Genomic DNA, 57,671 nt, shown 5'->3' with positions numbered 1-57,671 from the left:
ATCGGCCTGCAACGTGTTCAGTTCGCCCTGGATCAGATCCAGTTCGCCCAGCCCGGCCGCCTGATAGCGGTTGCGCAGCTGGCCGATGATTTGCCCGTCGATGTTCGACAACTGCTGATTGGTCTGGAACTGCCGCAGTGCTTCGCGGTAGTTGGCGTTGGCCACGTAGAGCTGGGCCAACACTGCGATGGACATCGCCTGACGACGTGCCGTGGCGACTTCTTCGCCGGCCTTGGCGACGTCGATCGCGGCGGGTGCGGAAATCACATTGAACAGGTTCCAGGTGACTTTCACCCCGTAATCCGCCCAGCTCTGTTCCACCAAAAACGAGTTGCTGTCGTAATGCCCGCCAGCGGAGAACTCCAGCCCTGGTAACAGGCGCAGCATGGCTTTGCGGGTTTCGGCGGCGCTGATGCGGGTCTGGTAATCCTGCTCGCGCAACTCTGGCCGACTGGTCAGGGCTTCCTGCTCCAGGCTGGCGAGGTCGACCTTGAGTTCCGGAATGACGTAATCGTCCTGAGTCGCCAGCGTCAGCTCGGTATTCAGTGGCAGGTTGATCAGGGTCGCCAACTCGGTTTTTGCCAGCGACAGCGCGCGGCGTTGCTCTTCCAGTTGCCGGGTGGCTTCGATCAGCGAGCGCTGATAAGCCAACGACTGGATCGGATCGCCGATACGCTGTTGGCTCATGCTCTGACTATTCTCACGGGCGGTATCGACCCGGGCCATGAGGCTGTCGATTTGCTTGAGCAAACGTTCGGCGGCCACGGCTCGCCAATAGGCCGAGCGCACGTCCTGGACGATGGTGTTGATCACCTTGCGCCGACGTTCCTGCACGATCAGCCGCTGATCGCCCTGCTGTTTGGCGCTGATGTAGCTGACACCGAAGTCGAGCACGTTCCAGACCATGGTCAGGTCCGCCACGTCACGGTCGCGGTCCTGGGAGGTCGATGGTTCCAGAGACTGGGTGCCGGTGCGCACGCTCTGGCTGCTGGAGGCGTTGACGTTGTTGCGCCCCACGTAACCGGCATCCAGCGCCATGCGCGGCAGCATGTCGAAACTGGCGAGGTCGAGTTGGCGCTTGGCCAGGGCTTCTTCCATGATCTTGAGCCGGCCTTCGAGGTTGTATTTCACCGCGCGGGCCATGGCCTGGTGCAGGGTCAGCGGGCCGCTGAGGGGCTCCTGACCCTTGTACATGTTTTGCAGATCGCTTTTGGCGCGCTGTTGGCTGACGCTGCGTTCGATCGGTTGACTGGTGACTGCACATCCGCTGATCGCCAGCGCCAGCAGGCTGGCGCCGAACAACTTATGACTTCTTTTCATCCTTGTATTGCCCCCGGTGCCGCACTGCTTTAATGATTTTTTCAGGCCTGCATTTCACTGATACCGACCTGTTGCAAAGCCGCGGCCAAGCTGTCGACCTGCCGTTGCTCGGTGTCTTTGAGCTGTTGTAATTGCTGGCCAAGACTCGGTGCGCCAAACACGCCGCGCAGCCCTTGGGAAGCATCCCCCGCTTTGATTGACTGATTACCAAAGGTGTTCAGCGAATCCCCCTCGCTACTGGTGGCCTGATTGAACAGGCTCGACAGCGTGCTGCTGCCGAAGACCCCGCCATCGCCCCCGCCAAAGCCGAGGAAGCCGTGGCCTGAGCCATCGCCACCGTTGTCGCTGCTGGTGAATACCTGGGCAATAAAACTCGGCGTCAGCGCCCCGTGGTTTATGAAAATGTCACCCAGAGGCCGAATGCCATTGCCCATCACCCGTTGTTCAAACAACGGGGCAAAGGTCAGTGGCGAGCCGAGATCGCCAGTGGGTGGGGTGAAGATGATCGGTTGCAATGGCACGTTCGGTGGATCGGCCACGACCACCGGTGTCAACACCAAGGGCGGCGGCGTCGGTACGGTGTCGATCGTGTAGTTGTTGGACACCGCGACGCTGGCGCCCAGGTTGCCCGCCAGGTCCGTCACATTGCTGGTGTCCAGCGCAATGAAGTTACTCGGGTCGGTAATGTTCGCGGTGGGCGTGAAAGTGCCGGTCCAGGTCTTGCCGCCGTCGCTGCTGGCCAGATTGGTCAGTTCACCGTTGGTCACGCTCAGGTCCGACAAGTCGAAGTTGCTGACCGCTTCGCTGAACGTGAAGGTCACCAGTGTCGTCTGGCCAATTCCCAACACCGGATTGGCAACCACGATGCTGACGGTCGGGCGGGTCGCATCGAGCGCATAGTTGTTGGAGATAGCGATGCTGGCGCCGGCATTGCCCGCGGCGTCGAGCACATTGCCGGTGTCGAGCAGGATCAGGTTGGTCGTGTCGTTGATACTCGCGGTCGGCGTGAATGTCGCGGTCCAGGTCACACCACCGTCGCTGCTGGCCAGGTTGGACAACACGCCGTTGGCCACGCTGAGGTCGGACAGGTCGAAACCGGATACCGCTTCACTGAAGGTAACGGTCACCGTGGTCGTCTCGCCGATACCCAGTTTATTGTCCGCGACCACAATGGTCGCGGTCGGGCGCACGGTGTCGATGGCGTAGTTGTTGGAGTCGGTCACGCCGACGCCGCTGTTGCCCGACACGTTGGTCACACCGCTGTTGTCCAGGCGGATCAGGTTAGTGGTGTCCGTGACGCTGGCGGCAGGCGTGAAAGTCGCCGTCCAGGTCACGCCGCCATCGCTGGAAGAAACGCTGCTGAGGGTGCCGTTGGCAATCGTCAGGTCAGCATTGGTGAAACCGCTCACCGCTTCGCTGAAGGTAATGGTCACCAGCGATGTTTCACCGGCCTTGAGGGCACTGTCGGCAACTACGATGGTGGCGGTCGGCACCTGGGTTTCCACCACATAGTTGGCCGAGTTGGTGGTGCCCGCTCCGGTGTTGCCGGCCACGTCCGACACGCCGCTGTTGTTCAGGGTAATGAGGTTGCTGGCGTCGGTAACCCCGGCAGTCGGGGTGAAGGTCGCGGTCCAGGTGATGCCGCCGTCGCTGCTGCTGACCGCGCTCAAGGTACCGTTGGCGACGCTCAAGTCACTGTTGTCGAAACCCGTCACCGCTTCGCTGAAGGTGATGGTCACCAGGGCGGTTTCACCCGGTTTCAGGGTCGAATCGCTCAACACGATGGTCGCCGTCGGACGCTGGCTGTCGATGGCGTAATTGTTGGAATCAGTGGTGCCGCTGCCGGCGTTACCCGCCAGGTCGCTGACTCCGGTGTTGTCCAGGGTGATCAGGTTGGTGGTGTCGTTGATGCCCGCCGAAGGCGTGAAGGTCGCCGTCCAGGTGATGCCGCCATCGCTGCTGCTCACCGCGCTCAGCGTACCGTTGGCGATGGTCAGGTCGGCGTTGGTGAACCCGCTCACCGCTTCGCTGAAGGTGATGGTCACCAGCGAGGTTTCGCCGATTTGCAGCGCTGTGTCCGCAACCACGATGGTGGCCGTCGGGCGCACGGTGTCGATGGCATAGTTGTTGGAATCGGTGGTGCCGCTGCCCACGTTACCGGAGGCGGCCGCCTGCACGCCGGTGTTGTCCAGGGTGATCAGGTTAGTCGCGTCGGTGATGCTGGTGGTCGGGGTGAACGTTGCCGTCCAGGTGATGCCGCCATCGCTGCTGCTCACCGCCGTGAGCGTACCGTTGGCGATGGTCAGGTCGGCATTGCTGAAACCACTCACCGCTTCGCTGAAGGTAATGGTCACCAGCGACGTTTCACCGATTTTCAGCGCGTTGTCGGCGACCACGATGGTGGCCGTCGGCAGCACCGTATCGATGGTGTAGTTGCCTGAGTTGGTGGTGCCGCTGCCGGTGTTGCCGGCCACATCGGTCACACCGGTATTGTTCAGGGTGATGACGTTGCTCGTGTCATTCACGCCGGCGGTTGGGGTGAAGGTCGCGGTCCAGGTGATGCCGCCATCGCTGCTGCTCACCGCCGTGAGCGTACCGTTGGCGATGCTCAAGTCACTGTTGTCGAAACCCGTCACCGCCTCGGAGAAGGTGATCGTCACCAACGACGTTTCTCCGGCACTCAGGGTGGCGTCCGCCAGGACGATGGTGGCCGTCGGGCGTTGGCTGTCGACAGCGTAGTTGTTGGAGTCGGTGGTGCCGCTGCCGGTGTTGCCGGCCCCATCGGTCACCCCGGTGTTGTCCAGGGTAATCAGATTGGTCGCATCGGTGATGCTCGCCGCCGGTGTCAGGGTGGCGGTGTAGGTGATGTTATCGCTGGTGCTCAGACTGCTCAGGGTACCGTTGCTCACCGTCAGGTCGGCCGTGGTAAAGCCGGTCACTGCCTCGGAGAACGTGATGGTCACCACCGATGTCTGGCCCACCGCCAGTGCCGAGTCCGCAACCACGATGGTGGCCGTCGGGCGCACGGTATCGATGGCGTAGTTGTTGGAGTCGGTGGTGCCGCTACCGGCGTTGCCCGAGGCGTTGGTCACACCGCTGTTATCCAGGGTGATGACGTTGCTGGTGTCGGTGATGGCGCTGGTCGGGGTGAACGTGGCCGTCCAGGTGATGCCGCCGTCGCTGCTGCTCACCGCCGTGAGCGTACCGTTGGCGATGGTCAGGTCGGCATTGCTGAAACCGCTCACCGCTTCGCTGAAGGTGATCGTCACCAGTGAGGTTTCACCGATTTTCAGCGCATTGTCGGCCACCACGATGGTCGCCGTCGGCAGCACCGTATCGATGGTGTAGTTGCCGGAGTTGGTGGTGCCGCTGCCGGTGTTGCCCGCCAGATCGCTGACCCCGGTATTGTTCAGGGTGATGACGTTGCTCGAATCATTCACGCCGACGGTCGGGGTGAAGGTCGCGGTCCAGGTGATACCGCCGTCGCTGCTGCTCACCGCCGTGAGCGTACCGTTGGCGATGCTCAAGTCCGCATTGGTGAAGCCGCTGACCGCTTCGCTGAAGGTAATGGTCACCAGCGAGGTTTCACCGGCACTCAGGGTAGTGTCGGCCAGCACAATCGTGGCGGTCGGGCGCACCGTGTCGATGGCGTAGTTATTGGAATCGGTGGTGCCACTGCCGGCGTTGCCCGCCAAATCGCTGATCCCGGTGTTGTCCAGGGTGATCAGGTTGGTGGTGTCGTTGATGCTGGCGCTCGGGGTGAAGGTCGCCGTCCAGGTGATGCCGCCGTCGCTGCTGCTCACCGCCGTGAGCGTACCGTTGGCGATGGTCAGGTCGGCGTTGGTGAAACCGCTCACCGCCTCGGAGAAGGTGATGGTCACCAGCGAGGTTTCGCCGATTTTCAACGCCGTGTCCGCGACCACGATCGTGGCCGTCGGGCGCACGGTGTCGATGGCATAGTTGTTGGAGTCGGTCGTGCCAATGCCCACGTTACCGCTGGCGGCCGCCTGCACGCCAGAGTTGTCCAGGGTGATCAGGTTGGTCGCGTCGGTGATGCTGGCGGTCGGGGTGAAGGTCGCCGTCCAGGTAATGCCGCCGTCGCTGCTGCTCACCGCCGTGAGTGTACCGTTGGCGATGGTCAGGTCCGCGTTGGTGAAACCGCTCACCGCCTGATCGAAGGTGATGGTCACCAGTGAGGTTTCGCCGATTTTCAGTGCGTTGTCGGCGACCACGATGGTCGCGGTCGGCGGGACGGTGTCGATCACGTAGTTGTTCGAGTTGGTGGTGCCGCTGCCGGTGTTGCCCGCCAGATCACTGACCCCGGTATTGTTCAGGGTGATCAGGTTGGTGGTGTCGTTGATGCCCGCCGAAGGCGTGAAGGTCGCGGTCCAGGTGATGCCGCCGTCGCTGCTGCTCACCGCGCTCAGCGTGCCGTTGGCGATGGTCAGGTCGGCGTTGGTGAAACCGCTGACTGCTTCGCTGAACGTAATGGTCACCAGCGAGGTTTCACCCGCGGTCAGCGTTGTATCGGCCACCACAATCGTGGCGGTCGGGCGCACCGTATCGACGGCGTAGTTGTTGGAGTCGGTGGTGCCGCTGCCGGCGTTGCCCGCCAGGTCGCTGATCCCGGTGTTGTCCAGGGTGATCAGGTTGGTGGTGTCGTTGATGCTCGCCGAAGGTGTGAAGGTCGCGGTCCAGGTGATGCCGCCGTCGCTGCTGCTCACCGAGGTCAACGTGCCGTTGGCGATCGTCAGGTCCGCGTTGGTGAAACCGCTCACCGCCTCGGAGAAGGTGATGGTCACCAGCGAGGTTTCGCCGATTTTCAACGCCGTGTCCGCGACCACGATCGTGGCCGTCGGGCGCACGGTGTCGATGGCATAGTTGTTGGAGTCGGTCGTGCCAATGCCCACGTTACCGCTGGCGGCCGCCTGCACACCAGAGTTGTCCAGGGTGATCAGGTTGGTCGCGTCGGTGATGCTGGCGGTCGGGGTGAAGGTCGCCGTCCAGGTAATGCCGCCGTCGCTGCTGCTCACCGCCGTGAGTGTACCGTTGGCGATGCTCAGGTCCGCGTTGGTGAAACCGCTCACCGCCTGATCGAAGGTGATGGTCACCAGTGAGGTTTCGCCGATTTTCAGTGCGTTGTCGGCGACCACGATGGTCGCGGTCGGCGGGACGGTGTCGATCACGTAGTTGTTCGAGTTGGTGGTGCCGCTGCCGGTGTTGCCCGCCAGATCACTGACCCCGGTATTGTTCAGGGTGATCAGGTTGGTGGTGTCATTGACGCTGGCCGACGGCGTGAAGGTCGCGGTCCAGGTGATGCCGCCATCGCTGCTGCTCACCGCGCTCAGCGTGCCGTTGGCGATGGTCAGGTCGGCGTTGGTGAAACCACTCACCGCTTCGCTGAACGTAATGGTCACCAGCGAGGTTTCACTCGCGGTCAGCGTTGTATCGGCCACCACAATCGTGGCGGTCGGGCGCACCGTATCGACGGCATAGTTGTTGGAGTCGGTGGTGCCGCTGCCGGCGTTGCCCGCCAGGTCGCTGACTCCGGTGTTGTCCAGGGTGATCAGGTTGGTCGTATCGGTGATGCTGGCGGTTGGGGTGAAGGTTCCCGTCCAGGTGATGCCGCCGTCGCTGCTGCTCACCGAGGTCAACGTACCGTTGGCAATCGTCAGGTCCGCGTTGGTGAAACCACTCACCGCTTCGTTGAAGGTGATGGTCACCAGCGAGGTTTCGCCGATTTTCAGCGCATTGTCCGCCACCACGATGGTCGCGGTCGGGCGTACGGTGTCGACCGTGTAGTTATTGGAGTTGGTGGTGCCGACGCCAGCGGTGCCCAGGCCGTTTATCACGCCGGTGTTGTCCAGGGTGATGACGTTGGTCGTATCGGAAATACTGGCGGACGGGGTGAACGTTGCCGTCCAGGTGATGCCGCCATCGCTGCTGCTGACGGAGCTCAGGGTGCCGTTGGGGATAGTCAGGTCCGCGTTGGTGAAACCGGTCACGGCCTCGGAAAAGGTGATCGTCACCAAGGACGTTTCGCCGATGCTCAGTGTGGTGTCGGCGACCACAATGGTCGCGGTCGGCGGTGGCGAATACGCGGTATTGAGTACGCCACCGTCGTTGTAGATAGTCGAGAAAGAGGTCGGCGAGGTGCCGGTTGAACCTCCGCCCTGCGCGGTACCGCCTGCGCCACTGGCTGCGGCATTGCCGGCCAGGGCCGCGAAGTTGGCGGCCGTCATCAGCAGCGTGCCCTTGTTCCAGATCGCACCGACGCCCCTGCCGCCAATGCCGCCATTACTGGCATTGCTGCCTTGGCCACCACCACCGCCACCGCCGCCACCGGCACCGATGTTGTTGCTGATGGTCGACGTGCCGATGACGGTGATGGTGCCGCTGCTGGCGTTGTAGATCCCGCCCACCGCGTTGCCGCCAGCGCCACCTACCTTGTCCCAACCGGACCCGCCGCCGCCACCGCCAATGGAAATCGTGCCATTGGTGGCCGTCGCACCGTTACCGCCATTGCTGTAATAGGAAACGCCCACCCCGCCAGCACCGCCAGTGGTGGAACCACCGCGACCGCCCATGTGGGTGGCGTCATAACCGCCGCCATAACCACCGACACCGGCGCTGCCCGCCTGGCCGCCCAATGTGCCGGTGCCCGGCCCTGCCGAACCGCCGTGCCCGCCGACCTGGCCGCCTAAACCGCCACCGCCACCGCCGCCACCGCCGTAAAAAGCGCCCGTGACACCGCCGCCGCCACCGCCACCGGAAGCGGCGTTGGAGGTCACGGTAACGTTTTTCAGGGTCAGAATCCCTGCGTTGAAAATCCCCCCCGCCATCGCGCCCGTGGCACCGTAGCCACCGTTGCCACCGTTGCCCGCCACCAAGCCACGGGTGATCACCAAGCCATCAAGCGTCACGGCGCTGCCAGACGACACTTCAATTACTCGGGTCTTGTACTGACCATCGAGAGTCACATCTGCCACACCGTCGTTGTTCAAGTCGCCATCAACGTAGACGCTCTTGTTGATCAGCAACTCGGAGGTCAACTGCACCGTCATGCCGGTGCTGAATGTGACGATATCGCCGTTCTGCGCCGAGGCGAGGGCGGCACGCAACGAGCCGACACCCGTGTCGGCGTTGTTGGTGGCGGTCCAGGTGGCCAGGCCCCAGTGATAGTCGTTCATGGCCGTGGTCGAGAGCACGTTGGCGCTTTCGATGTTGCCGGTGGCAATTTCCAGATTCCAGTCGCCACCGACCCCGGTGCGGTTGCTGGAAGCGGCGATATCACGACCGGTCAGTTGCGCCAGCGAGTCGACGAAACTCAAGCCGCGCTCACCTTCGGCGGTGTAGCAGCCGTAGATCATGATGTCGCCGCCGACGTTCATGTCCTTGCCGATTTCCGCCAGCACGGCGCTGCGGGCCGCGACGTTATCGGCCGACAGATAACTGTTACCCAGCCACAGATCGCCTGCGTTGCCGTGGGCGATGATCTGCACCGAACTGATGCCTTGATGGGTATCGAGGTAGTCGGCAATCTGCTGCAAGCCGTCCTTGCTCGCGTCCAGCTGAACCACCTGAGTGCCAGGTGCGACGCCTTTAAGCAGGCTGTCGGCGTCCTTGACCCGCGAATCGACGAACACCACGCTTTGTCCCGGTACTGCGACAGGCGTCGGGGTTGGCGTGGCATCGGCCTGGCCGTGGGTATCCTTGCTGGCGACCGGCTGATCGGCGGTCGGTGCCTTGACCGCGTCGGCCGTGGCATGGGTGTCAGCCTGGGCAGTATCGGCCACCGTGGCGGCTACCGCGCCGTCGAACAGCATGCGGGGCTCCAATGACATGATCATTGGCGAGGCCAGCGCTCGTGCGCCTTCGGTAACCCGCGACTTGCCTTTGCTCCACCACATGCTGCTCACCCGGACTCGAACTTTTGACAGATCAATGAAAACGCCGCGATCAACTGATCGCGGCGTCGGCTTTCATACGAATGACATTGGCGGCGCTGGCTGAACCATCGAGCCAAAAGGACAACTCGGCGTATTGCTTGAACAAATCCGGCGGCAGGATCGTGCGCCTGGACTGCAATTGAACCTTGGCCTTCACCTTGTGCAGCCCCGAGAGGCCAAGGGCCTGGTCGAATTCCGGCGCGTCGTAGGCCAAATGATCGAAATCATGTTCGAACCAGGGTTCGCCGATGAAGTCGTAGACCAGCCGCATCACCCGCTCCGGCGCCTGGCTCAGCAGGTCGTAATCGATGATCAGCAGTGAGTCGGCGTGTTCGCCGTAATAGGCTTCCTTGAGGGCGGCCCAGGAAAACCCCACCAACCGATTGCGTTGGGCCAGGGTTTCGCAGCGGCTGTAGACCGTATTGCGCTCGACCGCGTCGCCGAACAGCTTGGTGTTTTCGAAGGGATTGGCGCGGTACAGGCGCTCGATGCTGTCCATGACCCAGGCGACATTGCGCACGCAGGCAATGATCTTGGCTTGAGGGAACAGATCGCTGATCGCCGGCAGGCGCGAACTCCACAAGCGGTTGGTGTCGAACACCACCGGTTTGTCGGCCTTGTCGGCGTAGAAAGAGTCGAACAGGCCACGCAACAGGCGGCGACGCAGGTCGGTGTCGATCACCGCGCCGAATTCGCTGCCGGCGCTGCATTGCTCCAGAACACCGGAAAAGAGTGCGCCCACGGGGCTGGTCATGCCGGCATGAAAACGCGGATTCTGCAAAAGAATTGCAGAAAGCAGGGTCGAGCCCGAGCGCGGCAAGCCGGAGATAAAGTGGAATTGCTGCAATCCATTCACCCGTCATACAGTCCTTTGTACGACGGAGCGTAGACCATGAATGGCCTTACAGCTAGTGGTGTTTTGATATCAAATCGGAGCTAAATCGACTGGAAAACGCAATCTATATAACTGTTTAAAAGTTGAATCGTTTAAGCCCTGAATCCACGAATTACTTCAGCACATACAAGCGTGCCACGGCGCCTCCCCCCCGGGCTTCGTCAACGCGTTGCCAGCCCGCGGGCAATGGAGCGAACTCGTCCGCCCCCTCGAGGGTACCGACCAGCCATACCCGACCAGTGCCTTTGGGCAAGGCATCGAGGCTATCCAGGTAGATGTCATTGGTCACCAGCGTACCGAAACCGTAGGCGTTCGGCCGGCTCGACCGGCCATCGGCCAATGGTGGCGTGTACAGCATCGGTTTGGCGTTGGTCTGGTTGTAATAGACGTAACTCAGGTACCAGAGCATGTCGCTGGTGACGATTCGGTCGCCGGGTATGAAGTGCTGGTTCACGTGTTTGGCCATGACGCTGATCTGATCCTCAGTATCCACCGTGGCATTGTTCTTTACCCCCACCAGCTCGACACCGGCAAACAGCAGCAGCACGGCCAGCGCCAAGACCTTGAGGTCTGCGTACAAGCGATCGACGGCCAGCGCGACAACCATCGGCAGACCCAAGGCGTAAGCGGTCAGGTAACGCTCGATGAACACCGGCGAGATGAACGACACCGCAAACACCAGCAATAACGGGACCGCGGTGTAGATCACCGCCAGCGCACTGCCACGGAACACACTGCGGTCGCGGGCCAGCGCCACGCCCGCCAGGGCCACCAATGCCAGTGGCAGCGCAATAAAAATCAGCGTGGGCAGGTTCTCGCCATCGTCCTGGATCAGGAGCGACCAGATCATCGACGGCAATGAGTCGAGCATGACGGGGGGCTCCCATCCCACATCACCATTGGCCTTGAGCAGATCCAAGTGCTGGATCAGATCGATCAGGCTGGGCACCCACGGCAGGTACAACAGCACAATCGCCACATTGGCCAGCCACCAGCCCGAGCGCTGAATGTGCCGCAGTCGATACCCTGGCTGCACACGGATCAGGCCCAGATACAACCAGTGACACAGCACGCACAGCGCGGTGAAGTAATGGGTGTAGAACGCAACTGTCATCAGCAGGGTGTAGATCACCAGATAGCGCGTGCGTTGTGGCCGTTTTATCCAGTACACCAGGGCGATCGTGGCGCCGATCAGCCACATCCCCAACAGCGAGTACATCCGCACTTCCTGGCTATACCGCACCGCCGTGGGCAACAGCGCCAGCAGAACCCCGGCCAGCAACGCGGCGCGGCGGGTCGCGAGCAGGTCCACCAGCCAGACACCGAGCCCGACCGTGGCAATCCCCGGCAGCGCGCTCAGGCAACGAATCGAAAAAATGCCGTCGCCGAACAGCTCGATCCAGCCGTGCAGCAGCATGAAATACAACGGCGGATGCACGTCATGGGCCGCATGCTCCCAGATCCCGGCCAGGGAATACTGGCTCAGCAGCAAGCTGGACCCTTCGTCGCCCCAGATCGCCGCCGCCGTCAGGTCGTAAAAACGCACCAGCGCGGCCAATGCCAGGATCGGCAGCAGCCAATGCTCCCGCGCCCACCGCAGCAAGCGGCGGGCAGCCGCCCATGAGCCCGGTGTCGCGTGCGGATCCTGGGTGTCACCCAGCGGTGTTTCTCTGCGCGCCTCCATTGCCTCCCCTTGCTACCACCCAATGAATTGCGAAGTTTCTCAAGCACTGTAGGACAGGCTCAGGCCCGTCGTCGATGCTGGCTTTACGACGGACGACGTCCGGCAATCATTCCGATCAGCGTCTACGCTTTGGCGTGGCGTGACCCAGCCACGGAGATGAACGGAGTCGGCTGATCACTGCGATCCGCCCGGATAACCGGGCCTGCGATGTGACATATCAGACACTAACCTGAGGGATGAGGAACTATGGAAGTATTCATGGGCACTATCCAACCTTTCGCCTTTAACTTCGCCCCCAACGGCTGGGCCCTGTGCTACGGCCAGACGCTGGCGATCTCGCAATACCAGGCGCTGTTCTCACTGCTGGGCACCTACTATGGAGGTAATGGCACCACCAATTTCATGCTGCCCAACCTGCAGGGCCGCATGCCGATTGCCCAAGGCAACGGCCTGGGCCTGACCCCGCGTGTCATCGGCGAGGTCTCCGGGACCGAAAACGTCACCGCGACCATCAATAACCTGCCCAACCACACCCACGCCCTGTCCGGGCTCACGGCCACCACCACCCTGCAACTGGCCAGCCCGGCGAGCAACCCGGTCACCAACCCGACCGCGACCAACTCGTACATCGGCGCCTCGGGCGGCGGGCCCGGCTCGGCGAGTATCTATTCCGATCAGCAAGGCGCTGCAGCGGTACCGCTCAAGGGCGTCACCAGCACGGTGACGGGGGAAATCTCTTCCGCTGGCAATGGTTTGCCCATGACGGTGATGAACCCGTTCCTGGTGCTCAACTTCAGCATCGCCCTGAACGGATTGTTCCCTTCGCGTAACTGAGGGTCTGGCCGGGGGATGCACATCCCCCGGCCACTTTTGCTTGATGGAGGGATGCCATGCTGCAACAGGTTCAAAGCCAACACTTTCAGGCACTGCTGGGCAAGACCGGGACGCTGCGGCTGCCCGATGGCAGTGAATTGCCGATCCATATCGACACCCTTAAAGAAACGCCCCATTCACAGATGCCCAAAAGCGAGCGCATGCCGTTCAGCGTCGAGCTCAACAGCCTGCAACCCACTGACTTTGTCGATGGCTTGTGTGCGCTGGAGTTGCCGGAACTGGGCCAGGTGGAAAATATTTTCGTCTCGCGAGTACCGACCATGGGGCGGGATCCCGACGTGGGTTATTTCTACATCGCCTTCAACTGAGACTTTGTGGGAGCGGGCTTATGTGGTGAGCCCCTCACCACAGTTTTTTGTATTGCTCTTAACCCTGCGGGTACCACACCAACCGCTCCGCCGCCGGGTTGCGCTCTTCAACCTGAAACCCCAGCGCCAGGTAATGCTGGCGCGCATGGGGATTGTTGGCCCAGACCACCGTCGCCACCGGGCAACGGATTTGTTGCGCGGCTTTTTGCACGCCTTGCAGCACCGTCCGCCCGTAACCCCGGCCTCGGGCCTGGGGGATAAACGCCAGGTACAGCACGCGAATTTCATTGGGACCGAAGTCGGTGGTCAGCGCGCCGATGGCTGTGTCGAGTTTCTCGATCACGTAATGCATGGCATTGGGAAAGTTTTCCCCCAGTCCTTGCTCCTGCACGGTGAATTGCTGGGCAATCACCTGCTCGACCACTTCCTGCTCGCCGTCGATCCATTGCAGATCCGGCCGCGCCGCCTGGTAAAGGCTGTGCAGGAAAGGTCCATCGCTGGTCCGCGAAGGTCTGACCACCAGGCCGTCCGCCGCCACTGAATTGCTGTTCGCCATCGCTGCTCTCCCTAGAAACCGCTTTCCCTGACCCCCAAGGCCGCCATGCGCCGCCAGGCAACGCCCAGCAACGATTCGCCACTGCCCTGCAACACCACGATGCCGCGCAAAGGTTGCACCGGCGTCGGCGTCTCTTCGAGGATGCTCAACCGCGCGCCATACTGCGCCTGCACCGGCTCGGCGCGCTGAAGCTGATCCCGGCGCACGGCAATCGGCCCATGATGATCGGAAGTCAGCGCCTCTTGATCGACATAAGCCGCGCCGTTGGTATCGATTTCGCTTAATTGCACGGCGATCGCCGGGTGCATCGGGTCATCGGCAATGAACCGCCCGCGAGCACCCGGAGCAACACGCCACAGCTCGGCTTCGGCCAGATAACCGCGCAACCGCGCGCCGTCTTCGACCACCCGAACCAAAGGCTCTTTAGTCGAAAGCCAGCGCCCGACCGTTAACTGCGGCAGCAGATCGCGTACCTTGCCGGCGTGGGGTGCGCGTAACAGCAGTCGCTCACGCTGGGCGACCAGCCCTCGGTATTCAGCCACCGCTTCCGCCAGGCGCTGCTCGACGATTCCGGCGTCGGCTGCAGTTTCGCTGCGGCTGGCCTGACGACGCATCTGCAATTGCTGGATCTGGATCTCGCGACGAACGATCGCCTGGCGTGAGTCCAGGTCCGGTGTCTCCAGCTCGATCAGCACTTCACCCTGAGCGACAACCTGGCCGTCGTGCACATTCACCGTTTTTACCCGCGCCGCCACCGGCGCGTGCAGGGCGCTGGTGCGTCCCGCCTCCAGCATCGTCGGCAGCTCCACCGCGCTGCGCCACGGCAGCGCCAGCAGCAACAACAGCCCAAGTAATGTCAGGCTACTGATCAGTACCCGAGGCGTATGCGCCTGTTCGCGACGACTCCACCATTGCCGCCACTCGTTCAGGATCGGCAGGAAGATGAACCACACCAGCTCCACCAGCATCAGGAAGATCCCCAATACCTTGAAGAACAGGTGATAAACCGCCAGCGCAATCCCGAAAAACAACGCCGCGCGCCACAGCCACGAGCCGTATCCCCAGATCAACAAACGCCGCTGCATCTTCGGCGACCACGGCTCCGGCGCCGGGGCAGCGTAGCCGAACAGGAACTCGCGCAATCGCCAGCGACACAAGGCAAAGGCGCGCCCCTGAAGGTTGTCCACCTCCCAGAAGTCGCTGAGCAAGAAGTAGCCGTCGAAACGCATGAACGGGTTGAGGTTGATCACCAGCGTAGTAATCCAAGTCGCACTGGCGAGCATGAACGCCGCCGTGCGCCCGGGGCCATCGGGCAGCAGTGACCAGGCGAGCAGCGCGATACAGGCCAACACCAGTTCCGCCAGCACCCCACCGGCGCCGATCAGCAATCGCGCACGTCTATCGTTGACCCGCCAGGCGTCGCTGACATCGGTGTAGAACATCGGCAGCAGCACCATGAACGCCACGCCCATGCTCTGCACCCGACAGCCGGCGCGCTTGGCCATGAAGGCGTGGCCGAACTCGTGGCACAGCTTGGCGAAAAACAGCGCCACCGCGAACGCCAATGCGCCGCCGAGGCTGAACAGGTGCGGAAAAGTGGCGATGAATCGCTGCCAGTCCCGCGATACCAGAAACACCCCGAGCCCCAGCGTCGCGGGCAATCCGTAGCGCAATGCGCGCGGGCCGAAATGCTCCAGCCACGGCCAGACGCGATTGAGAAAGGCGTCCGGGCGCCATAGCGGAATCCGGAAAAACAGGTATTGATGCAGCAGGATTTTCCACAGGCTCTGGCGCTGAGCCGCGGCCTTCAGGCTGTAACTGGCACGCTGCGATGGGTCGAGGGCGCTGATCAGGTCGTGGCCGCGCAAAAACTCCAGCAATTGCTCAAGCGCCGCGCCGTCCAGCGGCAGCCCTGGCTCGCGGTTGGCGGCACGCAGCACCTGCTCGGGATCACCCAGGGACCAATGACGCAGCAAGCGCATCGCCGCCGCGCCGAGTTTGAAATAACGTCCACGCACCGGATCGGCCAGGGTCCAGCACGGCGACCCGTCGAGGGCCGGGGCTGCCGCCGACAATTGCAAGTCTGCCCGCAGGCTCGGCAAGCTCATCTAAAGGCCCACGCTCTGACGCAACCCGGCCAGCGGTCGACGCAACAGGTACAGCGCCAGCGGCGCACGGTCACCGAAGACTTTCGCCGTGCCACGCAGGCCAATGCGCGGCGGTGCGCCGTCGAATGTCGCATCCAGTCGATAAGCCAGTTGCCCGCCAGCTGTTGGCTGCGCTTCATAGGCCGAACGTTCGAGCCTGGCCTGGTACCGCTGCAGTGGATCACTGTCGAGAAACAGTGCGACCTGCGCCCCCGGTTCCAGGGCAATCGCATCGCCCACGGCCAATTCGATGCGCAACTCGGCCTGATTCGGGTCGGCGAGTTCCATCAAGCGCTCGCCGGTCTGCACCGGTTTGCCGGTCCAGCGTTCAGCGTCGGCGAACACCGCGATGCCGTCTCGCTCGGCACGCACTTCGCTGCGTTTGAGCAGTTCACGGGCGTAATCCCGTTCGGCGCGTTTCTGCTCGACACGTGCGGCCAGCAGATCGATTTTCGAACTGGATTCGGCATCGGCGAAGGAGCGTTGGGAATTGGCCTTGAGTTCTGCTTCGGCAACGCCCAGGGCGCGCTCGGCCACATCGGCCTGCGCCTTGAGCGTAGTGCTTTCGAAGCGCAGCAGCAGATCACCGGTTTTCACCGTCTGGTTGGGTTTGACCAGGAACTCGGCGATCACCCCGTCCAGTGGCGCGGCGACCACCCGGCCGCCCAACGGGACGACTTCGGCCGGTGCCAACACCGATTGGCGCACCGGAATCAGCAACCCGAGCAACAACACGGCAACCAGCGCCACCTGACGCTTACGCGTCCAACGCAGTCGCCAGGGCTTGCGCGGTTGCAGCGCCAGCCAGGCGTGACTATAGGTGTCGCCCAGTTGCGACAACAACACCTGCTCGGCAGGGTTCCATGGCACATCCCGCGCCAGCCACAGCCCGCCGAAGATCTCGCCCTGATGATCAATCAGCGGCAGCCAGAACACTTGAGCGGCCGACAGACTTTGCCAATCGGCCTGAATCGATTCGCTGAGCAGATCGGGCGCGATCACCCGTGCCTGTTTCAGCACTTCGAGCTTGAACAACTGCGTGACCGCTTGCTCGACAAACGCCACGAACGGCGCATTCGGCTCCACCGCACTGACACCAGTCACCGCCTGCACCTTGCCGGCGATCAACAACGCGGCATGGCGGAAACTGAACAGCGCCTGACCGTCATTGACCAGGCTGTAGGCCAATTGAGCAGGATTGCGCGCGGCGCGGGTCTGGCGTTCGAGATCGAGAAACCTGGCAAATACCTGCTCGGCGCCACCCGTCACCGGCGCGTTCATTTCAGCTCCGCGAAACGCGCCGTCCCGCTCATGCCGGCCAACAGGCCGCTGGCGTTGGGCAGTGTCGCCACCAGCAGCAAGGTCTGGCTGCCTTCGTCGATCCGCGCGCCGAGGCGCTTGACCGTGGCATCCAGCGGCTGACCGGTTTCATCGGGAACAAAGCTGAACGTCTGGCCGGGCTTGAGCTTGCCCATCCAGCGTGACGGCACCAACAGGTGAATTTCCAGAGTGCGGTTATCGACAACGTCCAGCAAAGGCGCGCCAGCAGCAACGCTTTCGTAGCGCTTGACCTTGCGTTCGACGACCTGGCCATCGAACGGCGCAACCACGCTGCAGCGTTTGACCTGAACCTGATAAACCTGAGATTGCGCCTGGGTTTCGCTGACCTTGGCCTCGGCTCGCGCCACTTCAAAGCGCCCCACCGAATTCAACGCCGCCAGTTGCCGGTTATGGGCCAGTTCCTCACCGGCGCCACGATTGGCGGCCTGTGCCGCGTTGAGCTGAGCCTGATAAGCCGAACAGTCAAACCGCGCCAGGGTGTCGCCCTTTTTGAACGACTCGCCCTCACTGAACGGCAACTCGACAATCCGCCCGGACAACTCACTGGCGAGCACAGCCTGATCCCGGGCTCGCAACACACCACGGGCCTCACTGCTGGCTGACGCGTTACCGCCGACCGCGTTGCTTTCCAGCAACGGATCGTCTGGCGCAGGCGTTTGCGCCTGTACTACGCACGTTACAAAGGTTAATCCCGCAACCCAAATACGAAAACGCCGCATAACCGTAACTCCCTGACGGATGAGCGGAGTCTACGACAGCGGGGGGGCGCGTCAAGCAGATAGCCATCATTGGTTGGAAATGTAATGTTTCAAAAAGGACAAAATTTTCAGAGCGGTCGTTGATTTCCGAGCTCGATGAGTATCGGTAATAAATCCCACAAGAAATCAGGAACGACCATTCGATCAAAAACGAAATCGGCAATAGACACTTCATCCCCTACAAACGCAACGGCACATCTACCCTTTCCGCCGTAACAATCATTAATAGATGGGTCCAGGAATGGCTTGACCATCAACCAGACAAATGCACAAAACTGGCTTGCCGGCGCTGGGGATGTCCCTCCGAGTGATGCCTTGGTCAGTCAACGGTTGACGTCATCGCTAACTCGACTTAGGATCGTCTTACTGAACCCCGTACGCAGAGATTAAGTTCACTGGCAGTTGGTGGTGAAGAAACCGGCCTAGGCCGGTTTTTTCGTTTCTGAGGATTGAGTTTGTGCGTACCGCTTTCTTTGTTGATGGCTACAACGTGTTCTATGGATTGCTCGCGGGTACCCCATACAAATGGCTCAATCTGAAAGGCTTGCTGGGCCATGTCGCCCACATCGAGAACCCACAAAATTCACTCATCTCGGTTGATTACTTCACCTCATCTGTCAAACCAGAACTTGCCACTCGCGGCAGAGTGTCCAAAGAAGCTCAAGACACCTATGTGCGTGCTTTAAAAGCGACTAATGTTGCCGTTCACTATGGTCGCCATAAACTTGAGCCAGCTAAAGCACCTCGCTTCATTGACAGAAAGACCGCCGCCTCTCGCCAAGACAAGATCGACATCTGGAAGCTTGAAGAAAAAGAAACGGATGTCCACATCGCAATCAGCATGTATCGCACTGCGGCAAGGCAGGCCAAGCTCCATTTCCATGAGCAAATCGAACAGCTAGTCCTGGTATCCAGCGACACCGATATGACTCCAGCCCTGAGAGCAATTCGAGAAGATTTCCCAGACATAAGAGTTGGAGTCATTCTTCCTCATCGAGCCGAGTTAAACCGTCCATCACCAGGCTCTTTAAAGGAGCACTCACACTGGATGCGACGTGTCGTAACCTCAGAAGAGCTGCAGTCGCACCAGTTTCCAGTTCGTGTGGCTACTCATAAGGCACCCGCGATCAAGCCGGATTATTGGTAACGGCCCCTGCCACCGGATACACCGACTCCCATCCCCCACCCAACGCCTTGTACAACCCGACCATCGCCAACGACACCCCGGTCGAGCTCTCGACCCATTGCTGCTGGGTCGCCAGCAATTCGCCTTGCACGGTGAGGACGTTGACGAAATCCACCACCCCTTCGACGTATTGCTGTTGTGCGGTGCGCAGAGCGATCTGGTTTTGGCGTACGGCTTCGGCGAGGCTGTCGCGGCGCAATTGGCTGGCGTTGTAGGCGGTGAGTTGATTGTCGATTTCATGCCAGGCCCGCAGCACGGTTTGCTGGTAAGCCAGGGCCGCTTCCTGTTGTTGGGCTTCGCGCAGGTGCAACACGCCCCGCAGCCGACCGCCGTCGAACAGCGGCAGGCTCAATTGCGGACCGATGCCGAACGAGCGCGAGCCCCAGGAGCCGAAATCGCTCAGTTGCAGGGCCTGCGAACCGATGTTGCCCGACAGGGTGATGCGCGGATAGAAGTCGCCTTTGGCCACGCCGATATTGGCAGTAGCCGCATGCAGACGGGCTTCAGCCTCACGGATGTCGGGGCGGCGCTCGGCCAATTGCGAGGGCAAGCCGATGGCGACCTGGCGCGGGGTTTGCGGCATGGGAGCGTCTGTGGATAACTCGGCGGACAACGCTTGCGGCGGTTCGCCCATCAACAGGCTCAGCGCGTTGATCAGTTGCGACTGACGCTGCTCCAGCGCCGGTAAACGCGATTCGATGGCCGCGACTTGCGCGGCGGCTTCGGCGACGTCCAGATCCGTCGCCACACCGTCAGCCAGGCGCAGTTGCGAGAGTTTCAAACTATGCCGGGCGACGTCGAGGTTCTGCTCGGTGACAGCCCGGGTGCTTTGCACACCGCGCAGTTGAATGTAGTCCTGAGCCGTTTCGGCGAGCACCGACAACAGCACGCCGCGACGATCGTTTTCCGCCACCTCCAGGGTGGCATCGGCAGCTTCGGTTTCGCGGCGTACACGACCCCAGAAATCCAGTTCCCAGGAAGCGGAAAAGCCTGCATCCCACAGGTTGTACGCCGAGTCGCCGTTATTGCCCGACGGATCGTTCAGGCCTTCACCGCTGTTGCGTTTGCGCCCGTAGCTGCCGGTGGCGGCGGTGTTGGGATAGCGCTCGGCGGTGATTACCTGGCGCGCGGCGCGGCTTTGTTGCAAGCGGCTGCTGGCGAGTTTCAAATCGAGGTTGTCGGTCAGGGCGCGCTGGGTCAGAGCCGAGAGTTTCGGATCGTGGAACACTTCCCACCAGCGTTCGTCCATCTCGTTGGGAACGACCTGACTGGCGGCGGCTTTGGCCGGTTTCGACCATTGGGCGACTTGCTGTGCCTGAGGGCGCTGGAAGTCCGGTCCGACGGTGCAGGCACTCAACGAAAGCAGGTTCAACACAATAGCGACAGAACGAATGCTAGCTCTGTGGCGAGGGGGCTTGCCCCCGTTGGGCCGCGCAGCGGACCCGAAATTTGCGAGCGCTGCGCACTCGAACGGGGGCAAGCCCCCTCGCCACAGGGATGTGCGATTAGCGAAGTTCATCGTTGTGCGACCTCATGCTCATCGGCCGTAGCGCTGGCAGTATCAATACTCGCCTCCACCGACATCCCCACCCGCAACCGCTCAGCCAATGGCTGGCCTGGATCGAGGATGATTTTCACCGGAATCCGTTGCACAACCTTGGTGAAATTGCCGGTGGCGTTGTCCGGTTTGACTGACGCGAAGGTCACGCCGGTGGCCGGTGCGATGCTCTCGACGCGTCCCTGCAGGGCTTCGCCACCAAGGCTGTCAACATGCACCTGCACGTTCTGCCCCGGCTGTACGTCGGTCAGTTGGGTTTCCTGAAAATTGGCAACCACATACGCCCGCTCCAACGGCACCACGGCCAGAATCTTGCTGCCCGGTGTGACATAGGCGCCGACCCGCACCGCGCGCTCGCCGACCATGCCGTCCTGGGGGGCAACGATGCGCGTATAGGACAGTTCATAGCTGGCCATTTCCAGCGCCGCTTGCGCTCGTTTCAGCCCACCTTCGGCGGCATCGCGCCGGGCGGTCAGGATCTCCACTTGTTTGCGTTCCGCCGCCAGCACCGCTGTGGCATTGGCCAACCGAGCGGTGGCCTGATCGATGCGCGTGCGCGCCTGCTGGGCATTCTGCACGGTGCCGGCGCCCACCCCGGCGAGGTGGTTGTAGCGGTTCAGTTCATGCTTGGCGAAAGCCATCTCCGCCTTCGCCGAAACCACCGTAGCCTGGGCCTGAGCGATCACCGACGTCTGGCGTTCCAGGGTCGCCCGGGCGTTTTGCAGCTGCGCCTTGGCCACCAGGGTTTGCGCGTCGGCGGCCTCAGCGGCAGCGCGCAGGTCGCGGTCGTCGATCAACGCCAGCAGTTGCCCGGCCTTGACCTGTTGGTTGTCCTCCACCAGCACTTCCTTGATGAATCCCGCCACACGCGGCGCCACCAGGGTGAAGTCCGCCGAGACGAAGGCATCATTAGTGCTTTGCTGTGTACGCTTGCCGAACAAACCCGGCGCCACCAGGTAAATCAACACGCCGACCACCATCGCTGCGGCAACGCCGACAGCGACTTTTTGCTTTGATTGAGTCGTCATAAAAACCTTCTGTTCCAGTGAAGCGTTCAAGTTGGCGCGCGCGGTGGATAAATCCGCGTCGGCAGCCAGAAAATCAGCAGGATCAGCGCCACTGCGACGCCGGCCATGCACTGATAAAGATCGGAAGAAGTCAGCACCACAGCCTGCTGATGCAGACGGTGAGCGAGGTTCGCGCTGGCGCTATCAACCAGAGGCGAGTTACCAAGGTTGTCCACCAGCATGCTCGAGTGGAAATGCAGCCTTGCGGTGGTCAGCGCGTCGATGACCCCGGTGGCGATCACCGCCGCCAGGCCTTTGACCGTGTTGAACCAGGCCGAAGCGAACGGTCCTTCCATCGGAGTAATGCTGCCGGTGGAGAGCATCAATAGCGGCAGCACGGCCATGGGTTGACCGAAAATCTGCAGCCATTGCAGGACATAGAAATCGTCACGAATCCACGCCGACGTCAGCTGCGAGCCGCCGAGGCAAGACAGCGCCAGCATGCTCAGGCCTATCCCCAGCACCCAGCGGCAATCGACCCAACGCAGGTTGCACAGCGCCGCCACCAACGGCAGCGCGATCAACTGTGGCAACGCCGCCAACAGCATGATTGGCGCCGTCTGCAGCGGGCGATAACCCTGGACCTGAGCCAGGTAACTGGAGGGAATGATGACCACCGCGAGCAACACCACCAGCACGCCGGCCAGGGTCATCAACGCGAACGACAGGTTGCGGATGCCGAGCATCTGCAATTTGAAGAACGGAATCGGTTGCGACCACTCGTTGATCAGGAACAGCACCAGCAGTAGCAGCCCGCCGCCGAGCAGTGCGCAGATCAGACTCGACTCGAACCAGTCCAGCCGATTGCCTTGCAGGATGCCGATCACCAACATGCAGATCGCCGCAAACCCCAGTAGCAAGCCACGCCAGTTGAATGACTTGAAGCGTTCCAGACGCAGCGGATCCTGAGGTAGACCGTAAGCCACCGCCGCCATGGCAATCAGACACGGCACGACGATTTGCCAGAAGGTCCATTGCCAGCCGACGTACTCGGTCCACAACCCGGCCAGCGGCGTACCGAGACCAGGGCCGAAGGTTGCCGTCAGGGCATAACCGGCCAGACCATAGAGCTTCACGTTGGCCGGCAGGAACCGCAGCGCAACGGTCATCAGCATCGGCGGCAACGCACCACCGGCCAGGCCCTGCAGGGTGCGCATGACCAGCAGGCTTTCATAATTCGGGGCAAACGGGCACAGCACGCCCAACAGAGTGAAGACACTGATGGCGCACAAGGTGAAGCGCCGCAACGAGAACGTCACCGAACACCAAGGAGCAAACGCCATGGCGGCCACCGAGGTCGCGGTGTAGCTGGCGACCAGCCAGGTGCCTTCGTCGTAGCCGATGGCCAACGCACCGCGAATGTCGGCCAGGGCGACCTTGGTCACCATCTCGTTCAGGCCTGACACCAACACCACCAGTAACACGCCCACCAGGCCGATGATGATTCGCGGGCCGAAGACCGGTGGTGCGACGGCGGTCGCTGGAGTAGTCGCAGCGAGAGGCGCCGTGACCGTGAGGGAAGTCATGTACTGCACGCTCCGGAAGGGGGATACCGAAGCATTTTAGGAAGCGCGGGGGCTTACGAAAATTGACTTATTGGCAGCTTATAAGTGCACTACACGCAATGGTTAAAGGCTGCGATCCCTTGATCTTCAAACCGGCTGTGCCGCCAGCCAGGTCTCGTCGCAACAAGCCTTGAGCGTTTCGCGCATCCAGCGGTGCGCCGGGTCTTTGTCGAAGCGCGGGTGCCAGGCCTGGGTCAGCATGAGGGTAGGTAGCGGAATCGGCAGGGTGAACGAGCGCAGCTTCAAGCCCAGGCGCCGCACACTCAGCAATGCTTCTTTGGGCACCGGCAGGATCAGGTCGGAATCCGGCAAGGCGAACATCGCCGCATGGAAACTCGGCGCAATCACCGCCACCCGCCGCTCCAGCCCCAAGGCGTTGAGCGCCGTGTCGATCGGCCCACGGGCGATCCCGCGACGGGACATGCTGATATGGGAAAAGCCGGCGTAACGCTCGGCGGTGATCTCGTCGTCGAACAGCGGATGGTCTTCGCGCACCAACCCGACAAAGTGGGTGGAGAACAGGTTTTGCACCTTCACTTCCGGCATCAGCGGTCGATTGTTGCTGACGCTCAGATCGATGCGCCCTTCGCGCAAGGCTTCATCATCCCCATCGCCCTCGGGAACAAAGCGCAGTTCGCAATGCGGGGCCTGGCGTTCCATCGTGTCGAACAGCTTGCCACCGTAGACACCCACAAAAAAATCATTCGCGCGAATACTGAACCGCCGGCGCAAACTGCCCAGGTCCACGTCATCGGCGGATCGGAACAGTAAAGCAGCCTGCTCCACCAGGTCCCGCACTTGCTCGCGCAACTCCAGCGCCTTGGGTGTCGGCACCAGGCCACGGCCGGCGCGTACCAGAATCGGATCGCCGATGGCCTCGCGAATCCGCGTCAGCGTCCGGCTCATCGCCGCCGGGCTGAGGTTCATCCGTCGCGCAGCGCCCACCACACTGCCCTCGTCGAGCAAGGCGTCGAGGGCGACCAACAGGTTCATGTCCGGGAGTTGCATGCTGAGCACTCATGGTTGGTCTGGATTAATTCAGACGCAATGCTAGCAGATCAAAAGATCACCGCTGCATCCCCCAACGCTTCACCGTCACCCGCTCCAACGTATCAAACACCAGATTCTCCACCAGCAACCCAATCAGAATCACCACCGCCAACCCGGCAAACACCTTGTCGGTGTACAGCTCATTACGGTTCTGGAAGATGTACCACCCCAACCCACCCTTGCCGCTGGTGGCGCCAAATACCAGTTCAGCGGCGATCAGCGTGCGCCAGGCGAACGCCCAGCCGATTTTCAAACCGGCGAGGATCGACGGCAACGCGGCCGGGATCAGGATGAACAACACGAAACGCATGCCCTTGAGGCCGTAATTGCGCCCCGCCATGCGCAGGGTTTCCGAAACGCCAAGGAACCCGGCATAGGTGTTCAAGGCCAACGCCCAGAGCACCGAATGCACCAGTACAAAAATCAGACTGTTCTGCCCCAGCCCGAACCACAGCAGCGCCAGCGGCAACAGCGCAATCGCCGGCAACGGGTTGAACATCGAGGTCAGCGTGCTCAGCAGATCGCGACCCAATTGCGTCGACACTGCCAGCGTGGTCAGGGCAAACGCCAGCACAATCCCGATCAGGTAGCCCTTCAACAACACCACCAGCGAAATCCACACCTTGCCCAACAACTCACCGCTGAGCAGGCCGTCGTACAGCGCGCTGGCGGTTTGCAGAAAACCTGGCAGCAGCAGGTCGTTATTCTGGTAACGGGCAACGGCTTCCCAGAGCAGCGCGAGCACAATCAGGATCAGGCTTTTACGCAACCAGCCCTGTTGCCAGAGACGCTGACCGAGGGGTAACTCACGCTCCAGCGGGACGCTCGTCAGCGGCTGCAAAACGGTTTCGTACTCTTTACGCGCGGATGATAACGGGCTCATCGGGCACTCCTTTCAATGGCTCAATAAGCGATGCGAATATCGGCGAAATCCAGCGCGCGCTCGGTTTCCGGTGACTGGCCTTCATCGAACAACAGCCGATGAATCCGCCGCGCCGATTCCTGGAACGCCACACCGCCGAGGCTGTGCAAATCGTATTGATGGCTGTGGACTTCGGCTCGTACCCGCCCCGGATGAGGCGACAGCAGCAGAATCCGGTTGCCCACCACCAACGCCTCTTCGATGGAGTGAGTGACGAACAGCAGCGTGAAACGCACCTCTTCCCAGAGCAGCAGCAACTCTTCCTGCATCTTGCGCCGGGTCAGCGCATCGAGGGCGGCGAAGGGTTCATCCATCAACAGGATTTTTGGTTGCATCGCCAACGCCCGGGCAATCGCCACCCGAGCTTTCATGCCGCCAGACAGGGTATGCGGATAGGCATCGGCAAACGCCGCCAGACCGACCTTGTCCAGATAGTGCAGCGCCCGCTCTTCAGCCTCTTTACGCTTGAGGGTTTTGGAAGCGAGCAGCGGAAACATCACGTTCTGTTTGACGGTTTTCCACGGCGGCAGCTGATCGAACTCCTGGAACACCACGATCCGGTCCGGCCCCGGCGCATCGACCCGCTGGCCTTGCAGGCGAATCTCGCCCTCACAGGGCGGGATGAACCCGGCGACCGCCTTGAGCAACGTCGATTTGCCGCAGCCGGACGGACCGAGCAACACAAAGCGGTCCGCCGGATCGATCTCGAAACTGACCTGATGGGTCGCTCGAACCACACGCGCAGGCGTGCGGTATTCCAGGCTGACCTGGTCGACCGACAGCAGCGCTTGCGCGGCCACGATCGGATTGCTGGCCGTGTGGCCTTGCAAGGGGGCGTTCATGTCGATCAGCTCCCTTGCAGCGGCTTGGCATCCTGGAAGAAGTAATCCTTCCACGAATCCGGTTTGTTTTTGATCGCGCCGACGCGGTAGAGGAACTCGGCCAGTGGGTAAGTGTTTTTCGGCGTGACGGTAAATTCGAACTGCGGGTTGTCGATGATTTTCAGCAACGCCGCGCGATCGATTTTTGCCTTGGTGACGCGGATGTAAGTGTCGGCCGCCGCACCTTTATCGTTCTGCGCAAACTCGGCCGCTTCAGTCAGCGCCGCGATGAAGGCTTTATAGGTTTTCGGGTTTTCGTTGCGGAACTTCTCGGTGGCGAACAACACGGTCGGCGAGTTCGGGCCGAGCAGGTCATAGGTGTTCAGCACCACGTGCACGCTGGGGTTTTCCAGCGCCTGATCCTGGAAGGGCGGGTTGGAGAAGTGCCCGGTCAACTCGGTGCCGCCAGCGATCAGTGCCGCAGTGGCATCCGGGTGCGGAACGGCGATGGTGTACTTGTCGAGGCGATTGAACTCTTTGTCGCCCCATTGCTTGGCCGCTGCGTATTGCAGGAAGCGCGACTGCACCGACACCCCGACCGCCGGCACCGCAATGCGGTCCTTTTCGGTGAAGTCAGCGATGGTTTTGACCTTTGGATTATTACTCACCAGGTAGTAAGGAAAGTTGCCCAGGGAAGCCACGGCCTTGACGTTCTGTTTGCCGTGAGTGCGGTCCCAGATGGTCAGCAGCGGCCCGACGCCGGCACCGGCAATGTCGATGGAGCCGGAGAGCAACGCATCGTTGACCGCCGAGCCGCCGGAGAGCTGGGTCCAGTCGACCTTGATGTCGATGCCTTCCTGCTTGCCGTATTTCTCGATCAGGTTCTGATCGCGCACCACGTTGAGCAGCAGATAAACGATGCCGAATTGTTCGGCGATACGAATTTCACCCTCGGCGTGGGCCACGGTCGGCGCCACCAGGCTGCCGGCGAGCAGGCTGAAACCCAGGCCGATAGCGGCGGCCAACGGTGCAAATGGAAGACGTTTGGACATGAGGGTTCTCCGAAATCAGAAAGGCGCGTCGCCCTGGATGGTGGTGCGATACAACTTGCGGCGCAGATGGCTGGGGCATCCGGCGGCGAGGTGAATCAGCGAGCGGTTGTCCCAGAACACCAGGTCGTGGGCCTGCCATTGATGGCGGTAAATGTTTTGCGGCAACACGCTGTGGGCGTAGAGCTCGTCGAGCAATTGTTTGCTCTCGTCTTCCGGCAAACCGACGATGCGGGTGGTGAAGCCCTCGCTGACGAACAACGCCTTGCGACCGTTTTCCGGGTGGGTGCGGACGATCGGATGAACAACTTCAGCGACCTGAGCCAGTTGCTCCGGCGTCAGGGTCGGACGCCAGTTGCCCTCGAATTTGCTCTCGCTGTAGCGCGCCGTGTAGGAATGCGCGGCCGAACGACCTTCGACGGCTTTACGCAGCGCCTCGGGCAGGCTGTCCCAGGCTTTGTGCATGTCGGCGAACAGCGTGTCGCCGCCTTCGGAGGGCAGCTCCTGGGCATGCAGCATCGAGCCCAGGCTCGGCAGTTCTTTATAAGAGAGATCGGAGTGCCAGAACTTGCCGGCATCACCGAGGCCGATGGATTGGCCGTTTTCGATGATGTTGGAAACGATGAGGATTTCCGGATGCCCGGCCAGCAGGAATTGCTTGAGCACGTGGATCTGCAACACGCCGAAACGGCGGCTGAAGGCGATCTGCTGTTCGGGGGTTATGCGCTGGTCGCGGAACACCACCACATGATGATCCAGGTGCGCACGGTGGATTCGGGAGAAGTCCTGGTCATTGATTGGGCGGGACAAATCCAGGCCGATGATTTCGGCACCGACGGCACCGCTGAACGGGCGGATTTCGAAGGCTTGCGACGCGAGGGTAGCGGCGCTTGTTGGCTCAGGCTTTGGGGAAAAAGAGACAGCTGGCATAAAAATCACTCCCACGCACGGCGCGCTCAAGGGCGCGCGTCGATCAGAAACTCACGGAGGTCCCGTGTTGGTTCGTGTCGTGCGGCGCGCCGATTGGTCGGCAGGTACGCAGGGAAGTGACTTTATAGGTATAAGAATTTAAATTTAAATACCGTTAGCGAATAACGATATGGCTTTTGAAGTGTGGTGTCTTTGAGGACGCTTTCGCGGGCAAGCCTCGCTCCTACAGAAGCCCCGCGTCCTGTAGGAGCGAGGTTTGCCCGCGAAGAGGCCATCAGCCTCACCCGAAAACTACCGCTCGTGCAACGCCTCGGCGCGAGCCCGGATAATCGGCTTGAGCAAATAACTGAGTATGGTCTTCTTGCCGGTAATGATATCCACCGACGCCACCATCCCAGGAATGATCAGCAACGGCTTCTCATCCGTCCCGAGGTGGCTGCGCTCGGTGCGCAGTTTGATGATGTAGTACGTGGTCTTCTTGTCTTCGTCGGTGATGGTGTCGGCACCGATCTGCTCCAGCTTGGCTTTCAGCCCGCCATAAATGGTGTAGTCGTAAGCCGTGAACTTCACCGTAGCCTCTTGCCCCGGATGCAGGAAGGCGATGTCTTGCGGGCGAATCTTGGCTTCCACCAGCAAGGTATCGTCCAGCGGCACGATTTCCACCAGGTCGCTGCCCGGCTGAATCACACCACCGATGGTGTTCACCAGCAACTTGTTGACGATGCCCCGTACCGGCGATGTCACCAGCGTTCGGCTGACCCGGTCTTCCAGCGCTTTGCCGGTCGCCTGGGCCTTGTTCAGGTCGGTGCGTGCTTCGTTGAGTTGAGTCAGGGCTTCGCTGCGGAATTTACCGCGAGTCTCATCGATCTTGCGCTGCACTTCCTTGATCGCCGATTCGGCGCGAGGGATCGCCAGGGTGGTGGCGTCCAGTTGGCCGCGGGTTTCGACCTCGGCACGCTTGAGTCGCAAAACCTCAACCGGGGACACCGCGCCCTGAGCCACCAACGGCTCGGACATGGCGATTTCCTGACGCTGCAAGGACAGGCCGCTGCGGTATTGGGCCTGTTTGGAGGTGAACTCACGCAGCTCCTGCTGCTTCTGGATCAACTGTTCCTGCAAGCCACCGATCTCATCGTGCAATTGCTGACGACGACTGATGTACAACGACTGTTCGCTGGCGGCCTGGCCGGGTACGGCTTTGAGCACATCGGCGGGAAAATTCAACGGACGGTCATCGACCTCGGCGCTCAAGCGCTCCACACGCAACAGCATCGACAGCCGATCGGCCTCGGTTTCGCCAACATTGGAGGCGAACCGCGTGTCGTCCAGACGTATCAGCGGCGCACCAGCCTCGACGATTTGCCCTTCCTTGACGAACAGTTCGGAAACGATGCCGCCCTCAAGGTTCTGGATTTTCTGGATCTTCGACGACGGAATCGCCTTGCCGTCGCCCTTGGTGACTTCATCGATCACCGCAAAATTGGCCCACAGCATCAGGAACACGAAGAAGCCGATGATCGCCCAGATCGTCAACCGCACCACGCGCGGGGCGTCCTCGATCAGCGCTTTGTTGACCTCGGGAAGGGGTTGGCCTTGCAGCGACGCGGAGCCTTTGAAGTAGCGGCGGATGGATTCTTTGACCCCGGACTTAAGCAACACTGATCTGCCCCTTTTTCAACGCTTCCATCACGGCGGCTTTCGGACCATCGGCGAGAATCTGCCCGCGGTCGATCACCAGCAGGCGATCCACCAGCGACAACAGCGAAGCCCGGTGCGTCACCAGCACCACGGTCTTGTTTTCCACCACGGCAGCGAGGCGTTGTTTCAGGCGCTCTTCGCCAGTGTTGTCCATGGCGCTGGTGGGTTCGTCCAGCAACAGGATCGGCGGGTTGAGCAGCAACGCTCGGGCCAGGGCGACATTCTGGCGCTGACCGCCGGACAGGTTCTGCCCACGCTCACCTACTTGCAGTTCATAACCTTGCGGGTGCAGGCGGGCGAACTCATGGACGCCGGCCAGCTCCGCGGCTTGCAGCACCAATTCGTCTTCGACATAGCGCGCGCCCGACACCAGGTTGTCGCGCAACGTACCGGCGAGCAATTGGATGTCCTGGGGCACGTAGCCAATGTTGTGGCGCAGTTCGCTGACGTCGATCTGGCGGATATCCACACCATCCACCAGCAACGCGCCGTCGTCCGGCTGATAGAGGCCCACCAGCAGTTTGGCCAGGGAGCTTTTGCCCGAGCCGCTGCGACCGATGATGCCGATCTTCTCGCCTGGCTTGATGATCAGGTTGATGCCCTTCAGCGCGGGGTTCTGTTGATTCGGATAGGTGAAGGTCAGCTGACGGCATTCAATGGCGCCTTGCAGGACCTTGCGGCTCAGCGGGCGCTCGTCGAAATTGCGCTCCTGGGGCAACTCCATCATCTGATCGACCGAGGTCATGGTCACGCGGGCTTGCTGGTAGCGGGTCAGCAGACCGGACAGCGAGGCCAGCGGGCTGAGGGCGCGACCGCTGAGCATGTAACAGGCGATCAAACCGCCCATGCTCAGGTTGCCGGCAATGATCTGGTACACGCCGAAGACGATCATGATCACCCCGGCCAATTGCTGAATCAGCAAGGTGATGTTCATCGCCAGACCGGACAGCATTTTCACCCGCAGCTCAAGGCGGCTGAGGGTGCCGATAGTCTGTTCCCACTGATATTGGCGTTCGCTTTCAGCGTTGTTGACCTTGACCGCATCAAGACCGGCAAGGGTTTCGATCAGGCTCGACTGGCGCTCGGCGCCCAGGGCCATGGTTCGCTCCATGGTCGCCACCAGCGGCTTCTGCAAGGCATAACCGATCAGCAGCGCAATCGGGAACGCCAGCACCGGAATCCACACCAGATGCCCGCCGAGGATCGCGATGACCAGGAAGATCAACAGCGTAAATGGCAGGTCGATCAGGCTGGTGAGGGTCAGCGACGCGAGGAAGTCGCGCAGGCTCTGAAATTCATGGATGTTCTGGGCGAAGCTGCCGACCCGCGCCGGGCGGTACTTCATGGCCATGCCGACGATGCGCTCAAACAGCGTCGCTGAAATGATCAGGTCGGTTTTCTTGCCGGCCAGGTCCAGGCACAGACTGCGCAGGCTCTTGAGAATCAGGTCGAACACATAAGCGCCGGTGATGCCGATGGCCAGCACCCAAAGGGTCGATTCGGCCTGGTTCGGCACCACGCGGTCATAGACATTCATCACGAACAGCGGCGCGGCCATGGCGATGATATTGATCAGCAGACTGGCAGCGATGGCGTCGACGTACAGCCAGCGCGAACGCTTGAGGGTGTCGCGAAACCACGAACGCGCGCGGGGGATCAGCGTGCCGTGATTGACGTCGAATTTGTGCTGGGGTTGGGCGAAGAACACTTTGCCGATGTAGTCGTCGGCGAGCAGTTCACGACTGACGCAGACTTCGCCACCATCGCTTTCACTGAGCAGCAAGCGGGCCTGGTCTTCACCGTGCCAGCCGAGCAGCACCGCACTGCGTCCGTCCTTGAGCAGCAACAGCGCCGGCATGGCGATTGCCGGAATCTGCTCCAGTTTGCGTTGCAGCACCCGCCCTTGCAGCCCGGCGCGAGCGGCTGCACGAGGCAGCAGTTCGACGCTCAGGCGCTGTTTGGGCAACGGCAGGCCGGTGGTCAGCATCGCCGCGCTGGCCGGCTTCTGGTGCAAAGTGCAGAGGGCTAGCAGGCCGTCCAGTAACGGATCGTCATGCAGCGCGCGTGGATCATGAATGAGTTGAACTCGACTGACTTCTGATTCCACGCTCGACACTCTTGGCTAGCTAACAGTTGAAATGGGGCAGGACTCAATTCATCCCAGGCAGCTGGACCTTGGGCTTCACGTCATTCTGCACAACGGATGCCAACGGTGCGACCACGCCCTGACTTTTGAGCAATTCGCCCATGGTCGCCTTGATTCGGTACTGAGTAAATAACTGAATGTTTTTGATCTCGACCAGCCGACGGGAAGCGGTGAACAGCTCGTTTTCACTGTCGAGCAAGTCAAGCAGCGTCCGTTCGCCGAGGCTGAATTGCTTCTGATACGCGCCGCGCACGCTGGCGCTGCGATCGACATATTGCTGGGCGATCGGCACCTGGGCGTTGGCGTTGTTCAAGGCATTCCAGGCCAGGCCCAGTTCTTCATTCAACACACGCAGGGCGTTGTTGCGGATATCCAGCGCCTGGTTCGACAGGTAGGACTTGGATTCCAGATCGGCCTTGTTGCTGCCACCGGCGAACAAATTGAAGCGCATGCGCAGCATGGCCTGCCATTCGTTGTTGTGACCGTTCTGACCATCGAGGTCGTTGTCGGCGGTGCGACCCAGCTCGGCATCGAAGCGCGGGTAGAAGCTCGACTTGGCGGCTTCGTACTGTTTCTCGGCAGCAGCGATATCCGATTCGGCGGAACGCAGGATCGGGCTGTTTTCCAGCATCTGCGCCCGGGCTTCATTCAGGTTGGCCGGCAACAGCGCCATAAAATCGGCAGGCCGCTCCAGTTGATCGGGCATTTGGCCGACGGCACTGAGGAAGTTGGTCTGGGCGTCTGCCAGGTTGGTCTGCTCGGTGATCAGGTTGTTGCGGGCCTGGGCCATACGCGCTTCGGCCTGATCGAGGTCGGCGCCGCTGCCCACGCCGCGCTGGGTACGCAATTTGATCTGGTCAAAAATCCGTTCGTGGTTTTTCAGGTTGTCTTCGGCCAGGCGCACGAACTCGCGGCGGGTCAGCACATCGAGATAAACCTGAGCCACGGTCAACGCGGTGCGTTCCGAGGTGCCCATCAAGGAATAAGCACGGGAATTAACGGTGGCTTGTTGACGCCCCACTTCGCTGGACGTCGCAAAACCGTCAAAAACCATCTGCGACAGACGTAAACTTGACTCGCTACGGTTCAGCGTTTCCCAGTGGTTGCTGCCGCCAGCGGCACGGGTGGTGACGCTGTCGGTGCCTTCGCGACCATAACCGCCCAGCAGATCGACCCGTGGCAGGTATCCACCTTTTGCAGCCTTTAATTGATAATCCGCGGCCAGCCGACTATTGACCCCTGCCTGGATTTCCGGATGGACATCCAGTGCCTGTTGCATGGCCTGCGGAAGGGTTTGCGCCTGAACAACGCTGGCGGCAAAGGCGAAGGGTAGAACCTTGAACAGGTGCAAACGCATAGTTGGAATTTCCCGGGACTTCTTGTCTTGAATCACTGCAGAACATGGCGCTGCATCGCATGGTGGCAACCGGAATGACCGTATGTCGGAAAGTTCAAAATCGGAACTGGATCACACGCTGTAGGACAGGTCGCCGCATAAATATCAATGTGACATTACTTGGACGATTGTTTAGGATGGCTCCCATAAGGTCAATAGTTTGGCATAAAGTTAATTTCGAAAAAATATAGCCAAATTATTGACGATTCGCGCGTCAAAGTTATGCATCGAATTTTGTAAGAACGTCCAGCCCCGATCGGCGAACACGCCCGAGCGGTTCATGGAAGTCAACTGAACGTGACACCCGGAGAGTCTTCAATGAGCAGTGTTGTTGCCATCGTCAAAAGCATTGTTGGTCAGGTTTTCGCGGTGTCCCCAGAGGGCATCCGCCGCGTACTCGTTGAAGGCGACCGGTTGTTTGTGGGCGACCAGGTGGACACCGGTGCCGCCGGCGCCATTACCCTTGAACTGGCTGACGGCCGGACCCTGGACCTGGGCCGCGACACTCAGTGGAGTGGCAGCAATCCGGACTCCAGCACCGACCTTGCGCAAGCCACCGCACAAGCGGCGCCATCGGTTGACGAACTGCAGCAAGCCATCGCTGCCGGAGCCGACCCGACCACCGCGCTTGAAGCCACTGCTGCCGGCCCGACCGCCGCGAGCGCGGGCGGCGCTGCCGGTGGCGGCCACAGCTTCGTGGCTCTGGAGGCAACCGCTGCCCGGGTCGATCCGACCATTGGCTTCCCGACCGCAGGCCTCGCCACTGCGGCTTCGGCAACACAAAACACCACCGGTGGTCAGACGGCCGATACCAGCACCAACGCCCTGCGCGAATCAACGCTGAGCCTGAGTGCCACGCCGACCATCACAGAGGCCGGTGGCGTGCTGGTTTACACCGCGACCCTGACTCAGGCACCGCTGACCGACCTGACCATCACCCTGTCCAATGGCGCGGTGATCGTGATCACAGCCGGCCAGACCACCGGTACCGTCAACGTTCCGCTGGCGCCGAACGACACTGTTTATAACGATCCGACCCAGATCGACGTGACCGTCACTGGTACCACGGGCGGCAGCGGTATCGTGGTCACCCCGCCGACCACTCCGGCCGTGACCCAGGTCACCGACACCATCGACACCACCACTGTCACGCTGACAGCGGGCCCAAGCGTCACCGAAGGTGGCCAGATCACCTACACCGCCACCCTGACCAATCCGGCGCAGACGCCGGTTACCGTGACCCTGTCCAACGGTTCAACCATTACCATCGCCGCTGGAAACACCACCGGCAGCGTGGACGTGCCGACGCCGGCCAATGACGTCTACAACAACGGCAGCACCGTCAGCACCACCATCACCGGCGCTACCGGCGGCAACTTCGAGAACCTGGTGCCGAACCCGACACCTGCCGTCACCACCATTACCGATTCCGTCGACACCACCACCGTCACCCTGACGGCTGGCTCGACTGTCACCGAAGGCGGTCAGATCACCTACACCGCGACCCTGACCAATCCGGCGCAGACGCCGGTTACCGTGACCCTGTCCAACGGTTCGACCATCACCATCGCTGCTGGCGACACCTCCGGCAGTGTCAACGTTCCGACACCGGCCAACGACGTCTACAACAACGGCAGTACCGTCAGCACCACCATCACCGGCACTACCGGCGGCAACTTCGAAAACCTGGTGCCGAACCCGACCCCGGCCGTCACCACCATTACCGATTCCGTCGACAATACCGGCCTGACCCTGACCGCCACCGGCAGCGTTACTGAAGGTGGCCAGATCACCTACACCGCCACATTGACCAACCCGGCGCAGACGCCGGTCACCGTCACCCTGTCCAACGGTTCGACCATCACCATCGAAGCCGGAAAAACCACCGGTTCCGTGAATGTCGAAACCCCGGCCAATGACGTTTACAACAACGGCAGCACCGTCAGCACCACGATCACCGGTGCGACCGGCGGCAACTTCGAAAACCTCGTACCGAGCACCACGCCGGCCGTCACCACCATCACCGACTCGATCGACAACACCGGCCTGAGCCTCAGCGCCACCGGCACCGTCACTGAAGGCGGCCAGATCACCTACACCGCCACATTGACCAACCCGGCCGGCACGCCGATGACCGTGACCTTGAGCAATGGCTCGGTCATTACCATCGAAGCGGGCAAGACCACCGGCAGCGTGACGGTCGACACCCCGGCCAATGACGTCTACAACAACGGCAGCACCGTCAGTACCACCATCACCGGCGCTACCGGCGGCAACTTCGAAAACCTGGTGCCGAACCCGACCCCGGCCGTTACCACCATTACCGATTCCGTCGACAATACCGGCCTGACCCTGACCGCCACCGGCAGCGTTACTGAAGGTGGCCAGATCACCTACACCGCCACTTTGACCAACCCGGCGCAGACGCCGGTCACCGTCACCCTGTCCAACGGTTCGACCATCACCATCGAAGCCGGAAAAACCACCGGTTCCGTGAATGTCGAAACCCCGGCCAATGACGTCTACAACAACGGCAGTACCGTCAGCACCACCATCACCGGCGCTACCGGCGGCAACTTCGAGAACCTCGTACCGAGCACCACGCCGGCCGTCACCACCATTACCGACTCGATCGACAACACCGGCCTGAGCCTCAGCGCCACCGGCACCGTCACTGAAGGCGGCCAGATCACCTACACCGCCACATTGACCAACCCGGCCGGCACGCCGATGACCGTGACCTTGAGCAATGGCTCGGTCATTACCATCGAAGCGGGCAAGACCACCGGCAGCGTGACGGTCGACACCCCGGCCAATGACGTCTACAACAACGGCAGCACCGTCAGTACCACCATCACCGGCGCTACCGGCGGCAACTTCGAAAACCTGGTGCCGAACCCGACCCCGGCCGTTACCACCATTACCGACTCGATCGACAACACCGGTCTGAGCCTCAGCGCCACCGGCACCGTCACTGAAGGCGGCCAGATCACCTACACCGCCACCCTGACCAACCCGGCCGGCACGCCAATGACCGTGACCTTGAGCAATGGCTCGGTCATTACCATCGAAGCGGGCAAGACCACCGGCAGCGTGACGGTCGAAACCCCGGTCAATGACGTCTACAACAACGGCAGCACTGTCAGCACCACCATCACCGGCACCACCGGCGGCAATTTCGAGCAACTGACCCCGAGCACCGAGCCAGCGCTCACCACCATCACCGACTCGAAAGACGACACCGGCCTGAGCCTGTCGGCGTCCGCCGAAGTGGCCGAAGGTGGTCAGATTCTGTACACCGCGACCCTGACCAATCCGGCTGGCACGCCGGTCACCGTGACCTTGAGCAACGGTGCCGTGATCACCATCGCCGCTGGCGCGACCACCGGCAGCGTGAGCGTCACCGCCCCTGCCGATGACGTTTATAAAGATGCCGGCCAGGTCGAAGTGACGATCAAGGATGCGGCGGGTGGCAATTTCGAGAATCTGGTGACTGACTCGACGGCCGCTGTCACCAGCGTGACCGATACCATTGATACCAGCACTGTATCGCTGACTGCTACCGCGGGTGTTGTTGAGGGTGGGACCGTGGTCTACACGGCTTCCGTAACCGCTCCGGTGACTGGTTCACCAGTGGTCGTCACCCTGTCCAACGGCCAGACCATCACCATTCCAGTCGGTTCGAGCAGCGGTTCTGTCAACTTTGTTGCACCCAACGATGCGTTGGCGGGCGGCAACTCCCTGAGCGTGAAGATCGACGACGCCAAAGGCGGCAATTACGAGAAACTGGAAGTCGACGGCAAGTCGGCGGACACCTCGGTGACCGACACACCGGACACCACGACCCTCAGCCTGTCGGCAACCGACTCGGTGGCTGAAGGCGGTTCCATCGTTTACACCGCGACCCTGACCAATGCCGCTGGCACACCCGTGACCGTGACCCTGAGCAACGGCGCCGTCATCACCATCGACGCCGGTAAAACCACCGGTTCCGTCACCGTCCCGGCTCCATCCGATGACGTTTACAAAGATGCGGGTACGGTCCAGGCCACCATCTCCACCGCCACCGGTGGCAATTTCGAAAACCTGGCCACCAGCCCAGCGGCAGCGGTCACCACCGTCACCGATACCATCGACACCAGCACCGTTTCGCTGACTGCGACCGCGAACGTGGCCGAGGGCGGGACCGTGGTGTACACCGCGTCCGTCACTGCTCCGGTGACTGGTTCGCCAGTGGTCGTCACCCTGTCCAACGGCCAGACCATCACCATTCCAGTCGGTTCGAGCAGCGGTTCTGTCAACTTTGTTGCACCCAACGATGCGTTGGCGGGCGGCAACTCCCTGAGCGTGAAGATCGACGACGCCAAAGGCGGCAATTACGAGAAACTGGAAGTCGACGGCAAGTCGGCGGACACCTCGGTGACCGACACACCGGACACCACGACCCTCAGCCTGTCGGCAACCGACTCGGTGGCTGAAGGCGGTTCCATCGTTTACACCGCGACCCTGACCAATGCCGCTGGCACACCCGTGACCGTGACCCTGAGCAACGGCGCCGTGATCACCATCGACGCCGGTAAAACCACCGGCACCGTCACCGTCCCGGCTCCATCCGATGACGTTTACAAAGACGCGGGCACGGTCCAGGCCACCATCTCCACCGCCACCGGTGGCAATTTCGAGAATCTGGTGCCGAGCACTGCCCCGGCGGTCACCACCGTTACTGACACGATCGACACCAGCACCGTTTCGCTGACTGCGACCGCAAACGTGGCCGAGGGCGGGACCGTGGTGTACACCGCGTCCGTGTCGGCGCCGGTCACCGGTTCGCCAGTGGTTGTGACCCTGTCGAATGGCCAGACCATCACCATTCCAGTCGGCGCCAGCAGCGCCAGCGTCAACTTCACCGCACCGAACGATGCCTTGGCTGGCGGCGGCTCTTTGAGCGTGAAAATCGACGATGCCAAGGGTGGTAACTACGAGAAACTGGAAGTCGACGGCAAGTCGGCGGACACCTCGGTGACCGACACACCGGACACCACTACCCTCAGCCTGAGCGCAACCGACTCGGTGGCTGAAGGTGGTTCCATTGTTTATACCGCCACCTTGAGCAATGCCGCCGGCACGCCAGTGACCGTGACGCTGAGCAACGGCGCCGTGATCACCATCGACGCCGGTAAAACCACCGGCACCGTCACCGTCCCGGCTCCATCCGATGACGTTTACAAAGACGCGGGCACGGTCCAGGCCACCATCTCCACCGCCACCGGTGGCAATTTCGAGAATCTGGTGCCGAGCACTGCCCCGGCGGTCACCACCGTTACCGACACGATCGACACCAGCACCGTTTCGCTGACTGCAACCGCGAACGTCGCCGAAGGCGGCACCGTGGTGTACACCGCTTCCGTGTCGGCGCCGGTCACCGGCTCGCCAGTGGTTGTGACCCTGTCGAATGGCCAGACCATCACCATTCCAGTCGGCGCCAGCAGCGCCAGCGTCAACTTCACCGCACCGAACGATGCCTTGGCTGGCGGCGGCTCTTTGAGCGTCAAGATCGACGACGCCAAGGGCGGCAACTACGAGAAGCTGGAAGTCGACGGCAAGTCGGCGGACACCTCGGTGACCGACACACCGGACACCACCACCCTCAGCCTGAGCGCGACCGACTCGGTGGCTGAAGGCGGTTCCATCGTCTATACCGCCACCCTGACCAATGCCGCCGGCACGCCAGTGACCGTCACGCTGAGCAACGGCGCGGTGATCACCATCGATGCCGGCAAAACCAGCGGCACCGTCACCGTTCCGGCTCCATCCGATGACGTCTACAAAGACGCCGGCACAGTCCAGGCGACCATCTCCACCGCCACCGGTGGCAATTTCGAGAATCTGGTGCCGAGCACTGCCCCGGCAGTGACCACCGTCACCGATACCATCGACACCAGCACCGTTTCGCTGAGTGCGACCGCGAACGTCGCCGAAGGCGGAACCGTCACTTACACCGCAACCGTCGGTGCGCCAGTGACGGGTAGCCCGGTCACCGTGTCCCTGGCCAACGGCCAGACGATCACCATCGATGTCGGCAAAACCACCGGTACCGTGACCACCGCCGCGCCGAACGACGCATTGACCGGCCATGCTCCGCTGACCAACTCGATCACCAACGTCAGCGGCGGCAACTACGAGAACCTGGTGGCGGACAAAACGCCGGTCAGCACCACCGTGACCGACACCGTCGACACCACGACCCTCAGCCTGAGCGCAACTGACTCGGTGGCTGAAGGCGGTTCCATCGTTTACACCGCGACCCTGACCAACGCCGCCGGCACGCCAGTGACCGTCACGCTGAGCAACGGTGCCGTGATCACCATCGACGCCGGCAAAACCACCGGCACCGTCACCGTCCCGGCTCCATCCGATGACGTTTACAAAGACGCGGGCACGGTCCAGGCCACCATCTCCACCGCCACCGGTGGCAATTTCGAAAACCTGGTGCCGAGCACTGCCCCGGCAGTCACCACCGTTACCGACACGATCGACACCAGTACCGTTTCGCTGGCTGCGACCGCGAACGTCGCCGAAGGCGGAACCGTCACTTACACCGCGACCGTCGGTGCGCCAGTGACTGGCAGCCCGGTCACCGTGTCCCTGGCCAACGGCCAGACGATCACCATCGACGTCGGCAAAACCACCGGTACCGTGACCACCGCTGCGCCGAACGACGCGTTGACCGGCCACGCTCCGCTGACCAACTCGATCACCAACGTCAGCGGCGGCAATTACGAAAACCTGGTGCCGGACAAAACGCCGGTCAGCACCACCGTGACCGACACCGTCGACACCACCAACCTCAGCCTGAGCGCATCCAACTCGGTAGCCGAAGGTGGTTCCATCGTTTACACCGCGACCCTGACCAACGCCGCCGGCACGCCAGTGACCGTCACGCTGAGCAACGGTGCCGTGATCACCATCGACGCCGGCAAAACCACCGGCACCGTCACCGTCCCGGCTCCATCCGATGACGTTTACAAAGACGCCGGCACGGTCCAGGCCACCATCTCCACCGCCACCGGTGGCAATTTCGAAAACCTGGTGCCGAGCACTGCCCCGGCGGTCACCACCGTTACCGACACGATCGACACCACGACCGTGACCCTGAATGCCACCGCTTCGGCAGCCGAAGGCGGAACCGTCACTTACACCGCGACCGTCGGTGCACCAGTGACGGGTAGCCCGGTCACCGTGTCCCTGGCCAACGGCCAGACGATCACCATCGACGTCGGCAAAACCACCGGTACCGTGACCACCGCCGCGCCGAACGACGCGTTGACCGGCCACGCTCCGCTGACCAACTCGATCACCAACGTCAGCGGCGGCAATTACGAAAACCTGGTGCCGGACAAAACGCCGGTCAGCACCACCGTGACCGACACCGTCGACACCACCAACCTCAGCCTGAGCGCATCCAACTCGGTAGCCGAAGGTGGTTCCATCGTTTACACCGCGACCCTGACCAACGCCGCCGGCACACCCGTGACCGTGACCCTGAGCAACGGTGCCGTCATCACCATCGATGCCGGTAAAACCACCGGCACCGTCAATGTCCCGGCTCCATCCGATGACGTTTACAAAGATGCGGGCACGGTCCAGGCCACCATCTCCACCGCCACCGGTGGCAGTTTCGAGAACCTGGTGCCTAGCACTGCCCCGGCGGTCACCACCGTCACCGATACCATCGACAAAACCGAAGTCAGCATCAGCGGCAGCACCTCGGTGACCGAAGGCCAGACCGCCAGTTACACCGTCAGCCTGACCCACCCGGCGCAGACCGAAGTGACCCTGAAAATCGTCTACAGCGGTACCGCCGCCGACGGTTCGGACTTCACCGGCGTGTACACCGTGAAGATCCCGGCCGGCGCCAGCAGCGCGAGTTTCAACGTCGCGACGCTGGACGACAAGCTCACCGAGGGTACCGAGAACTTCGTGGTCAAGATCGACTCGGCCACCGGCGGCAACTTCGAAAACCTCGCGGTCAGCAGCACCAACGGCAGCGTCAGCACCTCGATCATCGACAACGATGCCGCGCCGGTTCTCGACCTGGACGCCAACAACTCCAGCGGCGCCACCGGGGCCAACTACAACGTGACCTTCACCGAAGGCACCACCGGCCAGGGCGTCTCGATTGGTGACACCGACCTGAGCATCACCGACCCGGACAGCACGATGCTGACCGGCGCCACCATCGTGCTGACCAACCGTCAGCCGGGCGATGCGCTGAACCTCGGCAACAGTGTCAATGGCATCAGCATCAACGCCAACAGCCAGGACGGTACGGTCACCCTGACCCTGTCGGGCAACGCGACGCTGGCCGACTACATGCAGCAGATCAAAAACATCAGCTTCACCAACAACAGTGAGGATCCGAGCACCGTGCCGCGGATCATCACCGTGACGGTGACCGATGGCAGCAATTACTCCAACACCGCGACCACCACCGTCAACGTGGTGGCCGTGAACGACGCGCCAACTGCCGCGCCGGTTAACGTCACCGGTACCGAAGACACCCCGCTGATCCTCGGCTGGTCGACCTTTGGCGTCAGTGATGTCGACAGCCCGGCCGCCAACCTGGGGGTGAAAATCACTCAGCTGCCGGGCGAAGGCAAATTGCAGTACCTGGACGGTGCGACCTGGAAAGACGTAACGACCAACCAGACCATCAGCAAGGCCGACATCGACGCCGGCAAGTTGCGCTTCACGCCGGATGCCAACGAATCGGGCGTTGACGGCTACGGTGGCAGCGGCGTGGGCAATAACCAGACGGACTACGCGCAGATCAAGTTCCAGCCAACCGATGGTCAACTGCTGGGCAACACCGGTACGGTGAAAATCGACATCACACCGGTTGCCGACGCGCCATCCCTGAGCGTCGCGGACAACAGCGTCAAGTCCACCGGCCTGATCAAGGAAGTCTGGACCGGCCTGTCGGGCCTGGGCACCGATGGTAGTGGCGCGCCGTCCGGCACGCTGAAATCGGTCATCGACGCCGCAGGCACCCCGAACTCCACCGGCACCGTGACCAACGTGCAGTCCGACGGCGGTGTCACTGCCGGCACGGCCTCGAAAACCTCCGGCCTGATTTACCTCGAAGCCGGCAAGACATACACCTTCAGCGGCACCGGCGATGACAGCCTGTTGGTGACCATCGGTGGCAAGAACGTGGCCGCGACGACTTGGGGTGCAGGCGGCAAGCTGAACGGTTCGTTCACCCCGACCACCAGCGGTTACTACACCCTGGACATCTACCACCATAACCAGAGTGGCCCCGGCAGCTATGACGTCAACCTGTCGGTCAACGGCGGTACAGCGATCGACCTGAGCAGCGCCGGCGTACCGCTGTATACCGGCGTGGCGGATCTGGCCGCCTCTGGCGTGACGGTTTCCGACCTTCACGGCACCAATGGCGAAGGCTACTACGACGGTTACAAACTCAACGAAGGCGCCGAAGGCAGCAGCGTTCACCTATCCGCGATCAAGACCGCGCTGACCGACACCGACGGCTCTGAAAGCCTGAGCGTGAAGATCAGCGGCCTGCCAACGGGCTCGGTGCTCAGCGATGGCGCGGGCCACACCTTCACCACCACCAACGGCGAAGCCAACGTTACCGGCTGGAACCTCGGCAGCCTGACCGTCACCCCGCCGCCGTACTACAACGGCCAGTTCACCCTGACCGTGACCTCGACATCCACCGAAGCACTCGGCGGATCGGCACTGAGCACCGCGCAGATTCCGGTCACGGTATACCCAGCGGTCTACAACGCCGTGACCGCCACGGCGGCCGACGACACGATCACCGGCACTGACGGCAACGACATCATGGTCGCCGACATCGGCGGACTGACCGTGGTGCCGGGCACCAATTACAACATCGCGTTCATGGTCGACAGCTCGGGCAGCATGAGCAGCACGTCGATCAACGCCGCCAAGGATTCGTTGACGGCGGTGTTCAACACCCTCAAGCAAAGCCTGGGCGGCAACTCCGGTACCGTGAATATTTTCCTGGCGGACTTCGATAACCAGGTCAACAAATCGGTGTCGGTGAACCTGAACGACCCGAACGCGCTGACCTTGCTCAAATCCGTTCTGGATTCGATGTCGTCCGGCGGCGGCACCAACTACGAGGACGTGTTCAAAACCACGGCCAACTGGTTCCAGAGTGCCGACGCGCTTGCCAACACCGGCGCGAAGAACCTCACGTACTTCATCACCGACGGCAAGCCGACCTACTACCAGAGCGGCGAGCAAACCAACCCGACCTTGTACGGCAACGTGAAGCTCGACGACGTCATCACCACCACCAACTACAAGTTGGGCCAGACCTATTCCAACTACTTGGACAGTACTCACTACCTGACAATCGACAGCGCCGGCAACGTCACGCTGCAGACGCTGAAAAACTCTGGCCGCTGGAGCAGTTCCGAACTGGGCACCCTGCATGCCGAGGGTAACGGCACCTACGAGCTGTCCTATCGCGACGGCAACGGCAGCAGCACCGATTCCACTACCATCGACAATTCAAGCAGCAGCTTCACGTTGCTGAGCAACGTGTCGACGGTGGAGGCCATCGGCCTGAACAAGGACGTCACCCTCACCGACCTCAAGCCGTACGACTCGGATCAAACGCCACAAACCAACATCGACCCCAAGGACCTGGCCAACTCGATCATCGGCCATACCGAAGCGACGATGCCGGGTGCCGACACGGTCAGCGGCGGTGACGGCAACGACCTCCTGTTCGGCGATCTGGTGAGCTTCAATGGCATTGCCGGCGAGGGTTATCAGGCGATGCAGGCGTTCGTCGCCCAGCAAACCGGCGTCGACGTCAGCAAAGTCACCACCAGCAACGTGCACCAGTACATCACCGAGCACTACACCGCGTTCGACGTGTCTGGCGCCCACGATGGTAACGACACGCTGCTGGGTGGCGCGGGCAACGACATTCTCTTCGGCCAGGGCGGCAACGACCTCCTCGACGGCGGCAAGGGCAATGACATCCTGCTCGGCGGCACCGGCAATGACTCGCTGATCGGCGGTCAAGGCAACGACATCCTGATTGGCGGCTCGGGTGCCGACACCTTCATCTGGAAGGCTGGCGACACCGGCAGCGACGTGATCAAGGACTTCAAGGCCAGCGAAGGCGACCGCATCGACCTGCGTGATTTGTTGCAGGGTGAAAGCGGCAGCACCATCGACCACTTCCTGAAGATCACCACCGTGGACGGCGTGTCGTCCCTGCAAGTCAGCTCCGCCGGTAAGTTCAACGGCGCCGACGCGGCAGCGGCCACCCCGGATGTGACGATCAAACTGGAAGGTAACAATTGGTCCAGCGCCAGCATCAACTCGCTGATTGCCGGCAGTGACCCGACCATCAAGATCGATCACAACAACAGCTGATACGCAGGCTGACGGCCGCCCAAACCGGGCGGCCGTCACGTTTGTGCCCACCTCACGGGTGACGATTTCGTCGTCGCACCGCATACTCGCCTGCGTTGGCCTATGCTGCTGACAGCACGACGCTGGTCCATTTCCGAGGGATGCTTAATGTTTTACGTGCAACGCGATGCGCAAGGTCAGTTAGTGCGCGTGGAAGCCACGGCCTACGCCGAGGCCACGGAAACGCTGCCGGCCGACCACCATGAAATCCAGGCCTGGTATGCCCACGAAGTGGTGGAGACCAGCCTCAAGCAGCTCAAGCAGAGCGACCTGGAGATGATTCGGGTACTCGACGACTTGATTCAGGTGCTGACCCAGAAAGGCGTGATCCGCGTCACCGACCTGCCGCCGGCTGCGCAAGCCAAGCTCATGGACCGGACCCAGGCACGTGAGGCGTTGGGCGGGTTGAGCCAGTTGATCGATGATGATGAGACGGGGTTGATTTAACCCCTGACGCCGATCATTCCCACGCTCTGCGTGGGAATGATGAGCGGGCTACTGCCAAGGCTTCGGCTCACCCAACAGCTGCCCCTGAACCCCATACAACCCCATCTCGCGAATCACCGACAACTCCCCTTCGGTCTCGACCCGCTCGGCAATCAACGGCAAATCGATGCTGTGCGCCGCTCGCTGAATCGCCTCGATGAACAGGCGCTTGTCGCTCTCCTGATCAATCGCGCGGATGTAACTGCCGTCGATCTTCAGATACGCCAGCCCCAGCCGCGCCAGGTTGCCGATCATGCTGAAGCGCCCACCAAAACGCTGCAGACTAAGGGAGAACCCAAGCTCGCGCAGACGCCGCGTCAGCTGTTCCAATACCGCCTGCTCGGGCAGTTGCTCTTCGCCGATTTCCAGGGTCAGTCGTTCGCCAAGATTCGAATGCTGACGCAGGATATCGAACACTGCGTTCAGCGCCTGCGGGTCCGCCAGTGTCGCCGAAGACAGGTTCAGCGCCAGCGACTCCTCATGGTCGACCATCTGCTCGAGCACCAGTTCCAGCATCAGACGGTCCAGCCGCGCGGTCCAGCCGAAACGCTCAAGCCATGGCAAGAAACGCCCGGCGGGAATGGTCTGGTCCTGCTCGTCGAGCAGGCGCGACAGCACTTTGTAATGCAGTACCAATTGCGTGTCGTGGCTGGCCACCACCGGCTGGAAATACAGCTCGAAACGCTGCTGGTCCAACGCCTGATCCAGCAGGGTGTGCCAGGCATGGTGATCGTCGCCAACCCGCGCCGGCGCACCCTGATCGAGGCATGCCCAGCTCGGTTCGCCCTGGCTTTCCGCCTGGGCCAGTGCCTGATCCGCCAACCCGATCACCGCTTGCGGCGAGTCGCCATGGGCAAACGGCGCCAACCCGATCGAAGCCACCGAAGCCACGTCCGTGGCGCCCGTCGCATGCAGGCTCCCCAAGGCACTTTCGAGGTTACTCGCCAGTTGCAGCGCTTCTTCACGCACCAGCCCCGGCGCCAACACGGCGAATTCCCCACCACGAATCCGCGTCACGAGGTTCTGGGTTTCCGGGTACTTGGCGCATTCTCGGGACAACTGCTCGCCGACCGCTTTCAACAATTCATCGGTACGCTGACCGCCCAGCCGCTGGTTCAACCCGGCCAGATCCTTAACCCGCAACAGCAGCAAATAACCGGAGCTGGCCTGCTCCGAATTGTTCACTCGCGTGTTCAGTTGCATTTCGAAATAGCGCCGGTTGGCCAAGCCGGTCAGGTTGTCCTGATAGGACTCGGCGCGCAGCTTTTCACTGCGTTCGGCCTGCTCCTGGAACAGCGCCTTGAGCTTCTCGACCATCTGGTTCATGGCCTGCACCACCCGGCGCAGTTCCGGGGTGCGCGGCAGTTCTGGCAGGCTTAAGAATTCCCGGCGAGCAATGGCATGGGATTGCTTGACCATGTAGTCCAGCGGCTTCAGTTGCCGACGCAGCAACAACGCGCCCAGCACCGCACTCACCGCGCCACAGAGCAGCAACCAGCCGAGGCTGCCCAACGCGCTCTGCCACAGCTTGGCCAACGCGAACATCGGATGGCTGACCACCTCGACCCGCGCGGCCTGCTCCCAGCCACGGCTGACAATCGCATCGCCACCGGCCGGCTCCAGGCCGATCAGTTTGACGAACCAGTCGGGCACGTTGGTGACCGCCGGGATGCCGCTGCGCTCGACAATCGTCTTGTCGTTGGCCAGATCGACCACGCGGATGCTCGCGTAGTAACCGCTGTCGAAGATCGAGCTGACCAGCAACTCGACCATTGCCGGGTCGTCGATGTTCGGCGTCAGGGACAGCGCCAATGCCGTCGCGGCGTCCTGGGCGTGAGAACGCAACTGATTGACGTACTGGGTGCGCGAGCTTTCCAGACTGACCATGAAGCTGCCGGTGAAGGCGACCACCAGGAACAGACAGATAGCGATCAACAGCTGTTTGAACAAAGACATCTGAGCGCGTGCTCCTAGTTAATCGTCTCGACCGGGAAACCTTCGGCCTGCATTTTCTTCAACACGTCCTGCCAGCGAGACAGGCGTTTGGTGTCTCCGACCTTCTTGTTGCCCTTGGCACCCGGCAGCCACAACCCTTCGGCATTGAAAGAGTAGACCGGCAGCAAATCGGTTCGCTGGTTGGCGGGCTTGATCGCATCGATCAGGCTGTCGAGCACCAAAGGCATGGCCTCGGGGCTCGCGTAGTAGGTCAGCACCATGTGCGCGCGGTTCAGTCGCAAAGCCTTGACGTAGGTAATGCGCAGTTTGTCACTGGAGACACCAAGATGACGCAGGCTGAAATATTTGGCGATAGCGTAGTCTTCGCAATCGCCGGCGCCCTTCCACAAGGCTTCGATCGGTGTTTCCCAATAATCGACCTCGTGCCACAGGTCGATGTCTTCTTCGTAGCGCATCTGCTTGTTGAAGAACCGGTTGACCACGTTGAGCTGCTCCAGCTCGCCGACCTGTTTTTGCGTAGCCAGCAACTGCTGCCAGGCATCGATGCGCTGCCGCCCTTCACCCAAAGGTCCGTACAATGCCTGCGCGCGACGGCTGATCAGCGAGAAATCCCAGTCGGCATGCAGCCCGCCCAGCATGACGCCGGCCAGCAGCAGTGCGCAGCCTAGCCAGCGCAAAGTCCGAGGGATCGCGAAACGTACCGCCAATGCGAGGCATCCAGGTCAGGCAGATGGAAAATCTGCTTGATGGTGAAGGTTAGTCTGCTAAAAGACAATGGCACGGTGAGATCACTGCCAACACGCTAAACTTGAATGGCAGGAGCAATAAAGGGATCGCAGGAGCTGCCGAAGGCTGCGATCTTTTTGATTTTCCGATTGTTTGACAACCCGTCAGGCAGTCACTAGTGTCCATTTGGATCCAAATATTTCAGCCAATCAGGGTGCGTTTGTCGTGACACAGAAGCCCAACCCTCTCAGCAGCATCAAGGTCAATGGGCCGATTCCCGCTCATTTGGCACGCTCAGTGATCGAAGAAACCCTGCGCGCAGCCATTCTCGACGGTCGCATTCCCTGCGGCACAGCCCTGCGTCAGCAAGACCTCGCCGACCTGTTTGGCGTTAGCCGCATGCCGGTGCGCGAAGCCTTGCGCCAGCTTGAGGCGCAAGCGCTACTCAACGTGATCGCCCATAAGGGCGCTGTGGTCGCACCGTTGGTACAGGGCGATGCAACAGAGACCTATGAGTTGCGGATCCTGCTGGAGTCCGAAGCCTTGCGTCGGTCGATCCCCCTGCTTGAAGACGCCGATTTCAAACAGGCTGCACGCTACATCGACGAGTTGGAAACGGAACACGACTACACCGAGATCGGCCGGCTCAATCGCCTGTTCCACATGGCGCTTTACCACAAAGCCCCCAACCAGCGGCTGCTGAAACTGGTCGAAGACGGGTTGAACGAAGAGGAACGCTTCCTGCGCTTCAACCTGGAAGCCATGGGCCTTGGCAAACTGTCCCAGGAAGATCACCGAGCGTTGTTGCGGGCCGCCGAGGACCGGGATGTCGAACACTCGGTGATGTTGCTCGAAAACCACCTCAACCGGGGTGTCGAAGTCATCACGCACTACCTCGCGAGCCCTGAGGCGCAGCGCAGGAAAACCTCGAAGTAATCCGTGGCGACAGCTCCGAGCGAGTCATTGAACGGCTCGCCTCGATTTCTGGCTGATCCGCACCTGGACTGCTCAACGAACAAACCTGCTTACAAATCCCCCTTTCGCCCACACCGCGCCGGTGTGCAGCGACTTCATGCCAACTCCCAAAGCCCTGTCACCCCCGAGCCCGATAATTGCACCGATCAGATCATGCAGGGGTGATAGCGAGCGCCGTGAATTACGCTCACTCTTGAGCTGCCAACGAATAATGACGGGCGACGCACCGCACCCCGGAGCAGTCACCCGCACCACAAGAACCAACGGAAGGAGTCTTGTCACGGGAAAGGAAGAACCGGCGTCGCTCCCAGCCAACTTCCACCCCCTCAGATCACATCAATGACCCAAGTAGAAAGTTGCTTCGAGTGAGGCATTCACTCTTTATTTGAATTTTGGCTTATATACGCCGAAAGGAGCAACTACGCCAAAATAAAACTTTATACAAAAGTCTTATTGGAACTTGTCGCGCCTGAGAAAATTGAACTTTCAATTAATTAAAAAAACACTTGCCCGACACTTTATTCATGCATTAGTTTTTCTCCGCCGCCCATAAACACCGGGCCAAGCACTACTCAGCGATTGCATAACCCTAAAAAGCATCAATTCAATTGAGGCACCCGCTCGCCAATAGAAAACTTCAAGCAACCGTTACTTATTGATCAACACCCCCTCAACGGTATTCCAGATTACTTATAGGCTCGCTCATGAAACCGACTAAAGATCGTCTTAATCAGAAGAAAGCAGAACTTAGTGCGCACCCGATCTTTTCTGAAATACATTCGTTATCGGTGCTTCAACACTTCATGGAAACCCATGTGTTTGCAGTGTGGGATTTCATGTCGCTGACCAAACGCCTGCAACAGGAACTGACCTGCGTTCAGCTGCCCTGGCTGCCGCCACGAGATCCGCAGGCCGCGCGTCTGATCAATGAGATCGTGCTCGGTGAAGAGTCCGATGATCGTCCCGCCCAAGGTCACTACAGCCATTTCGAGTTGTACCTCGATGCGATGCGCGAAGTCGGTGCAAGCACAGTCGCCGTCGAACGCTTCGTGGCGTTGCAAAAAGAAGGCGTGAGCTACGACGTGGCCTTGCAAAGCGTGGACGTCGACCCGGCGGCCGCACAGTTCGTACGCCACACCTTGCACACCGCGTTGCATGCGCCGGGACACAGTGTGGCGGCGGCGTTTCTGCACGGCCGCGAGAGTGTCATCCCGCAGATGTTCCAGCGGATTCTCGACGACTGGGGCATTGGCATCGAACAGGCGCCGACCTTCCGTTACTACCTGGAACGGCACATCGAAGTCGACTCCGAAGACCACGGCCCAGCGGCGGAAAAACTCCTCGCACGCTTGGTCAATGGCGATCCGCAGCGCGAAGAAGACGTATACGCCAGCGCCATCGCCGCCGTGGAAAGTCGCATCGCGCTGTGGGACGGCTTGCGCCTGAGCATGAGCGAACCGGTTGCCGAGGTGAACGCATGAACGCCGCCGACTATCAATCCTTCGCCGACGCCTGGGAAAGCCGCGCAACCATTCGCACCCGCCCCCGGCGTGTGCTGGAGAACGACGACAAGCTGATCTATCCACTGAGCCGCCAGCCGCTGGTGCTGAGCGAAACCTTCCTGCGCGAATGCCCGGAACAACGGGACTTCGCCCTGGTACAGACGCTCTACAAGTTCATCAATGACGTGGTGATTTTCGAAACCGAGATCGTCGACAAGACCGCCCGCAGCATCGCCAAAAACCGCTTCAGCGTGGCGTTCCCGTTCGCCTGTCGCTACGACGCCATGACCGTGGTGGTGGACGAGGATTACCACGCCCTGGTGGCCATGGACTTCATGCAGCAGACCGTCGCCATGACCGGCATCACCCCCATCGAACTGCCGGATGAAATAGAACTAAGCCGTGCCATCCCGGCGGCCGTGGCCCTCGCACCGGAACACCTGCGCAGCGCCGTGGAGCTGATCTGTGTGGCCATCGCCGAGAACACCGTGACCGGCGATGTAGCGGCGTTCGCCAAGGACGACACAGTCAAGCAATCGATCAAAGGCCTGATGGCCGACCACTTGCTGGACGAGGGCCGTCACTCCGGGTTCTGGTCGCGGCTGGTGCGCATCTACTGGCACACCGCAAGCGAAGACGATCGCCAGTGCATCGCACAAATCCTGCCGGTGTTCATCGGCCATTACCTGACCAACGACATCCAGAAGTCCTTCGACTTCCGCCTGATCGACGCCTTGCAGATCAGCGACGTGGTGCGTCAGGCCCTCAAGAGCGAAGTGTCGGGGCTGGCCTTCCCGATCAATCGCCATCACCCGCTGGTCGCCAACATCGTGCGGTTTTTCCGCAGCAGTTCGCTGCTCGATTCACCGTGCGTGCAAAGCGCCCTGAGCGACTACCTGGTTTAACGAGGAGAACATCATGAGACGTCTCGATATTTTGCTCATCGGGCAAAGCCAGGCCCTGACCGAACTGGCGCTGGAGCTCGAACAACACGGTCATTCACTGGCGCGACTTGCGAATGTGGAAGAATCGCCGCCGGGCCTATTTGATTTGCTGATCGATGATGCGAGCCTGCCATTTCGGGACTTCGGCAATGCGCCGCACCTGATGCTGCAAGTGGGTGTCGGGTTGCCGGGAGCTAGCGGGCTGCCACCGCTGGACCTGCTGTGCACGTACAACTCGACGCCGTTGAGTCGCGTGCCGGTCGCCGAAGAGTTGTCCGGCAACGGCCAGGCATTGCGCCTGCGAGCGGTGGCCGATCTGGTCGATCATGTGGCGCTGCTGGTCAGCCGCTTCTCCCGGGATGCCGACTATTTCCTGCAGGCCAAGCCGACGATTTCCGCGCACTTCGAGCAGGTGGAAAACCTGCAGTTTTTAGAGCACCTGGCCTTCGTCCACCGCCTCAACAACACGGCAGAACCACGATTGCTGCAACTTGGGCAGATCCCGATGATCGAGCGGCTCGAACAGCGCTTCATTCAGTCTGCCGAGCGTGTGGCGCTGAGCATCGCCGGCACGTCGCTGAGCTATCGAGAACTGCACGCCCACAGCCGCGCCATCCAACAGCGATTGCAACCGTTGCTCGATCAGCATCAAGGGCCTCTGGTGGTCGGAGTCTGCCTGCCAAAATGCAGTGCGTTGTATGCAGGGATTCTGGCGATCCTCGGCAGCGGCGCGGTGTACCTGCCGCTGGAGCCCAGCCACCCGCTGCAACGTCAGCAGTACATTCTGGAAAACGCTGGGGCGGTGTTGTTGCTGCATGACGGAGAGCATCCACTCAGCGAGACGATGCCGGGGCTGGACATCAGCCGTATCGACAGCGGCGATGTGAACCTCGATCAACCCTTGATGCGCCAACGCCCCGATCTCGACGCGCCATGCATGGCGCTCTACACCTCGGGCACCACAGGTCACCCCAAAGGCGTGCTGCTCAGCCAGGCCAACCTCGCGCACTTCACCGCATGGTACGCCGACTACGTGCAGCTGACCGAACAGAGCCGGGCGTTGCAGTTTTCATCGTTGAGTTTCGACTCGTCACTGATCGATATCTTCCCGACCCTGCTGCAGGGCGCAGAGCTGATCGTGCCCAACGAGGACCAACGTCGTGACCCGCTGCAACTGGTCGAGCTGATCCGCCACCAACAACTCAGCCATGCCTTTTTGCCGCCAGCCTTGCTGAGCATCCTGCCGCTGGATCAGTTGCAGGTCCTCGATCATGTGATGACCGGCGGCGATGTCTGCGAACCCTACGTAGTCCAGCAACTGACCCGCCAAGGCAATCTCTACAACCTCTATGGCCCGACCGAAGCCACGGTGCTGATCACCGCGCGGCAACTGCGTACCGGCGACAGCAACCGGACCCTCGGTGCACCGATTGCCAACAGTCAGGTGCTGATCCTTGATGAGGATTTGCAACCGGTGACCGAGCAAACCGTCGGTGAGTTGTACATCGTCGGCCCAGGGGTGTGCCTGGGTTACCTGAACAATCCGCAGCAGACTGCCGAACGCTATCTGAACCTGCACCTGCCGAACGGCCAGAGCCTGCGCGCCTACCGCTCCGGCGACATGGCCAAATGGACCGCCGACGGTATCGAGCTGTGCGGACGGCGAGACAATCAGGTGAAGATTCGCGGCTTTCGGGTCGAGCCGGAAGAGATCGAACGCTGCCTGCGCGACAGCCAGCTATACCGTCAGGTGGCGGTGGTCATCGATTGTCATCGACGGATTCTGGCCTTTCTCGCGCAACCCCAGGAAGCGCAACCCGGTGCCGCTCGCGAAGCCTTGAAAGCCCATGCCATGCAATTTTTGCCGGACTACATGCAGCCGATCGCCTGGACCGAACTGGCAAGCATGCCGTTCGCCAGCAACGGCAAGGTCGACCGCAAAGCACTGCTGGAATTGCCCGTCAACGTGACCGAAAACAGCCCACGGTGTTTGCCCGCCAGCGCCGATGAAGCGCTGTTGTTGGAAATCTGGGCTGAGCTGCTGGAGCTGCCCGCCAGCGACATTTCCACCGACGAAAGCTTCTTCAACCTCGGTGGGCACTCGATCCTGCTGTCGCGCATGCTCCTGCGTTTGCGTGAGGAGTTCGGCCGCAGTATCTCGATTAACCGCTTCATCGAACTACCGACGATTGCGAAGCTGGCGACGTTGGTGCGCGGCTCCGGGACCGAGGAAGTGTTGAGTGAAAAAGCCCTGGCCGATGCCTTCCGTGAACTGGACATCGAGCCGCTGCCGATCAGCCGAATGGGCGATGTGCACAAGGTGATCGTCACCGGCGCCAACAGCTTTGTCGGTGTGCATATCGTCGAAGCGCTGCTGGCCTGGGGCGCCAGCGAAGTGGCGTGCCTGGTGCGCGATGGCGGTGGGCAATCGGCGGCGCAACGCTTTGCGGATGCGTTGCGGGAAAACCGCCTGGAGCATCTGGACCTGAGCCGGGTGCAGGTTTACGCGGCAGACATCACTCGCCCGCAACTGGGGCTCAGCGAAGCGGTTTACGAACGGCTGGATCGAGAGTTCGGCGCACTGGTGCACAACGCCGCCAACGTCAATCACGTCCTCGATTACGAGTCGTTGGCGCGGGATAACGTCGAACCGATTTTCGAGTGTCTGCGCCTGTGTGAAGGACGCAGCAAGAAGATCTTCAACTTCGTCTCGACGCTCTCGGCGTCCAGCACGATTTCCGACGATGGCCGGGTCCTGGAGTTGCCCGCCGCGCAGACACCGCCGATCTACATCAAGAACGGCTACAACCTGTCCAAATGGGTCGGCGAGCGGATCCTCGAAAGGGCGCGGGAACGTGGGGTTCGGGTCAATCTTTATCGCCCCGGCAATATCAGCTTCAACAGCCTCACCGGCGTCTGCCAGCCCCACAAGAATCGCCTGATGCTGATGCTCAAGGGCTCGATCCAGCTCGGTCAGGTACCGGAGTTCGCACTGAATTTCGACCTGATGCCGGTGGATTTTCTCGCCCGTTTCATCGCCTTCCATGCCAGCCGTTACCAGGCCGAAAAAGCGGTGTTCAACCTGCACAACCCCGAACCCCTGAGCTGGGACACCTACGTGGCTTCCTTTCGCGAAGCCGGTCGGGAGTTCTCGATGGTCAGCGTCGCCGACTGGCAGCAGCAATTGGGCCGGGTCGACAGTGATAACGCGCTGTTTGGCGTGCTGGGTTTCTACCTCAACGGCTTCGAGGAAGACATCGGCGACATCTCGATGATCGGCCACGATAACGCCCAGGCCGGTGTACGGCAGATGGGCGCGCACTACCCGGAAAAATCCCCGGCGCTGCTGCGACGCGGCTGCGACTACCTCAAAGAAATCAACTTCATCTGATTCACCCCAACCCCGCACGGAGCAAAAACCATGAATACTCTGCAACCCGATACCCTGATCAAAAACCCTCAAGGCTGCCACGTTGTGTCTTCGGTGGAAGTACCGGCCGACGCGGCGCAAGTCTGGGCAGTGGTCGGCAACTTTGCCGGCTTCGACAAATTCATTCCGGCGCTGTCGCACATCGAGATGACCGGCGATGGCGTGTCGTCACTGCGCAAGAAATTCTTCAAAGACGGCAACCTGGTGGTCGAACAACTCAACTCCCGGGATAACCAGGCGCTGAACATGACCTGGACCACAATTTACAACACCTTGGGCGTGGCCAATTTATGGGCCGCGATGAGTGTGGAATCCTTGGGCGCAGACAAGTCGCGGGCGACCTGGACGATCATTGCCGAGCCGGCCCAGGGCGGCGCCGAGGCCCTGCCGGGGTTCAAGCAGTTCGTTCAGGGGTTTGCCGATGATGCGATGGGGAATGTGGTGAAGCTGTTTGTGTAGTGCTTCGGTTCAGCGGTGACTGATCTACCGCTATCGCAGGCAAGCCTCGCTTCTACAGGTTAGCTCTTGTAGGAGCGAGGCTTTCACGCGAAGAACGATAACGCGATCCTACTGACCTCAATCAGATCTTGAAGCTATCAACCAGTTGCTTCAAACGATTGGCCTGCTGGGACAGCGCATCACAATCCTTCAATGTTTCATTGAGGTTGGCCACGCTCTGCTGGTTCAGCAGGTTGATCTGGTTGACGTCGACGTTGAGGGTTTCGACCACGGCGGTCTGTTCTTCGGTCGCCGCGGCCACCGATTGGTTCATGCCGTCGATTTCGCCAATACGCTGGGTCACGCTGACCAGTCGCAGGCCGGCCTGGTTCGCCACTTCGACGCTCTGCTCGCTGGACACCTGACTGGCGTTCATCGTAGTCACCGCCTCGCGAGAACCGATCTGCAGCGAACTGATCATCTTGTGGATCTCTTCCGCCGACTCCTGGGTGCGATGAGCCAGGTTGCGCACCTCATCCGCCACCACCGCAAAACCACGACCGGCCTCACCGGCACGGGCCGCTTCGATAGCCGCGTTGAGCGCCAGCAAATTGGTCTGCTGGGAGATGCCTTTGATCACATCCAGAATGTGGCCGATGTTGTCGGTGCTCGCGTTCAGGGTTTCGATCTGCGTGCAGGACAGGCTGATTTTCTGCGACAGCTCGGTCATGGCCTGGATGGTTTGTTCCACCACCTGACGGCCGTCATCGGCCTGTTCGCTCGCGCCGCTGGCGTGTTGCGAAGCATCGGCGGCATTGCGGGCGATTTCCTGGGTGGCGGCGCCCAATTGGTTGATCGCCGCGGCCACGCTGTTGGTGCGGGCGCTTTGTTCGTCGGAGCCGATGATCGAAGCGTTGGACGATGCCATCACCCGTTGCGACAGATCATGAACCTGGCGGGTCGCCGAAGACACTTCGCAAATCGATGCGTGAATCCGCTCCACGAACTGGTTGAAGGAACCACCCAACTCGCCGAACTCGTCTTTGCTTTCTACGACCAGACGACGGGTCAGGTCGCCCTCGCCCTGAGCGATGTCCTGCATCGCACGGCCCATCGTGGTCAGCGGACGCATCAGCACGTTGATCAGCAAGCTCAGCAGCACGGCAATGGCGGTCACGGCGATAAACATCGCGATCAGCGCCGAGGTGCGGAACTGGCTCAGTGGTGCGTAGGCCTTGGCCTTGTCAATCGACAGACCGACGTACCACTCGGCATTCGGCAAACCGCTCACCGGTGTGAACGAGAGGATGCGGTCCTGCTTGTTCAGTACGACTTCCTGGATGCCTTTCTCGATACGGACACTGGAACCCGGATAGATGTCTTTCAGGTTCTTCATCACTTGGTCTTTGTCCGGACTGACTATCACCTGACCGTCGGCACTGACCAGGAATGCGTGACCGATACCACCGAAGTCCACCGAGTTGATGATCTTCACCAGGGTTTCCAGGCTCAGGTCACCACCGACCACGCCCAGCAGTTCGCTGTTCTTTTTCACCGGTATGGCAACGGTTACCACCAGCCCGCCGACCGCCGCCATATAAGGCGGGGTCAGCATGGTCTTGTCGGCGACCACGGCTTGTTTGTACCAGGGGCGCTGACGCGGATCGTAGCCGTCCGGCATCTTCGCGTCAGGGCGCTGGGTGAACATGCCATTGGCCTGCCCGACGTAGGTGAACTGGAAGTTCGAGGTGAGGGCCGGTTGATCGACCAGCCCCGGCAAGTCAGCATTGGCACCCTGATGGGCGACGTTCTGCGCGAGGTTTTCCAGGACCAGCACGCGGCCGCTCATCCAGTTCTGCACGCTGCTGGCAGTCAGGTCGCCGGCTTGCTCAACGGAGGACTCGATGTTTTGCCGAATGGTGTTTCGTTGCAGATAGTCGTTGTACAAAGTGAACAACGCAAACGCCAGCACCACGACGCCTGAAGCGGCCAGCAGGATTTTATGGCTGAACTTGAGATTCATTTCATGGGACTTCTTATGCCAAAAGTGGGGATGCGTTCCGGGTTGCAACATTCCATGTAACAGCGCAGACGGCATTCTGAAGCCGCTCTACTTTGGTGCACGCATGTGTCATCAGTCTTTCGGCACGAGCGGGAGAAAACTTAAGGATTTGTACAAAACGCGTCAGATAACCGCCGAACGGCGTACTAGAAGGGACGGATTATTGGGCTTACCGCACGTCATGATCGCGGGTTAGGTGTTTTGGCTGTGGTGTATCGATGAGGGGGGTCTATATCTGATGCTACTGGCTCGAAGGAGTAGCGAGACACGCAGACCTGGATTTGACCCGCTTCAGACTTAGACTTCTATAAGCCCAGAAAGACAAAACCCCTGTCTGCATAAGCAGACAGGGGTTTCGGAATTTAATCTTGACGATGACCTACTCTCACATGGGGAAACCCCACACTACCATCGGCGATGCATCG

Annotated in this window: 32 protein-coding genes (1 of these 32 running past the window's edge); 10 read left to right on the top strand and 22 right to left on the bottom strand. The window is 61.1% G+C overall.

What is annotated here, in order from left to right; genetic code table 11:
* The 4 genes from AC1RL4_RS15010 to AC1RL4_RS14995 form a co-directional block, all read right to left on the bottom strand.
* Positions 1–1,320, bottom strand: partial view of a TolC family protein gene (locus tag AC1RL4_RS15010; RefSeq protein WP_028939527.1) — the 5' portion only. Its footprint begins 198 nt before the window's first position; only the first 1,320 of its 1,518 coding nucleotides appear in the window; it begins with the start codon at positions 1,318–1,320; its stop codon lies beyond the left edge, outside the window.
* Positions 1,321–1,361: 41 nt separating this feature from the next.
* Entirely contained in the window at positions 1,362–9,230 is a 7,869-nt protein-coding gene (locus AC1RL4_RS15005) for an Ig-like domain-containing protein (RefSeq protein ID WP_230174073.1), read from the bottom strand.
* 49 nt (positions 9,231–9,279) lie between these two features.
* Positions 9,280–10,125 (bottom strand): sulfotransferase family protein, encoded by an 846-nt coding sequence (locus AC1RL4_RS15000; protein WP_230174075.1) that lies wholly within the window; start codon positions 10,123–10,125, stop codon positions 9,280–9,282.
* A gap of 151 nt (positions 10,126–10,276) precedes the next feature.
* A complete protein-coding gene (locus AC1RL4_RS14995; RefSeq protein WP_230174077.1) occupies positions 10,277–11,848 on the bottom strand; it encodes a glycosyltransferase family 39 protein in 1,572 nt (523 codons plus the stop codon).
* Between the two features lie 246 nt (positions 11,849–12,094).
* Here AC1RL4_RS14995 and AC1RL4_RS14990 point away from each other — a divergent pair, with 246 nt between their 5' ends.
* Both AC1RL4_RS14990 and AC1RL4_RS14985 read left to right on the top strand, forming a co-directional pair.
* Positions 12,095–12,682 carry a phage tail protein gene (locus AC1RL4_RS14990; protein WP_096481501.1) on the top strand — a complete coding sequence of 196 codons (588 nt, stop codon included), beginning with the start codon at positions 12,095–12,097 and terminating at the stop codon, positions 12,680–12,682.
* 56 nt (positions 12,683–12,738) lie between these two features.
* Complete coding sequence (locus tag AC1RL4_RS14985) at positions 12,739–13,050, top strand: DUF6916 family protein (RefSeq protein WP_007940987.1); 312 nt, start codon at positions 12,739–12,741, stop codon at positions 13,048–13,050.
* Positions 13,051–13,108: 58 nt separating this feature from the next.
* Here the strand turns inward: AC1RL4_RS14985 and AC1RL4_RS14980 are convergent, their stop codons facing one another.
* Genes AC1RL4_RS14980 through AC1RL4_RS14965 form a run of 4 tightly spaced genes read right to left on the bottom strand, consistent with a single transcriptional unit; the run spans position 13,109 to position 17,813 of the window.
* Complete coding sequence (locus tag AC1RL4_RS14980) at positions 13,109–13,606, bottom strand: GNAT family N-acetyltransferase (RefSeq protein ID WP_028939523.1); 498 nt, start codon at positions 13,604–13,606, stop codon at positions 13,109–13,111.
* Positions 13,607–13,617: 11 nt separating this feature from the next.
* Positions 13,618–15,714, bottom strand: a complete 2,097-nt coding sequence (locus AC1RL4_RS14975; RefSeq protein ID WP_028939522.1) for a site-2 protease family protein — start codon at positions 15,712–15,714, stop codon at positions 13,618–13,620.
* Entirely contained in the window at positions 15,715–17,034 is a 1,320-nt protein-coding gene (locus tag AC1RL4_RS14970; RefSeq protein ID WP_019651579.1) for an efflux RND transporter periplasmic adaptor subunit, read from the bottom strand.
* Complete coding sequence (locus tag AC1RL4_RS14965) at positions 17,031–17,813, bottom strand: efflux RND transporter periplasmic adaptor subunit (RefSeq protein ID WP_026331885.1); 783 nt, start codon at positions 17,811–17,813, stop codon at positions 17,031–17,033. The genes AC1RL4_RS14970 and AC1RL4_RS14965 overlap by 4 nt, the downstream gene beginning before the upstream one ends.
* A 496-nt stretch (positions 17,814–18,309) precedes the next feature.
* Here AC1RL4_RS14965 and AC1RL4_RS14960 point away from each other — a divergent pair, with 496 nt between their 5' ends.
* Entirely contained in the window at positions 18,310–18,999 is a 690-nt protein-coding gene (locus tag AC1RL4_RS14960) for an NYN domain-containing protein (protein ID WP_019581661.1), read from the top strand.
* Here the strand turns inward: AC1RL4_RS14960 and AC1RL4_RS14955 are convergent.
* From AC1RL4_RS14955 to AC1RL4_RS14905, 11 genes are all read right to left on the bottom strand, one after another.
* Complete coding sequence (locus AC1RL4_RS14955) at positions 18,980–20,557, bottom strand: efflux transporter outer membrane subunit (RefSeq protein ID WP_230174078.1); 1,578 nt, start codon at positions 20,555–20,557, stop codon at positions 18,980–18,982. The two genes, AC1RL4_RS14960 and AC1RL4_RS14955, sit on opposite strands and share 20 nt — an antisense overlap.
* Complete coding sequence (locus AC1RL4_RS14950; RefSeq protein ID WP_230174080.1) at positions 20,554–21,624, bottom strand: HlyD family secretion protein; 1,071 nt, start codon at positions 21,622–21,624, stop codon at positions 20,554–20,556. The genes AC1RL4_RS14955 and AC1RL4_RS14950 overlap by 4 nt, the downstream gene beginning before the upstream one ends.
* 26 nt (positions 21,625–21,650) lie before the next feature.
* The gene (locus AC1RL4_RS14945; RefSeq protein ID WP_230174082.1) at positions 21,651–23,189 is read right to left on the bottom strand and encodes an MFS transporter; all 1,539 of its coding nucleotides are present in this window, start codon (positions 23,187–23,189) and stop codon (positions 21,651–21,653) included.
* A 126-nt stretch (positions 23,190–23,315) separates the two neighbouring features.
* Positions 23,316–24,236: a LysR family transcriptional regulator gene (locus AC1RL4_RS14940; RefSeq protein ID WP_019651583.1), complete on the bottom strand. Its 921-nt coding sequence runs from the start codon at positions 24,234–24,236 to the stop codon at positions 23,316–23,318.
* A gap of 58 nt (positions 24,237–24,294) precedes the next feature.
* The gene (locus tag AC1RL4_RS14935) at positions 24,295–25,161 is read right to left on the bottom strand and encodes an ABC transporter permease (protein ID WP_018929405.1); all 867 of its coding nucleotides are present in this window, start codon (positions 25,159–25,161) and stop codon (positions 24,295–24,297) included.
* 20 nt (positions 25,162–25,181) lie between these two features.
* Positions 25,182–26,042: an ABC transporter ATP-binding protein gene (locus tag AC1RL4_RS14930; protein ID WP_230174085.1), complete on the bottom strand. Its 861-nt coding sequence runs from the start codon at positions 26,040–26,042 to the stop codon at positions 25,182–25,184.
* 5 nt (positions 26,043–26,047) lie between these two features.
* On the bottom strand, positions 26,048–27,073 hold the full coding sequence (locus tag AC1RL4_RS14925; protein ID WP_028939517.1) for an ABC transporter substrate-binding protein: 1,026 nt from the start codon (positions 27,071–27,073) through the stop codon (positions 26,048–26,050).
* A gap of 15 nt (positions 27,074–27,088) precedes the next feature.
* Positions 27,089–28,000, bottom strand: coding sequence for a TauD/TfdA dioxygenase family protein (locus tag AC1RL4_RS14920; protein WP_018929408.1), 912 nt, complete (start codon positions 27,998–28,000; stop codon positions 27,089–27,091).
* A 291-nt stretch (positions 28,001–28,291) separates the two neighbouring features.
* Complete coding sequence (locus tag AC1RL4_RS14915; protein ID WP_230174087.1) at positions 28,292–29,659, bottom strand: HlyD family type I secretion periplasmic adaptor subunit; 1,368 nt, start codon at positions 29,657–29,659, stop codon at positions 28,292–28,294.
* A complete protein-coding gene (locus AC1RL4_RS14910) occupies positions 29,649–31,805 on the bottom strand; it encodes a type I secretion system permease/ATPase (RefSeq protein ID WP_028939515.1) in 2,157 nt (718 codons plus the stop codon). Before AC1RL4_RS14910 ends, AC1RL4_RS14915 begins: the two co-directional genes overlap by 11 nt.
* Before the next feature lie 43 nt (positions 31,806–31,848).
* Positions 31,849–33,201, bottom strand: coding sequence for a TolC family outer membrane protein (locus AC1RL4_RS14905; RefSeq protein ID WP_230174095.1), 1,353 nt, complete (start codon positions 33,199–33,201; stop codon positions 31,849–31,851).
* A gap of 357 nt (positions 33,202–33,558) precedes the next feature.
* Between AC1RL4_RS14905 and AC1RL4_RS14900 the strand changes: the two genes are divergently transcribed.
* Together AC1RL4_RS14900 and AC1RL4_RS14895 are read left to right on the top strand one after the other, a co-directional pair.
* Positions 33,559–44,688 (top strand): retention module-containing protein, encoded by an 11,130-nt coding sequence (locus AC1RL4_RS14900; RefSeq protein WP_493119628.1) that lies wholly within the window; start codon positions 33,559–33,561, stop codon positions 44,686–44,688.
* 147 nt (positions 44,689–44,835) lie between these two features.
* Complete coding sequence (locus AC1RL4_RS14895; RefSeq protein WP_019582912.1) at positions 44,836–45,174, top strand: hypothetical protein; 339 nt, start codon at positions 44,836–44,838, stop codon at positions 45,172–45,174.
* A gap of 48 nt (positions 45,175–45,222) precedes the next feature.
* Here AC1RL4_RS14895 and lapD read toward each other — a convergent pair whose 3' ends face one another.
* Together lapD and lapG are read right to left on the bottom strand one after the other, a co-directional pair.
* Positions 45,223–47,169 carry a cyclic di-GMP receptor LapD gene (gene lapD / locus AC1RL4_RS14890; RefSeq protein WP_230175640.1) on the bottom strand — a complete coding sequence of 649 codons (1,947 nt, stop codon included), beginning with the start codon at positions 47,167–47,169 and terminating at the stop codon, positions 45,223–45,225.
* A gap of 14 nt (positions 47,170–47,183) precedes the next feature.
* Positions 47,184–47,876, bottom strand: a complete 693-nt coding sequence (lapG, locus tag AC1RL4_RS14885) for a cysteine protease LapG (protein WP_019582914.1) — start codon at positions 47,874–47,876, stop codon at positions 47,184–47,186.
* Positions 47,877–48,120: 244 nt separating this feature from the next.
* Between lapG and AC1RL4_RS14880 the strand changes: the two genes are divergently transcribed.
* The 5 genes from AC1RL4_RS14880 (at position 48,121) to AC1RL4_RS14860 (ending at position 55,205) form a co-directional block, all read left to right on the top strand.
* Complete coding sequence (locus AC1RL4_RS14880; protein ID WP_019582915.1) at positions 48,121–48,831, top strand: GntR family transcriptional regulator; 711 nt, start codon at positions 48,121–48,123, stop codon at positions 48,829–48,831.
* A gap of 743 nt (positions 48,832–49,574) precedes the next feature.
* Positions 49,575–50,351 (top strand): DUF3050 domain-containing protein, encoded by a 777-nt coding sequence (locus tag AC1RL4_RS14875; RefSeq protein WP_493119627.1) that lies wholly within the window; start codon positions 49,575–49,577, stop codon positions 50,349–50,351.
* Positions 50,348–51,277: a diiron oxygenase gene (locus tag AC1RL4_RS14870; RefSeq protein ID WP_096481519.1), complete on the top strand. Its 930-nt coding sequence runs from the start codon at positions 50,348–50,350 to the stop codon at positions 51,275–51,277. The genes AC1RL4_RS14875 and AC1RL4_RS14870 overlap by 4 nt, the downstream gene beginning before the upstream one ends.
* A gap of 13 nt (positions 51,278–51,290) precedes the next feature.
* On the top strand, positions 51,291–54,707 hold the full coding sequence (locus AC1RL4_RS14865) for a non-ribosomal peptide synthetase (RefSeq protein ID WP_230175641.1): 3,417 nt from the start codon (positions 51,291–51,293) through the stop codon (positions 54,705–54,707).
* A gap of 30 nt (positions 54,708–54,737) precedes the next feature.
* Complete coding sequence (locus AC1RL4_RS14860; RefSeq protein WP_028940403.1) at positions 54,738–55,205, top strand: SRPBCC family protein; 468 nt, start codon at positions 54,738–54,740, stop codon at positions 55,203–55,205.
* Between the two features lie 121 nt (positions 55,206–55,326).
* Here the strand turns inward: AC1RL4_RS14860 and AC1RL4_RS14855 are convergent, their stop codons facing one another.
* Entirely contained in the window at positions 55,327–57,207 is a 1,881-nt protein-coding gene (locus tag AC1RL4_RS14855) for a methyl-accepting chemotaxis protein (protein WP_018930308.1), read from the bottom strand.
* Positions 57,208–57,671 lie beyond the last annotated feature (464 nt).

This window comes from Pseudomonas sp. GW822-FHT07A10, from assembly GCF_058798795.1.
The sequence above is the reverse complement of the archived record's forward strand: the minus strand, read 5'-3'. Positions and strand labels throughout refer to the sequence as shown.

What these genes read in the sequence shown, in the direction of transcription:
- AC1RL4_RS15005 (WP_230174073.1), bottom strand. Translation starts at nt 9,230, where the DNA reads ATGTGGTGGAGCAAAGGCAAGTCGCGGGTTACCGAAGGCGCACGAGCG.
- AC1RL4_RS14995 (WP_230174077.1), bottom strand. Translation starts at nt 11,848, where the DNA reads ATGGAGGCGCGCAGAGAAACACCGCTGGGTGACACCCAGGATCCGCAC.
- AC1RL4_RS14990 (WP_096481501.1), top strand. Translation starts at nt 12,095, where the DNA reads ATGGAAGTATTCATGGGCACTATCCAACCTTTCGCCTTTAACTTCGCC.
- AC1RL4_RS14985 (WP_007940987.1), top strand. Translation starts at nt 12,739, where the DNA reads ATGCTGCAACAGGTTCAAAGCCAACACTTTCAGGCACTGCTGGGCAAG.
- AC1RL4_RS14980 (WP_028939523.1), bottom strand. Translation starts at nt 13,606, where the DNA reads ATGGCGAACAGCAATTCAGTGGCGGCGGACGGCCTGGTGGTCAGACCT.
- AC1RL4_RS14975 (WP_028939522.1), bottom strand. Translation starts at nt 15,714, where the DNA reads ATGAGCTTGCCGAGCCTGCGGGCAGACTTGCAATTGTCGGCGGCAGCC.
- AC1RL4_RS14970 (WP_019651579.1), bottom strand. Translation starts at nt 17,034, where the DNA reads ATGAACGCGCCGGTGACGGGTGGCGCCGAGCAGGTATTTGCCAGGTTT.
- AC1RL4_RS14965 (WP_026331885.1), bottom strand. Translation starts at nt 17,813, where the DNA reads ATGCGGCGTTTTCGTATTTGGGTTGCGGGATTAACCTTTGTAACGTGC.
- AC1RL4_RS14955 (WP_230174078.1), bottom strand. Translation starts at nt 20,557, where the DNA reads ATGAACTTCGCTAATCGCACATCCCTGTGGCGAGGGGGCTTGCCCCCG.
- AC1RL4_RS14950 (WP_230174080.1), bottom strand. Translation starts at nt 21,624, where the DNA reads ATGACGACTCAATCAAAGCAAAAAGTCGCTGTCGGCGTTGCCGCAGCG.
- AC1RL4_RS14945 (WP_230174082.1), bottom strand. Translation starts at nt 23,189, where the DNA reads ATGACTTCCCTCACGGTCACGGCGCCTCTCGCTGCGACTACTCCAGCG.
- AC1RL4_RS14940 (WP_019651583.1), bottom strand. Translation starts at nt 24,236, where the DNA reads ATGCAACTCCCGGACATGAACCTGTTGGTCGCCCTCGACGCCTTGCTC.
- AC1RL4_RS14935 (WP_018929405.1), bottom strand. Translation starts at nt 25,161, where the DNA reads ATGAGCCCGTTATCATCCGCGCGTAAAGAGTACGAAACCGTTTTGCAG.
- AC1RL4_RS14930 (WP_230174085.1), bottom strand. Translation starts at nt 26,042, where the DNA reads ATGAACGCCCCCTTGCAAGGCCACACGGCCAGCAATCCGATCGTGGCC.
- AC1RL4_RS14925 (WP_028939517.1), bottom strand. Translation starts at nt 27,073, where the DNA reads ATGTCCAAACGTCTTCCATTTGCACCGTTGGCCGCCGCTATCGGCCTG.
- AC1RL4_RS14920 (WP_018929408.1), bottom strand. Translation starts at nt 28,000, where the DNA reads ATGCCAGCTGTCTCTTTTTCCCCAAAGCCTGAGCCAACAAGCGCCGCT.
- AC1RL4_RS14905 (WP_230174095.1), bottom strand. Translation starts at nt 33,201, where the DNA reads ATGCGTTTGCACCTGTTCAAGGTTCTACCCTTCGCCTTTGCCGCCAGC.
- AC1RL4_RS14900 (WP_493119628.1), top strand. Translation starts at nt 33,559, where the DNA reads ATGAGCAGTGTTGTTGCCATCGTCAAAAGCATTGTTGGTCAGGTTTTC.
- AC1RL4_RS14895 (WP_019582912.1), top strand. Translation starts at nt 44,836, where the DNA reads ATGTTTTACGTGCAACGCGATGCGCAAGGTCAGTTAGTGCGCGTGGAA.
- lapD (WP_230175640.1), bottom strand. Translation starts at nt 47,169, where the DNA reads ATGTCTTTGTTCAAACAGCTGTTGATCGCTATCTGTCTGTTCCTGGTG.
- AC1RL4_RS14875 (WP_493119627.1), top strand. Translation starts at nt 49,575, where the DNA reads ATGAAACCGACTAAAGATCGTCTTAATCAGAAGAAAGCAGAACTTAGT.
- AC1RL4_RS14870 (WP_096481519.1), top strand. Translation starts at nt 50,348, where the DNA reads ATGAACGCCGCCGACTATCAATCCTTCGCCGACGCCTGGGAAAGCCGC.
- AC1RL4_RS14865 (WP_230175641.1), top strand. Translation starts at nt 51,291, where the DNA reads ATGAGACGTCTCGATATTTTGCTCATCGGGCAAAGCCAGGCCCTGACC.
- AC1RL4_RS14860 (WP_028940403.1), top strand. Translation starts at nt 54,738, where the DNA reads ATGAATACTCTGCAACCCGATACCCTGATCAAAAACCCTCAAGGCTGC.
- AC1RL4_RS14855 (WP_018930308.1), bottom strand. Translation starts at nt 57,207, where the DNA reads ATGAATCTCAAGTTCAGCCATAAAATCCTGCTGGCCGCTTCAGGCGTC.